55 protein-coding genes and 2 tRNA genes (2 of these 57 only partly in view) are annotated in these 55345 nt (G+C 64.6%); 25 read left to right on the top strand and 32 right to left on the bottom strand.

What is annotated here, in order from left to right; translation table 11 throughout:
• Together K2O50_RS01590 and K2O50_RS01585 are read right to left on the bottom strand one after the other, a co-directional pair.
• Nucleotides 1-578 carry the 5' portion of a GlxA family transcriptional regulator gene (locus K2O50_RS01590; protein ID WP_050703415.1) on the bottom strand. It extends 529 nt beyond the left edge of the window, so only the first 578 of its 1107 coding nucleotides appear in the window; the start codon lies at nucleotides 576-578; its stop codon lies off the left edge, out of view.
• A 389-nt stretch (nucleotides 579-967) separates the two neighbouring features.
• Nucleotides 968-2344, bottom strand: a complete 1377-nt coding sequence (locus tag K2O50_RS01585) for an L-serine ammonia-lyase (RefSeq protein WP_050703414.1) — start codon at nucleotides 2342-2344, stop codon at nucleotides 968-970.
• A 444-nt stretch (nucleotides 2345-2788) separates the two neighbouring features.
• Between K2O50_RS01585 and K2O50_RS01580 the strand changes: the two genes are divergently transcribed.
• From K2O50_RS01580 to K2O50_RS01565, 4 genes are all read left to right on the top strand, one after another.
• Complete coding sequence (locus tag K2O50_RS01580; protein ID WP_220689963.1) at nucleotides 2789-3736, top strand: choline ABC transporter substrate-binding protein; 948 nt, start codon at nucleotides 2789-2791, stop codon at nucleotides 3734-3736.
• A gap of 81 nt (nucleotides 3737-3817) precedes the next feature.
• Nucleotides 3818-4666 carry a choline ABC transporter permease subunit gene (gene choW, locus K2O50_RS01575; RefSeq protein ID WP_177330813.1) on the top strand — a complete coding sequence of 283 codons (849 nt, stop codon included), beginning with the start codon at nucleotides 3818-3820 and terminating at the stop codon, nucleotides 4664-4666.
• Nucleotides 4663-5841, top strand: coding sequence for a choline ABC transporter ATP-binding protein (gene choV / locus K2O50_RS01570; RefSeq protein ID WP_050703411.1), 1179 nt, complete (start codon nucleotides 4663-4665; stop codon nucleotides 5839-5841). Before choW ends, choV begins: the two co-directional genes overlap by 4 nt.
• A gap of 219 nt (nucleotides 5842-6060) precedes the next feature.
• Nucleotides 6061-7668, top strand: a complete 1608-nt coding sequence (locus K2O50_RS01565; RefSeq protein WP_082337603.1) for a M12 family metallo-peptidase — start codon at nucleotides 6061-6063, stop codon at nucleotides 7666-7668.
• Nucleotides 7669-7718: 50 nt separating this feature from the next.
• On the opposite strand, the gene hisF is transcribed toward K2O50_RS01565, so the two are convergent.
• The 6 genes from hisF to K2O50_RS01535 form a co-directional block, all read right to left on the bottom strand.
• On the bottom strand, nucleotides 7719-8489 hold the full coding sequence (hisF, locus tag K2O50_RS01560) for an imidazole glycerol phosphate synthase subunit HisF (protein ID WP_050703410.1): 771 nt from the start codon (nucleotides 8487-8489) through the stop codon (nucleotides 7719-7721).
• Nucleotides 8490-8498: 9 nt separating this feature from the next.
• Nucleotides 8499-9236 (bottom strand): 1-(5-phosphoribosyl)-5-[(5-phosphoribosylamino)methylideneamino]imidazole-4-carboxamide isomerase, encoded by a 738-nt coding sequence (hisA, locus tag K2O50_RS01555; protein ID WP_023382794.1) that lies wholly within the window; start codon nucleotides 9234-9236, stop codon nucleotides 8499-8501.
• Between the two features lie 27 nt (nucleotides 9237-9263).
• Entirely contained in the window at nucleotides 9264-9524 is a 261-nt protein-coding gene (locus K2O50_RS01550; protein ID WP_050703409.1) for a DUF2164 domain-containing protein, read from the bottom strand.
• Complete coding sequence (hisH, locus tag K2O50_RS01545; protein ID WP_050703408.1) at nucleotides 9525-10163, bottom strand: imidazole glycerol phosphate synthase subunit HisH; 639 nt, start codon at nucleotides 10161-10163, stop codon at nucleotides 9525-9527.
• Nucleotides 10164-10757, bottom strand: coding sequence for an imidazoleglycerol-phosphate dehydratase HisB (hisB, locus tag K2O50_RS01540; protein ID WP_028688464.1), 594 nt, complete (start codon nucleotides 10755-10757; stop codon nucleotides 10164-10166).
• 262 nt (nucleotides 10758-11019) lie between these two features.
• The gene (locus tag K2O50_RS01535; protein ID WP_050703407.1) at nucleotides 11020-12678 is read right to left on the bottom strand and encodes an OFA family MFS transporter; all 1659 of its coding nucleotides are present in this window, start codon (nucleotides 12676-12678) and stop codon (nucleotides 11020-11022) included.
• A 416-nt stretch (nucleotides 12679-13094) separates the two neighbouring features.
• Here K2O50_RS01535 and K2O50_RS01530 point away from each other — a divergent pair, with 416 nt between their 5' ends.
• The 4 genes from K2O50_RS01530 (at nucleotide 13095) to K2O50_RS01515 (ending at nucleotide 16843) form a co-directional block, all read left to right on the top strand.
• Nucleotides 13095-15344: an AsmA family protein gene (locus K2O50_RS01530; RefSeq protein ID WP_050703406.1), complete on the top strand. Its 2250-nt coding sequence runs from the start codon at nucleotides 13095-13097 to the stop codon at nucleotides 15342-15344.
• Complete coding sequence (mutY, locus tag K2O50_RS01525) at nucleotides 15341-16408, top strand: A/G-specific adenine glycosylase (protein ID WP_050703405.1); 1068 nt, start codon at nucleotides 15341-15343, stop codon at nucleotides 16406-16408. The genes K2O50_RS01530 and mutY overlap by 4 nt, the downstream gene beginning before the upstream one ends.
• On the top strand, nucleotides 16405-16677 hold the full coding sequence (locus K2O50_RS01520) for an oxidative damage protection protein (RefSeq protein ID WP_011536185.1): 273 nt from the start codon (nucleotides 16405-16407) through the stop codon (nucleotides 16675-16677). Before mutY ends, K2O50_RS01520 begins: the two co-directional genes overlap by 4 nt.
• A gap of 90 nt (nucleotides 16678-16767) precedes the next feature.
• A tRNA-Phe gene (locus tag K2O50_RS01515) sits at nucleotides 16768-16843 on the top strand.
• A 105-nt stretch (nucleotides 16844-16948) separates the two neighbouring features.
• Here K2O50_RS01515 and K2O50_RS01510 read toward each other — a convergent pair.
• Nucleotides 16949-17254 carry an addiction module antidote protein gene (locus tag K2O50_RS01510; protein WP_050703404.1) on the bottom strand — a complete coding sequence of 102 codons (306 nt, stop codon included), beginning with the start codon at nucleotides 17252-17254 and terminating at the stop codon, nucleotides 16949-16951.
• 9 nt (nucleotides 17255-17263) lie between these two features.
• Entirely contained in the window at nucleotides 17264-17554 is a 291-nt protein-coding gene (locus K2O50_RS01505) for a type II toxin-antitoxin system RelE/ParE family toxin (RefSeq protein ID WP_050703403.1), read from the bottom strand.
• Nucleotides 17555-17717: 163 nt separating this feature from the next.
• Between K2O50_RS01505 and ppk2 the strand changes: the two genes are divergently transcribed.
• Both ppk2 and K2O50_RS01495 read left to right on the top strand, forming a co-directional pair.
• Nucleotides 17718-18728 carry a polyphosphate kinase 2 gene (gene ppk2 / locus K2O50_RS01500; RefSeq protein WP_050703402.1) on the top strand — a complete coding sequence of 337 codons (1011 nt, stop codon included), beginning with the start codon at nucleotides 17718-17720 and terminating at the stop codon, nucleotides 18726-18728.
• 192 nt (nucleotides 18729-18920) lie between these two features.
• Nucleotides 18921-19364 (top strand): hypothetical protein, encoded by a 444-nt coding sequence (locus K2O50_RS01495; RefSeq protein WP_050703401.1) that lies wholly within the window; start codon nucleotides 18921-18923, stop codon nucleotides 19362-19364.
• A gap of 74 nt (nucleotides 19365-19438) precedes the next feature.
• Here K2O50_RS01495 and gabP read toward each other — a convergent pair whose 3' ends face one another.
• On the bottom strand, nucleotides 19439-20824 hold the full coding sequence (gene gabP, locus K2O50_RS01490; RefSeq protein ID WP_050703400.1) for a GABA permease: 1386 nt from the start codon (nucleotides 20822-20824) through the stop codon (nucleotides 19439-19441).
• A gap of 606 nt (nucleotides 20825-21430) precedes the next feature.
• On the opposite strand from gabP, the gene K2O50_RS01485 reads away from it, so the two are divergent.
• From K2O50_RS01485 to K2O50_RS01465, 5 genes are all read left to right on the top strand, one after another.
• On the top strand, nucleotides 21431-22204 hold the full coding sequence (locus K2O50_RS01485) for an ABC transporter ATP-binding protein (protein ID WP_050703399.1): 774 nt from the start codon (nucleotides 21431-21433) through the stop codon (nucleotides 22202-22204).
• Nucleotides 22205-22215: 11 nt separating this feature from the next.
• Nucleotides 22216-22977: an ABC transporter substrate-binding protein gene (locus K2O50_RS01480; RefSeq protein WP_028688472.1), complete on the top strand. Its 762-nt coding sequence runs from the start codon at nucleotides 22216-22218 to the stop codon at nucleotides 22975-22977.
• Between the two features lie 57 nt (nucleotides 22978-23034).
• Entirely contained in the window at nucleotides 23035-23727 is a 693-nt protein-coding gene (locus K2O50_RS01475) for an ABC transporter permease (protein WP_050703398.1), read from the top strand.
• Nucleotides 23728-24417, top strand: a complete 690-nt coding sequence (locus K2O50_RS01470) for an ABC transporter permease (RefSeq protein WP_028688474.1) — start codon at nucleotides 23728-23730, stop codon at nucleotides 24415-24417.
• 104 nt (nucleotides 24418-24521) lie between these two features.
• Entirely contained in the window at nucleotides 24522-25748 is a 1227-nt protein-coding gene (locus tag K2O50_RS01465) for a methyltransferase (protein ID WP_050703397.1), read from the top strand.
• Nucleotides 25749-25973: 225 nt separating this feature from the next.
• On the opposite strand, the gene mdtI is transcribed toward K2O50_RS01465, so the two are convergent.
• On the bottom strand, nucleotides 25974-26291 hold the full coding sequence (gene mdtI, locus K2O50_RS01460; protein ID WP_050703396.1) for a multidrug/spermidine efflux SMR transporter subunit MdtI: 318 nt from the start codon (nucleotides 26289-26291) through the stop codon (nucleotides 25974-25976).
• The gene (locus K2O50_RS01455) at nucleotides 26285-26644 is read right to left on the bottom strand and encodes a multidrug/spermidine efflux SMR transporter subunit MdtJ (protein ID WP_050703395.1); all 360 of its coding nucleotides are present in this window, start codon (nucleotides 26642-26644) and stop codon (nucleotides 26285-26287) included. Before K2O50_RS01455 ends, mdtI begins: the two co-directional genes overlap by 7 nt.
• 527 nt (nucleotides 26645-27171) lie before the next feature.
• On the opposite strand from K2O50_RS01455, the gene K2O50_RS01450 reads away from it, so the two are divergent.
• The 7 genes from K2O50_RS01450 (at nucleotide 27172) to K2O50_RS01420 (ending at nucleotide 30407) form a co-directional block, all read left to right on the top strand.
• On the top strand, nucleotides 27172-27750 hold the full coding sequence (locus tag K2O50_RS01450; protein WP_050703394.1) for a hypothetical protein: 579 nt from the start codon (nucleotides 27172-27174) through the stop codon (nucleotides 27748-27750).
• Between the two features lie 9 nt (nucleotides 27751-27759).
• Nucleotides 27760-27966, top strand: coding sequence for a helix-turn-helix transcriptional regulator (locus tag K2O50_RS01445; protein ID WP_023629980.1), 207 nt, complete (start codon nucleotides 27760-27762; stop codon nucleotides 27964-27966).
• A gap of 18 nt (nucleotides 27967-27984) precedes the next feature.
• Complete coding sequence (locus K2O50_RS01440) at nucleotides 27985-28371, top strand: hypothetical protein (protein ID WP_050703393.1); 387 nt, start codon at nucleotides 27985-27987, stop codon at nucleotides 28369-28371.
• Between the two features lie 22 nt (nucleotides 28372-28393).
• Nucleotides 28394-28645, top strand: coding sequence for a hypothetical protein (locus tag K2O50_RS01435; protein ID WP_052896382.1), 252 nt, complete (start codon nucleotides 28394-28396; stop codon nucleotides 28643-28645).
• Between the two features lie 98 nt (nucleotides 28646-28743).
• Nucleotides 28744-28819, top strand: a tRNA-Thr gene (locus K2O50_RS01430).
• A gap of 155 nt (nucleotides 28820-28974) precedes the next feature.
• Complete coding sequence (nirK, locus tag K2O50_RS01425; protein WP_050703392.1) at nucleotides 28975-30120, top strand: copper-containing nitrite reductase; 1146 nt, start codon at nucleotides 28975-28977, stop codon at nucleotides 30118-30120.
• 77 nt (nucleotides 30121-30197) lie between these two features.
• Complete coding sequence (locus K2O50_RS01420; protein WP_050703391.1) at nucleotides 30198-30407, top strand: DUF3079 domain-containing protein; 210 nt, start codon at nucleotides 30198-30200, stop codon at nucleotides 30405-30407.
• Here K2O50_RS01420 and K2O50_RS01415 read toward each other — a convergent pair.
• The 6 genes from K2O50_RS01415 to K2O50_RS01390 all read right to left on the bottom strand — a co-directional run bounded on the left by K2O50_RS01415 (nucleotide 30388) and on the right by K2O50_RS01390 (nucleotide 34415).
• Nucleotides 30388-31581, bottom strand: a complete 1194-nt coding sequence (locus K2O50_RS01415) for a type II toxin-antitoxin system HipA family toxin (RefSeq protein ID WP_371263116.1) — start codon at nucleotides 31579-31581, stop codon at nucleotides 30388-30390. The two genes, K2O50_RS01420 and K2O50_RS01415, sit on opposite strands and share 20 nt — an antisense overlap.
• Complete coding sequence (locus K2O50_RS01410) at nucleotides 31578-31829, bottom strand: helix-turn-helix transcriptional regulator (protein ID WP_050703390.1); 252 nt, start codon at nucleotides 31827-31829, stop codon at nucleotides 31578-31580. Before K2O50_RS01410 ends, K2O50_RS01415 begins: the two co-directional genes overlap by 4 nt.
• Nucleotides 31830-31941: 112 nt before the next feature.
• On the bottom strand, nucleotides 31942-32355 hold the full coding sequence (locus K2O50_RS01405; RefSeq protein ID WP_050703389.1) for a type II toxin-antitoxin system HicB family antitoxin: 414 nt from the start codon (nucleotides 32353-32355) through the stop codon (nucleotides 31942-31944).
• A gap of 17 nt (nucleotides 32356-32372) precedes the next feature.
• Nucleotides 32373-32564, bottom strand: coding sequence for a type II toxin-antitoxin system HicA family toxin (locus K2O50_RS01400; RefSeq protein WP_050703388.1), 192 nt, complete (start codon nucleotides 32562-32564; stop codon nucleotides 32373-32375).
• 176 nt (nucleotides 32565-32740) lie between these two features.
• On the bottom strand, nucleotides 32741-33286 hold the full coding sequence (locus tag K2O50_RS01395) for a phosphonate degradation HD-domain oxygenase (protein ID WP_050703387.1): 546 nt from the start codon (nucleotides 33284-33286) through the stop codon (nucleotides 32741-32743).
• Nucleotides 33287-33359: 73 nt separating this feature from the next.
• Nucleotides 33360-34415: a haloacid dehalogenase-like hydrolase gene (locus K2O50_RS01390; protein ID WP_198742370.1), complete on the bottom strand. Its 1056-nt coding sequence runs from the start codon at nucleotides 34413-34415 to the stop codon at nucleotides 33360-33362.
• Between the two features lie 247 nt (nucleotides 34416-34662).
• Here K2O50_RS01390 and K2O50_RS01385 point away from each other — a divergent pair, with 247 nt between their 5' ends.
• Complete coding sequence (locus tag K2O50_RS01385) at nucleotides 34663-36054, top strand: L-cystine transporter (protein WP_050703385.1); 1392 nt, start codon at nucleotides 34663-34665, stop codon at nucleotides 36052-36054.
• Between the two features lie 137 nt (nucleotides 36055-36191).
• On the opposite strand, the gene K2O50_RS01380 is transcribed toward K2O50_RS01385, so the two are convergent.
• The gene (locus K2O50_RS01380) at nucleotides 36192-36710 is read right to left on the bottom strand and encodes a dihydrofolate reductase (protein ID WP_050703384.1); all 519 of its coding nucleotides are present in this window, start codon (nucleotides 36708-36710) and stop codon (nucleotides 36192-36194) included.
• Nucleotides 36711-36764: 54 nt separating this feature from the next.
• On the opposite strand from K2O50_RS01380, the gene K2O50_RS01375 reads away from it, so the two are divergent.
• Nucleotides 36765-38156 (top strand): DUF2868 domain-containing protein, encoded by a 1392-nt coding sequence (locus tag K2O50_RS01375; RefSeq protein WP_050703383.1) that lies wholly within the window; start codon nucleotides 36765-36767, stop codon nucleotides 38154-38156.
• Nucleotides 38149-39513, top strand: coding sequence for a GTPase/DUF3482 domain-containing protein (locus K2O50_RS01370; protein WP_050703382.1), 1365 nt, complete (start codon nucleotides 38149-38151; stop codon nucleotides 39511-39513). Before K2O50_RS01375 ends, K2O50_RS01370 begins: the two co-directional genes overlap by 8 nt.
• 144 nt (nucleotides 39514-39657) lie before the next feature.
• Here the strand turns inward: K2O50_RS01370 and K2O50_RS01365 are convergent, their stop codons facing one another.
• From K2O50_RS01365 to tssK, 12 genes are all read right to left on the bottom strand, one after another.
• Nucleotides 39658-40071: a hypothetical protein gene (locus tag K2O50_RS01365; protein ID WP_050703381.1), complete on the bottom strand. Its 414-nt coding sequence runs from the start codon at nucleotides 40069-40071 to the stop codon at nucleotides 39658-39660.
• A 2-nt stretch (nucleotides 40072-40073) separates the two neighbouring features.
• A complete protein-coding gene (locus K2O50_RS01360; protein ID WP_050703380.1) occupies nucleotides 40074-40976 on the bottom strand; it encodes an NAD synthetase in 903 nt (300 codons plus the stop codon).
• 118 nt (nucleotides 40977-41094) lie between these two features.
• Nucleotides 41095-42024, bottom strand: a complete 930-nt coding sequence (gene tagQ / locus K2O50_RS01355) for a type VI secretion system-associated lipoprotein TagQ (protein WP_050703379.1) — start codon at nucleotides 42022-42024, stop codon at nucleotides 41095-41097.
• 78 nt (nucleotides 42025-42102) lie between these two features.
• A complete protein-coding gene (locus tag K2O50_RS01350; RefSeq protein ID WP_052896378.1) occupies nucleotides 42103-43869 on the bottom strand; it encodes an SUMF1/EgtB/PvdO family nonheme iron enzyme in 1767 nt (588 codons plus the stop codon).
• Complete coding sequence (locus tag K2O50_RS01345; RefSeq protein WP_050703378.1) at nucleotides 43862-45064, bottom strand: FtsX-like permease family protein; 1203 nt, start codon at nucleotides 45062-45064, stop codon at nucleotides 43862-43864. The genes K2O50_RS01350 and K2O50_RS01345 overlap by 8 nt, the downstream gene beginning before the upstream one ends.
• On the bottom strand, nucleotides 45064-45768 hold the full coding sequence (locus K2O50_RS01340; protein WP_050703377.1) for an ABC transporter ATP-binding protein: 705 nt from the start codon (nucleotides 45766-45768) through the stop codon (nucleotides 45064-45066). The genes K2O50_RS01345 and K2O50_RS01340 overlap by 1 nt, the downstream gene beginning before the upstream one ends.
• Complete coding sequence (locus tag K2O50_RS01335; RefSeq protein WP_050703376.1) at nucleotides 45768-48770, bottom strand: serine/threonine-protein kinase; 3003 nt, start codon at nucleotides 48768-48770, stop codon at nucleotides 45768-45770. Before K2O50_RS01335 ends, K2O50_RS01340 begins: the two co-directional genes overlap by 1 nt.
• Nucleotides 48771-48777: 7 nt before the next feature.
• Complete coding sequence (locus K2O50_RS01330; protein WP_050703375.1) at nucleotides 48778-49497, bottom strand: PP2C family serine/threonine-protein phosphatase; 720 nt, start codon at nucleotides 49495-49497, stop codon at nucleotides 48778-48780.
• Nucleotides 49494-50150, bottom strand: a complete 657-nt coding sequence (gene tagF, locus K2O50_RS01325; RefSeq protein WP_050703374.1) for a type VI secretion system-associated protein TagF — start codon at nucleotides 50148-50150, stop codon at nucleotides 49494-49496. Before tagF ends, K2O50_RS01330 begins: the two co-directional genes overlap by 4 nt.
• Nucleotides 50147-53653, bottom strand: coding sequence for a type VI secretion system membrane subunit TssM (gene tssM / locus K2O50_RS01320; protein ID WP_050703373.1), 3507 nt, complete (start codon nucleotides 53651-53653; stop codon nucleotides 50147-50149). The genes tagF and tssM overlap by 4 nt, the downstream gene beginning before the upstream one ends.
• A complete protein-coding gene (locus K2O50_RS01315) occupies nucleotides 53650-54966 on the bottom strand; it encodes a DotU family type VI secretion system protein (protein ID WP_050703372.1) in 1317 nt (438 codons plus the stop codon). The genes tssM and K2O50_RS01315 overlap by 4 nt, the downstream gene beginning before the upstream one ends.
• Before the next feature lie 157 nt (nucleotides 54967-55123).
• Nucleotides 55124-55345, bottom strand: partial view of a type VI secretion system baseplate subunit TssK gene (gene tssK, locus K2O50_RS01310; RefSeq protein WP_050703371.1) — the 3' portion only. Its footprint extends 1113 nt past the window's final position; the window shows 222 of its 1335 coding nt (coding positions 1114-1335); its start codon lies off the right edge, out of view — the gene reads right to left on this strand; its stop codon occupies nucleotides 55124-55126.

Below are 55345 nucleotides of genomic sequence, written 5' to 3'. Positions count from 1 at the left end.
GACAGCTCGCGGCCATGATCGCGGCTGATCAGGTGCAGCATCATGTCCAGCGGCGCGGTGCCGCCGGAGCTGGTGAAGCGGTTGCGGTCGAGGGTGAACAGGCGGGTGCTCATGTTGACCCGCGGGTAGGCTTCCTGCATCGCCGCCAGGCATTCCCAGTGCACGCTGCAGTCGAAACCGTCGAGCAGCCCAGCGCAGGCCAGCGCCCAGCTGCCGGTGCACACCGCGCCCAGGCGACGCGACTGGCGGGCCTGGGCCTGCAGCCAGGTGACGTGCTCGCGGGTGACGGTGCGCTGGATGCCCACGCCGCCGCAGACGATCACCGTGTCCATGGGCGGTGCGTTGTGCATCGCCGCGTCCGGGGTGATCTGCAGGCCATCACTGGCCCATACCTGGCCACCGTCGACGGTCAGCGTGTGCCAGCGGTACAGCTCGCGGCCGGACAGCTGGTTGGCCATGCGCAGGGGTTCGACGGCCGAGGCCAGCGAGATGAGGGTGAAGTTGTCCAGCAGGAGAAAGCCGATGGACTGGGGTGCTGTGCGGTTCTGGGTTGGGTTCCCGGAGGTGTACGACGTCATCGCGATTTCTCCTCACACAATGCAGGGTGTGCCTCAGGCGAGCACTGTTCTTGTAATGGCCCCGTTTCGTATGCAGGGGCTTTGCCAATCTCAACGCAAATGGCATGCCTGAAATTGAACGCTCATCCAATAAAACCCAAAAACGACGTCGGCATGCGCCTTCCAGCGGGCCGGGTGATGAGCGTCAGGTCAAACGCAAACGGGCGCGCCAGCGCCCCTGCGCGTCACCGCTGAGCAATTCGGTAGCACTTGTGGGAAGGTTGCCCAGATGCGACAGACTTGAGTGTCACCGACAACGACCCTGCTGGTAACGACAGGCGACGGCCGGTAGATGACAACCGATGCGCCAGAATGTGGCGCATCGGTCAGGCGTGGGCCAGAACGGCGCATCAGCACTCGATGACGCTGACCGCAAGACCCCCGCGCGAGGTTTCCTTGTACTTGTCGTGCATGTCGGCGCCGGTGTCGCGCATGGTGCGGATCACCTGGTCCAGAGAGATGAAGTGCTCGCCGTCGCCGCGCAGGGCCATCTGCACGGCGTTGATCGCCTTCACCGCGGCGATGGCGTTGCGCTCGATGCACGGTACCTGGACCAGGCCGCCGACCGGATCGCAGGTGAGCCCGAGGTTGTGCTCAAGGGCGATCTCGGCGGCGTTCTCCAGCTGCGCGGGCGTCGCGCCCAGCACTTCGGCCAGACCCGCCGCAGCCATGGCGCAGGCCGAACCGACCTCGCCCTGGCAACCGACCTCGGCGCCGGAGATCGAGGCGTTCTTCTTGCACAGGATGCCCACCGCGGCCGCGCCGAGGAAGAAATCCACCACGTTGGATTCGTCCACCACATCGGAGAAACGCATGTAGTAGTGCAGCACCGCCGGAATGATCCCGGCCGCGCCGTTGGTGGGCGCGGTGACCATGCGCCCGCCGGCGGCATTTTCCTCGTTGACCGCCAGGGCGTAGAGGTTGACCCACTCCATGGCGCTCATGGTCGAGCCGATCACATTGGGCTTGCCCAGCTCCTGCAGGCTGCGGTGCAGCTTGGCGGCGCGGCGGCGCACATTGAGCCCGCCGGGCAGAATCCCTTCGTGCTTGAGGCCGTTGTCCACGCACTCCTGCATGGCCTGCCAGAGCTTGAGCAGGCCGGCACGAATCTCTTCTTCATTGCGCCAGACCTTCTCGTTGGCCAGCATCAATTGCGACACGCTCAGGTCGTTTTGCCTGCATAGCTGCAGCAGCTCGGCGGCGCTGTTGAAGTCGTAGGGCAGCACGGTCTGGTCGGCGTCCAGCACGCCACTGGCGGCCTGGGCGGCATCGACCACGAAGCCGCCGCCCACCGAGTAGTACGTGTCGCGATGCAGCTCGCCACCCTCGCCTTCGGCGATCAGGGTCATGGCGTTGGGGTGATACGGCAGGTTCTCGTCCAGCAGCAGCATGTCGCGGGCCCAGACGAATTCGATGGGCAAGCGGTTGTCGAGTTTGAGCACGTTGGTTTCACGCAGGTCGGCGATGCGCGGGGTGATCTGGCTGGGGTCGATGGCGTCGGGCCATTCGCCCATCAGGCCCATGATCGTGGCGTTGTCAGTGCCGTGGCCGACACCGGTGGCCGACAGCGAGCCATACAGCCGTACCTCGATGCGCCGTACCCGCTCCAGCTCGCCGCGTTCGCGCAGCCCCTGGACGAACAGCGCGCCGGCGCGCATGGGGCCGACGGTGTGTGAGCTGGAAGGCCCGACACCGATCTTGAACAGGTCGAACACGCTGATGGCCATTGTCGCATCACCTCTTGATGGGCTTGTCTCGCAGCGCCGAACACCGCCTTGCGCAACTGCTAGGCTGAAAGCTCGAGCCGCCTCGGAATGCTCGCATCATCGGGCTTTTGCCCACCCCCTCGCCGTCTGCAACCGACGTACTTTTGTCCAGCAGCGCCGCCACTGCACCGGCCCTGCGTGCGCCGTTTTCCAGCGCCGGGACGCCGTAAAAACCGAGGCCGGGGGGTGGAAAAATCCAGTTGCGACATCGTCCGTACTGGATGCGACCCGTCCTGTACTGGATACGACGCCACCAGTAGGCGATTGCCGAACGCTGGAGGATTATCGAAAGCGACTCGTATTGCACGGCCTCGCATCCTGCCCTCTGCAGGCCTGGTCGACCGGAGCCCTGAGAACGCCCGGCGACCCACGCGAACCCGAAGATAAAATCACAGGAGTCCATCCATGAAAGGTTCACCCAAGCTGTTGCTGGTCGCGTTGCTGTCCGCTCCGCTGCTGGCCCAGGCCGCCGAACCCGAGCAGTGTAAGACGGTGCGTTTCTCGGATGTCGGCTGGACCGACATCACGGTCACCACCGCGACCACCAGCGTCGTGCTCGAAGCCCTGGGCTACAAGACCCACACCACCATGATCTCGGTACCGGTGACCTACAAGTCGCTGGCCACCGGCAAGGACCTGGACGTGTTTCTCGGCAACTGGATGCCGACCATGGAGAACGACATCAAGCAGTACCGCGACGCCGGCACCGTCGAGACCGTGCGCGCCAACCTGGAGAACGCCAAGTACACCCTGGCCGTGCCCCAGGCACTGTATGACAAGGGCCTGAAGGATTTCGCCGACCTGCCCAAGTTCAAGCAGGAGCTCAAGGGCAAGATCTACGGCATCGAACCCGGCAACGACGGCAACCGCACCATCCAGAAGATGATCGACGACAACGCCTTCGGCCTGAAGGACGCCGGCTTCCAGATCGTGCAGTCCAGCGAGGCCGGCATGCTCGCCCAGGTCGACCGGGCGCAGAAGCGCGACGAGGCGATCGTGTTCCTCGGTTGGGAACCACACCCGATGAACACCCGCTTCAAGATGCAGTACCTGACCGGCGGGGACGCCTATTTCGGTCCCGACTTCGGCAAGGCCACCGTGCTCACCAACACCCGCAAGGGCTATGCGCAGGAATGCGCCAACGTCGGCCAGCTGCTGAAGAACCTGTCGTTCGAGCTCAAGGATGAAAGCACCATGATGGGCTATGTCCTGGACGACAAGATGAAACCCGAGGCTGCGGCCAAGAAGTGGCTCAAGGACAACCCCGGCAAGCTGGATGCCTGGCTCGCCGGCGTGACCACCGTGGACGGCAAGCCCGGCCTCGAGGCGGCCAAGGCCAAACTGACGCAATAACGCAAGACGCAATGGCAACACCTCGGGGCGGGACCGTGCCCGCCCCGGACTGATTTCAATCTTTGCAGGTGGAAGCTCGCTATCATGCTTATCGATCAGAAAATACCCCTGGGGCAGTACATCGCCTCATTCGTCGAATGGTTGACCCAGAACGGCGCCAGCTACTTCGACGCCATCGCCGCAGGCCTGGAATTCATGATCCATGGGGTCACCAGTGCCCTGACCTGGTTCAACCCGTTCGTGCTCATCGCCCTGTTCGCCGCCCTCGCGCACCTGATCCAGCGCAAGTGGGCCCTTACCGTCTTCGTCGCCCTGTCGTTCCTGTTGATTTTCAACCTGGGCTACTGGCAGGAAACCATGGAAACCCTGGCGCAGGTCACCTTCGCCACGGTGGTCTGCGTGGTCATCGGCGTGCCGCTGGGCATTGCCGCCGCGCACAAACCGATGTTCTATACCGCCATGCGCCCGGTGCTGGACCTGATGCAGACCGTGCCCACCTTCGTCTACCTGATCCCGACCCTGACCCTGTTCGGCCTGGGCGTGGTACCGGGGCTGATCTCCACCGTGGTGTTCGCCATCGCCGCGCCCATCCGCCTCACTTATCTGGGCATCTGCGACGTGCCGCAGGAACTGATGGACGCCGGCAAGGCCTTCGGTTGCTCGCGCCGCCAGCTGCTGACCCGTATCGAACTGCCGCACGCCATGCCGAGCATCGCCGCCGGCGTGACCCAGTGCATCATGCTGTCGCTGTCGATGGTGGTGATCGCCGCCCTGGTGGGCGCCGACGGCCTGGGCAAACCCGTGGTCAACGCACTGAACACCGCCGATATCTCCCTGGGCTTCGAAGCGGGCCTGGCGATCGTGCTGCTGGCAATCATGCTCGACCGTATCTGCAAGCAACCGGAGCTGCCGGTAAGGGGTGAGGCATGAGCATCATTCGATTCGAAGACGTCGACGTCATCTTCTCCAACAAGCCGCGCGAGGCGCTTTCCCTGCTCGACCAGGGCAAGACCCGCGAGCAGATTCTCAAGCAGACGGGCCTGGTGGTCGGCGTCGAGAAGGCCAACCTGGACATCAACAAGGGCGAGATCTGCGTGCTGATGGGCCTGTCCGGCTCGGGCAAATCCAGCCTGCTGCGCTGCATCAACGGCCTCAACACCGTGAGCCGTGGCAAGCTGTTCGTCGAGCACGAAGGCAAGCACATCGACATCGCCCACTGCACCCCGGCGGAGCTTAAGATGATGCGCACCAAGCGCATCGCCATGGTGTTCCAGAAGTTCGCCCTGATGCCCTGGCTGACGGTGCGCGAGAACATCAGTTTCGGCCTGGAAATGCAGGGCCGCCCCGAGAAGGAACGGCGCAAGCTGGTCGACGAGAAGCTCGAGCTGGTGGGCCTGACCCAGTGGCGCAACAAGAAGCCGGACGAACTCTCCGGCGGCATGCAGCAGCGCGTGGGCCTGGCCCGGGCGCTGGCGATGGACGCCGACATCCTGTTGATGGACGAGCCGTTCTCGGCCCTCGACCCGCTGATCCGCCAAGGCCTGCAGGACGAACTGCTGGCCCTGCAGAGCAAGCTGAGCAAGACCATCGTGTTCGTCAGCCACGACCTCGACGAGGCCCTGAAGCTGGGTAGCCGCATCGCGATCATGAAGGACGGGCGGATCATTCAGTACAGCAAGCCGGAAGACATCGTGCTCAACCCGGCCGACGAGTATGTGCGCACCTTCGTCGCCCACACCAACCCGCTCAACGTGCTGTGCGGCCGCAGCCTGATGCGCAGCCTGGACCAGTGCAAGCGGGTCAACGGCTCGGTGTGCCTGGACCCGGGAATCGACTCATGGCTGGACCTCGGCGAAGGGGGCTCGCTCAAGCGCGCGCGCCAGGGCCAGAACGGGCTGGACATGCAGAACTGGGCACCGGGGCAGGATGTGGAGCTGCTGGAGCGCAGGCCGACCGTGGTGCACGCCGATATCGGCATGCGCGAGGCGCTGCGGATTCGTTACCAGACCGGCAACAAGCTGGTGTTGCAGGATAACGACAAGGTGGTGGGGATTCTTGGGGATACCGAGCTGTATCACGCGTTGCTCGGCAAGAATCACGGGTAATGCAATGGGGGCCGCTTTGCGGCCCATCGCAACACAAGGCCGCTCCTACAGGGATATGCGTTTGCCGGATGGATACGCGTTCCCCTGTAGGAGCGGCCTTGTGTCGCGAAAGGGGGGCATACTAACACCAACCGTTAAGTCTTTACCTATAATTTTTGCCAGTTGTGGCCATTCTCTCAATGCGTTTCATTATGAGCTCACCTCTACGGGAACGAGCTCATGGAATATTCCGACTGGAAGAAACTGTTTTTTATTGCTGGCATCACACTTATTTCAGCCTGCAATTCGACGACACCAAGCCAAACAACCAGCCATTCCACTGAGCGTTCTGCCGCGCTGTTCCAACTGCAACCCAAACTGGACAAACCAGCACTGCAGACGTTGCAGGCGCATCAGGGCGTTCACCCCTATCTGACAACCCTGTTCAACGACCCTGCAACCCTCGAGCTGCATCCGGTTAGCGTGAACCCCGACCTAATCAGCCGTAATACTGATACATTCTCTGTTCCACTGCCTGATGGAAAAACAATAAAATTTCGGAGAAAAGGAGCAGACACGGTGCCAGATGGCATGATCAGCTGGTACGGTGATATCTCATCAGACGCCAAACAGCACAAGTCTTCAGCCGCTGAAGTCGATCTCGATCCTTTTAATTGGATTTCCATAGTACGTCATGACAAACAGTTGATTGGCAGCATCCATGTCAACGGAAACCATTATCGTCTCGAGAGTATTGGCGGAGACCAGCATGTTCTGGTCAAACTTGATAAGACCAAGCTCCCGCCAAAGTCAAAACCAAGATTAACCCCACGAAACAACAAGCCCGCTGCGAATATAAACACATCGCCAAGCTCCGAAAAAAGCCTTATCAGACTGCTCATCGTCACCACCGAACAATCAAGAGCCAAGTACCCGAACGTTCGGCAAACACTACAACAAATACTGACGGAGACCAATATTTATTACAACCAAAGTGACACCAATCTGACGCTTGAGCTGTCCGAGATCTTAGATGCCCCCTATAGCGAATCGGGAAAAACGTATGATGACCAACTTGATGATCTTACCTTTGAGGAAAGAGCCCTTTGGAAATACGTAAACCCCAAACGAGATAGAACTAAATCTAGCTTAGTTACTTTATTTTCGACCTCCATGGAATACTGCGGCCTAGGATGGCTCGAGGCTGACAAACCGTTCGCTTACTCTGTGTTCAGCTGTACTGACTCTACGCTGGCGCATGAGATTGGCCATAATCTCGGAGCTGACCACGAGTTTCCAGACAGCGAGGGGGTGATTCCACGATATGCATACGGTTACGAAAGTAGTATACCCAGCTTCCGTACACTGATGACTACGTCCCATGACGTCATACCTTACTTCTCAAATCCGCGCCTACGGTATCAAGGCGCTTCACTCGGCACCGAAAAATACAATGACGCTGCCCGCCGGTTCGATGAGCGCCGGGAGATTGTTGAAAATTTTTACCCTAGCCCCGTCTATCCTAATATAGTACTTACTTTGAGTGACGACTCTAATTATTGTTTAGTTGTCGCCAGACGAAGCGAAGACTGGGCCATGGTAAACTGGACCCCTGAGTGCAAAGAAGAGGCAATCCAGCCCAAAAGCGCATCAATCTCCAAGTGGTCAGGCAATGGAACCTTATGCTTCAGCAATCTGCTCATGAGCACAAAATTTTGCTACTCAGGAACTTACAACGGCGACTTCAAAATCAGTAATATTTTCACAGGTGAAGGAATACCTTCAGGAATAACATTCAAAAAAACTGGTTCAGGGACTCCTGCTCTTATTCGATACATGTATAAATAGCTAACGCGGCGTACTACATGCTTTTGGGGCCGCAACGCGGCCCCAAACCGTTATCTGATCACGATCCCACGCGAAGCCATGTAGGCCTTCGCCTCCGGCACCGTGTACTCGCCAAAGTGGAAGATGCTTGCCGCCAGCACCGCGCTGGCATGCCCTTCCAGAATCCCGTCGGCCAGGTGCTGCAGGTTGCCCACGCCACCCGAGGCAATCACCGGAATCCCCAGCGCATCGCTGATCGCCCGGGTAACCCCCAGGTCGAAGCCGTTCTTCATGCCATCCTGGTCCATGCTGGTCAGCAGGATCTCGCCGGCCCCCAGGCCTTCCATCTTCTTCGCCCACTCGACGGCATCCAGCCCGGTCGGCTTGCGACCACCGTGGGTGAAGATCTCCCAACGCGGCGTTTCGCCCGGGCCGGAGACTTTCTTGGCGTCGATGGCGACGACGATGCACTGCGAACCGAAACGGTCCGCAGCCTCACCCACGAACTCCGGGTTGAACACCGCGGCGGTGTTGATCGACACCTTGTCGGCACCGGCATTGAGCAGGTTGCGGATGTCCTGCACGGTGCGCACGCCGCCGCCCACGGTCAGCGGGATGAACACCTGGCTGGCCATGCGCTCGACGGTATGCAGGGTGGTGTCACGGCCATCGACGCTGGCGGTGATGTCGAGGAAGGTGATCTCGTCGGCGCCCTGCTCATCGTAGCGCCGGGCGATTTCCACCGGGTCGCCGGCATCGCGGATATTCTCGAACTTGACGCCCTTGACCACCCGGCCGTTGTCCACGTCCAGGCAAGGGATGATGCGCTTGGCCAGTGCCATGGTCGCTCCTCAGCCTTGGTAGTTGTCGCAGAAGGCCTGGGCCTCGGCGACGTCGAGGGTGCCTTCGTAGATGGCACGGCCAGTGATGGCGCCAATGATGCCGGGGGCCTTGGCGTCCAGCAGGGCCTTGATGTCGCCCAGGTTGTGGATGCCGCCCGAGGCGATCACCGGAATCGAGGTGGCTTCGGCCAGGGCCTTGGTGAACGGCACGTTGCAGCCCTGCATCATGCCGTCCTTGGCGATGTCGGTGTAGACGATCGCCGAGACGCCGTCAGCCTCGAAACGCTTGGCCAGGTCGATGACCTGCACGCTGCTCACTTCGGCCCAGCCGTCAGTGGCGACGAAGCCGTCTTTCGCATCCAGGCCGACAATGACCTTGCCGGGGAAGGCCTTGCACGCTTCGGCGACGAACTCAGGCTGCTTGACCGCCTTGGTGCCGATGATCACGTAGCTGACGCCGGCCTTGACGTAGTGTTCGATGGTTTCCAGCGAGCGGATGCCGCCGCCGATCTGGATCGGCAGGTTCGGGTAGCGCTTGGCGATGGCAGTGACCACTTCACCGTTGACCGGCTGGCCTTCAAAGGCGCCGTTCAGGTCGACCAGGTGCAGGCGGCGGCAGCCACCCTCGACCCATTTGGCGGCCATGCTCACCGGGTCGTCGGAGAATACGGTGGAGTCTTCCATGCGGCCTTGGCGCAGGCGTACGCAGGCACCGTCCTTGAGATCGATAGCGGGGATAATCAGCATCTTGGCAACCTGTCTTGTTCGTTGGGTTCAGGGCTTCTCTAGCGCCCACAGGTCGCTTTCGATGCTCTCGAACCGCTCCTTGAGGTGCAGCTGAACATCGGCAATCGCCCTGTTGTAGTAGTGGGGTGCAATTTCCTTGCTGAACAGCTCGAGGACCTCGGCCACCTCGAACGACCCCAGCTCCAGCTCGAAGCGGTCTTCGAGGAAGCGCTTGAGCGTGTCAAGCGCGTCGCGCTCCTGCTCCGGGGCCAGGGTGATGACGGGAGCCTTGGTCTTCGATCGGCTCATTTACCAGCGCCCGTCCCAGGCGATGAAGTTCTGCAGCAGTTGCAGGCCATGGGTATGGCTCTTCTCCGGGTGGAACTGCACGGCAAAGCGCGAGCCATCGGCCAGCGCGGCGGCGAAGTCGACGCCATAGTGGCCGCGACCGACCACCTGGCCCGGCTTGCCGGCGTTGATGTAATAGCTGTGCACGAAGTAGAAGCGCGCCCGGTCAGGGATGTCGTGCCACAGCGGGTGGTCGATGGTCTGGCTCACTTCGTTCCAGCCCATGTGCGGCACCTTCAGGTGCTCACCGTCTTCCTTCAGGTCTTTACCGAAGAAGCGCACCTGGCCGGGGAACAGGCCGATGCAGTCGACACCGTCGTTTTCCTCACTGTGGTCGAGCAATGCCTGCATGCCCACGCAGATACCGAGGAACGGGCGATCCTGGCTGACTTCGCGCACCAGGCTGTCGAAGCCCAGGCGGCGGATCTCGGCCATGCAGTCGCGGATCGCGCCGACGCCGGGGAACACCACGCGATCAGCCTCACGAATCACCGCGGCGTCACTGGTCACCAACACCTTGCCGGCGCCCACGTGCTCGAGGGCCTTGGCCACCGAGTGCAGGTTGCCCATGCCATAGTCGATTACGGCTACCGTCTGCATTTACAGGCACCCTTTGGTGGACGGCATCTGCCCGGCCATGCGCTCGTCGAGGGTAACGGCCATGCGCAGGGCGCGGCCGAAGGCCTTGAACACGGTCTCGATCTGATGGTGGGTGTTGTGGCCACGCAGGTTGTCGATGTGCAGGGTCACCAGGGCGTGGTTGACGAAGCCCTGGAAGAACTCCTGGAACAGGTCGACATCGAAGCCGCCGACGGTGGCGCGGGTGTAGGGCACATGCATCTGCAGGCCTGGGCGCCCCGAGAAATCGATGACCACGCGCGACAACGCTTCGTCCAGCGGCACATAGGCATGGCCGTAGCGGAAGATGCCTTTCTTGTCGCCGATGGCCTGGGCGAACGCCATGCCGAGGGTGATGCCGACGTCCTCGACGGTATGGTGATCGTCGATATGCAGGTCGCCCTTGCACTCGATATCCAGGTCGATCAGCCCATGTCGGGCGATCTGGTCGAGCATGTGTTCAAGGAAAGGCACGCCGATTTCAAATCGGGCCTTGCCGCTGCCATCGAGGTTGATCGAGCACTTGACCTGGGTTTCCAGGGTATTGCGCTCGACGGAAGCCTTACGTTCGACCATCACCAGCTCCGCAAAATCATTGGGCGAAAAGGGCTCCATTATAGGCCCAGAACGCGCCGGCTTGAAACGCGGATGACATATGGCAGAGCTAGTAATTACGGGGTGGAATGGGCCTACAGGTCTATACAAGCAGATTTTTCTGTTGAACCCATCGCGGGGCCAGCCCGCTCCCACGATCTGGCGTGGGAGCGGCGGTGCGCCGATGCGACTTGCCCCGCGATGGGGCCCTTGAAACCAGCCAATCAACCGGCCGGATCATCCATCAATGAAACAGCACCGCCGTCTTCTGCAAGGTGATCCACACCCCCCAGGCCAGCGGAATCACCACCACCGCCCAGGCCAGCAACACCAACGGCAGGCTGCCCGGCGCCGCATGCCACTCCAGCGAGCGTGCCGAATCGACACCCTTGTCATGGCTCAGCGCCCGCTCGGCAGCCAGTTCGGCATCGGTCATGAAGTACTTGTCCGCCACCGGCCGCACCAGCATGTTGCAGATGAAGCCCAGCACCAGCAGGCCGGCGAGGATGTACAGGGTCATGTCGTAGGCCGCGGCCCGCTCCACCCCTGCCGCCAGCTGCGCCTCGCGCAGGTAGGTGATCAGCACCGGGCCGAGCACGCCGGCCGCCGCCCAGGCAGTCAGCAGGCGACCATGGATGGCGCCGACCATCTGCGTGCCGAACAGGTCGGCCAGGTACGCCGGCACGGTGGCGAAGCCGCCGCCGTACATCGACAGGATGATGCAGAACGCCGCCACGAACAGCGCCACGTTGCCAATGTGGCCCATGTTCGGCACCAGGCTGTAGAGGCCCACGCCCAGGGCGAAGAAGGCGAAGTAGGTGTTCTTGCGACCGATGTAGTCGGAGAACGACGCCCAGAAGAAGCGTCCGCCGATGTTGAACAGGCTCAGCAGGCCAGTGAAACCAGCGGCGATGGCGGCAATCTGCGCCAGCTGCGCGGCATTCAGCTCACTGAACGTCAGCTCGTTGCCCAGCAGCTTGCCGGCGAACACTTCCTGCAGCAGCGGCGAGGCCATCCCGAGGATGCCGATGCCGGCCGACACGTTCAGGCACAGCACCAGCCACACCAGGGCGAACTGTGGGGTCTTCCAGGCCACGCTGACGTGCACGTGACGGTCGGTGACCATGGCGTTGGCCTTCTTCGCCGGCGGCGTCCAGCCTTCAGGTTTCCAGCCGGTCGGTGGCACACGGTAGGCCAGGGCACCGGCGGTCATGAACACGAAGTAGATCGCGGCCATGGCGACGAAGCTCTGCCATACGCCCACTTCGGTCGGGCTGGAGAAATGGCTCATCAGCGCGGTGGCCAGCGGCGCGCCCACCATGGCACCCCCGCCAAAGCCCATGATCGCCATGCCGGTGGCCATGCCGCGCTTGTCCGGGAACCACTTGATCAGCGTCGACACCGGCGAGATGTAGCCCAGACCCAGGCCGATCCCGCCGATCACCCCCGAGCCCAGCCACATCAGCCACAGCTGGTGGGTCTTCACGCCGATCGCCGAGATCAGCAGGCCACCGCACCAGCACAGCGCCGATACCAGGCCGGCCTTGCGCGGGCCGGCGTGCTCCAGCCAGCCGCCGAGCACCGCGGCCGAGCAGCCGAGGAACACGAAGAACAGGGTGTAGATCCAGCTGAGCATGGAGATCGGCCAGTCGCACTCGGCGCTGAACAGGCGGGCGACGAAGCCCATGTCGGCGGCGCAGGCCACCGGCGCGCTGACGCCCAGGGCCTGGGACAGCGGCAACCAGAACACCGAGAAGCCATAGGCCATGCCGATGCACAGGTGAATCGCCAGGGCCGCCGGCGGCACCAGCCAACGGTTGAAGCCCGGGCGGGCGATGATGCGCTCCTTCGACAGGAAGCCCGGCGCGCTCGCCACCGCCCCCGCCGTGATACTGCTGTTCATGGATTGTTCCTTTTGTAGGTGGGCTGTGCGCGTGGACGGCTCTGCTTTGGCTGCACGCAAGGCAGCCCGGCCGCTTGGGCTGGCACCCCGCGACAATGGGTCGCGGGGGCTCCACGGGCGGGCGCAAGATTACCAGCAGGGGGTGACATGAAAGCAATCTGATATCGTGTTTTTTTCGTCAGCTGAATCGGTATTTCGCGTATTCAGGTGAGGGTGTGTCGCCTGTTCGGGCCTCATCGCGGGGCTAGCCCGCTCCCACGCAGGTACCACGCTGGTCTCGGCCCTGCGATTAGGTCCAAGCAGGTGATAAATGAACTGTCATCATTCCCACTGTCGAAATGTCGGATACGCAGAGCCAAGTGCCACGGCGCTATACTCGCCGCTGAATTTCTAAATCGGACTACAAGGACTCGCCCATGAAAGCGTTCGGCAAAATCCTGGGGCTGGGGCTTCTCGGGTTGTTGCTGATCATCGTGGCGCTGGGCTTCGCCCTGACCCACCTCTTCGATCCCAACGACTACAAAGACGAAATCCGCAAGCTGGCCCGCGACAAGGCCCATGTGGAACTGACCCTCAACGGCGACATCGGCTGGAGCCTGTTCCCCTGGCTGGGCCTGGAGCTGCACGAGGCGAGCATCGCCACGCTGAACAACCCCAAGGTGCCGTTCGCCGACCTGCAGATGCTCGGCCTGTCGGTGCGCGTGCTGCCGCTGCTGCGCCGCGAGGTGCAGATGAGCGATGTGCGGGTCGAGGGCCTCAACCTGACCCTGACCCGCGACGCCAATGGCCACGGCAACTGGGAAGACATCGGCAAGCCACTGCCGCAGCCGACCGTCGCCGGCGCGCCGGCCAGCACGCCGGCTGAAGCGCCAGCCGCCGCGCCAGCCAACGCTGAAGCCAGCGAACGCTCGGTCAAGCTCGACATCGACAGCCTGACCGTCAATAACGCCCGCGTGCTCTACACCGACGAGAAAGCCGGACAGACCTACGGCGCCGAAAGCATCCAGCTGAGCACCGGCCCCGTGCACGAAGGCGCGAACATCGCGCTCAAGGCCAGTGCCTTCCTCAGCGCCAGCCAGCCGAACATCAAGGCGCGCACCGAGCTGACCGGCGAGCTGCGCTTCGACCGCAAGCTCAAGCGCTACAACCTCGAGGACATGCGCCTGTCAGGCGAGACCTCGGGCGAGCCGCTGGCCGGCAAGACCCTGACCTTCGTTGCCCAAGGGCAGGTGCTGGTCGACCTGGCGGCCAATGTCGCGTCCTGGAGCGGCCTGAAGGTCTCGGCCAACCAGCTGCGCGCCCTGGGCGAACTGAACGTGCGTGATCTGGACAAGGCCCCGCAGGTCAGCGGCGGCCTGTCCATCGCCCAGTTCGACCTGCGCACCTTCCTCGACGGCATCGGCCACCCGCTGCCGGCCACCGCCGACCCGGGGGCGTTCAAGAAGCTGGAGCTGGTCACCCGCCTGCAGAGCACGCAGAACAGCCTGGCCCTGGAAGACCTGGCGGTGAAGCTGGACGACAGCACCTTCACCGGCCGTGTCGCCGTGGACGATTTCGCCAAGCAAGCATTGCGCGTACGCCTCAAAGCCGACACGTTCGACGCCGATCGCTACCTGCCGGCCAAAAGCGAAGAGGCCAAGGGCGCCAGCGCCGCGCGCCAGGCCGAGGTCAAGCAGCAGGAAGCCACCGCCGTCGCCGGCGCGGGCACCACACCACTGCCCGACGCACCGACCCAGGTGGCCTGGAGCAACGACAAGCTGTTGCCGGTCGACCGCCTGCGCGCCCTGGACCTGCAGGCCGACCTGTCGTTCGGCGCGCTGACCCTGGACAAGCTGCCGATCAGCGACGCACAGCTGACCGCCAGCGGCCAGGCCGGCCTGGTCACCCTGCAGACCCTGCGCGGCGGCCTGTACAACGGCACCTTCGAGGCCAAGGGCACTGTCGACGTACGCCCCGCCGTGCCGCAGATCGGCGTGAACACCAAGATCAATCGCGTGCCGGTGGAGCACTTCATCAAGCGCGAAAGCCCGGACCAGACGCCGCCAGTGAAGGGCCTGCTGACCCTGAACAGCGACCTGACCGCCACCGGCAACAGCCAGAAAGCCCTGGTCGATACCCTCAACGGCAACGCCAGCTTCACCATCAACGACGGTGTGCTGGTCAACGCCAACCTGGAACAGCAGCTGTGCCAGGCCATCGCCACCCTCAACCGCAAGCAGCTCAGCGGCGAACAGCGGGGCAAGGACACGCCGTTCCAGGAACTGCGCGGCAGCCTGGTGGTACGTAACGGCGTGGCCAGCAACCCGGACCTCAAGGCACGCATCCCGGGCCTGACCGTCAACGGCCATGGCGACCTCGACCTGCGCGTGCTGGGCATGGACTACAACGTCGGCGTGATCGTCGAGGGCGACCAGCGCGCCATGCCCGACCCGGCCTGCCAGGTCAACGAGCGCTTTGCCGGCGTCGAAGTGCCGCTGCGCTGCCGCGGCCCGCTGGAGCTGGGCGCCAAGGCCTGCCGCCTGGATCAGGACGGCCTGGGCAAGGTCGCCGCGAAGCTGGCCGGCAACCGCCTGAAGGACAAGATCGATGAAAAACTCGAAGAGAAACTCGGAGACAAGGTGAGCCCGGAACTCAAAGATGCGCTCAAGGGGCTGTTCAAACGATGAGCCCCCAGCAGTTCTCCAGCGCCGTGCTGGACTGGTACGACCAGCACGGCCGCCACGACCTGCCCTGGCAACAGGGCATCAACCCGTATCGGGTGTGGGTCTCCGAAATCATGCTGCAGCAGACGCAAGTCAGCACCGTGCTCAACTACTTCGACCGCTTCATGCAGGCCCTGCCGACCGTGCAGGCCCTGGCCGAGGCGCCGGAGGACGAGGTGCTGCACCTGTGGACGGGCCTTGGCTACTACACCCGCGCCCGTAACTTGCAAAAGGCCGCGAAGATCGTTGTCGAGCAGCATGGCGGCGAGTTCCCGCGCAGCGTCGAGCAACTCACCGAATTGCCCGGCATCGGGCGCTCCACGGCGGGCGCCATCGCCAGCATCAGCATGGGCATCCGCGCGCCGATCCTCGACGGTAACGTAAAGCGCGTGCTGGCCCGTTTCACCGCACAGGCCGGCTACCCCGGCGAACCCAAAGTGGCCAACCAGCTCTGGGCCACCGCCGAGCGCTTCACGCCGATGACCCGGGTCAACCACTTCACCCAGGCGATGATGGACATGGGCGCCACGCTGTGCACCCGCAGCAAGCCCAGTTGCCTGATCTGCCCGCTGCAAAGGGGTTGTGAGGCGCACCTGCATGGCGAGGAGACCCGCTACCCCGAGCCCAAGCCGCGCAAGGCCCTGCCCCAGCGCAAGACCCTGATGCCGCTGCTGACCAACCACGAAGGCGCGATCCTGCTCTATCGCCGGCCTTCCACCGGCCTGTGGGGCGGACTGTGGAGCCTGCCGGAGCTGGACAGCCTGGAACAGCTCGACGACCTCGCCTACCAGCACGGCCTGCGCCTGAACGGCAGCCAGGCCCTGGACGGCCTGACCCACACCTTCAGCCATTTCCAGCTGGCCATCGAGCCCTGGCTGGTGCGTGTCGAGCCCGTCGGCTCGCACGTGGCCGAGCCCGACTGGCTCTGGTATAACCTCGCCACCCCGCCGCGCCTGGGCCTCGCCGCCCCGGTCAAGAAGCTGCTGCAACGCGCGGCCGACGAACTGATTGCAGGAGACAAGCCATGACCCGCACCGTGAAGTGCCGCAAGTACAACGAAGAACTCCCCGGCCTGGACCGCCCGCCCTACCCAGGCGCCAAGGGCCAGGACATCTTCGAGCACATCTCGCAGAAAGCCTGGAAGGAGTGGCAGGACCACCAGACCATGCTGATCAACGAGAAGCGCTTGAACATGATGAATGCCGAGGACCGCAAATTCATCCAGGCCGAGATGGACAAGTTCTTCGCCGGTGAGGATTACGCCCAGGCCGAAGGCTACGTGCCACCCTCGAATTGACCCCGAAAACCGTAAGCGACGGAATTAATTTAAATTTTTTCAAAAAAATCGTTGACGGTCGATTCGGAAATCTATTTAATGCACCTCGTCGCCCAGATAGCTCAGTCGGTAGAGCAGAGGATTGAAAATCCTCGTGTCGGCGGTTCGACTCCGTCTCTGGGCACCACCTTCAGCTTCTGGTGGTTGCAAAGTTACCCGAAGCGACACAAGAAACCCGCCTAGTGCGGGTTTTTTGTTGTCTGCGATTTGGTCGGCGCCGTGTTATCAAGACCTACCCCGCCGCCCGCGGAGTTACGATCTCTGCGTGCAGCCGGACCCCGAGCGCCGCCATGACTTTCATGATGGTTGCCAGGCTGGGGTTTCCATCCGCAGACAGCGCCTTGTACAGACCCTCCCGGGTCAAGCCGGTATCACGAGCCAACTGGGCCATGCCGCGGGCACGGGCGATATCCCCCAACGCGGCGGCAAGCAGCGTCGGATCGTTCTCCTCCAGGCACGCCTCAAGATAGAGGACGATATCTTCCTCGGTCTGCAAATGGTCCGCAGCGTCCCACTTGGTCAGCTTGAGATCTGTCATGGTGGTCTCCTAAAGATTGCGCGCCAGCCTGAGTGCAGATTTGATGTCCCTGGCCTGGGTGGCTTTGTCTCCTCCTGCCAGGAGGATGATCACTTCGTAACCCCGCCGAGCCAGATAGACCCGATAGCCCGGACCGTAGTCGATCCTCAACTCGAAGACACCCTCACCCACCGGCTTACAATCACCCAGCACTCCAAGCTCGACCCGCCGCAGCCGCACGTTGATGCGAGCTTGCGCACGCGCATCCCGCAAGGCGGCAAACCACTTCCTGTACATGTCGGTCTGTATGAGCGTGTGCATGAGAAAAATGTAAACCGCAGTTCACACTACATCAAACGGCAACTGTTTCAAACCATTCAACAGACCTGCGGCCCCCTTCCCGATTGATCGATATCAAAAAGCCACCCTCCACAGACCAATAGGATGGAAGGTGGACATTCGACCGACCCCCGCAAGGACCTCCATGAGCGAAGAATCCGCCACCCTCCTCCTGCCAGCGCCCGCCGAGGCCGACAGCAGCCCCAAGCCAGCCCCTCGTCCCCGTCGCCCACGCCAGCGCAAACCGGCCACCAGCACCGCCACGCAAGAGACCATCACCCAGGTCAGCCAGCAGCCCGCCGCCCTGGAAGTGGCCAACGCCCGCAAAGGTAGCAACGAAGACAGCACTTCGGCGCGCCTGCCGGCCAACTACCCCTACCGCACGCGCATGCGCCGCCAGGACTATGAGAAGGCCAAGCATGACCTGCAGATCGAACTGCTGAAGGTGCAGAACTGGGTGAAGGAAACCGGCCAGCGCATCGTCGTGCTGTTCGAGGGCCGCGACGCCGCCGGCAAGGGCGGCACCATCAAGCGCTTCATGGAGCACCTGAACCCGCGCGGCGCGCGCATCGTCGCGCTGGAGAAGCCCTCCGAGCAGGAGAAGGGCCAGTGGTACTTCCAGCGCTATGTCCAGCACCTGCCCACAGCCGGCGAAATGGTGTTCTTCGACCGCTCCTGGTACAACCGCGCCGGGGTCGAGAAGGTCATGGACTTCTGCTCGCCCCTGCAATACCTGGAGTTCATGCGCCAGGCGCCGGAGCTGGAGCGCATGCTGTGCAACAGCGGCATCCTGCTGTTCAAGTTCTGGTTTTCGGTAAACCGCGAGGAGCAGTTGCGCCGCTTCATCTCTCGCCGTGACGATCCACTCAAGCACTGGAAGCTGTCGCCCATCGACATCAAGTCGCTGGACAAGTGGGAGGACTACACCGCGGCCAAGGAAGCGATGTTCTTCCATACCGACACCGCCGATGCGCCATGGACGGTAATCAAGTCGGACGACAAGAAGCGGGCACGGATCAACTGCATTCGCCACTTCCTGCATTCGCTGGATTATCCGGGCAAGGACCACAGCGTGGCGCATGCGCCGGATCCGTTGCTGGTCGGCCGGGCTTCGCGGGGGTTCGAGGAGGATGAGCCGGCGGTGCTGGCCGGCTGAATCGCTGGGGCTGCCGCGCAGCCCTTTCGCGGCGCAAGGCCGCTCCTACAGAGGTTACGCGATCGCCTGTAGGAGCGGCCTTGTGTCGCGAAAGGGGCGCAAAGCGCCCCCGACAATCTCGAATACCTACTTGGGTTTCCCGGGCAACTAAGCTTCAATACGCGCCTTTACCCGCTACCCCAAGGATCCTCCATGGCCACCAACACCAAACAACAGAAACGCGCCAAACGCGCCGCCACCAAGGCCAAGCAGAACCGCATGGTGCGCAGCGGCCAGGCGGTCAAGGCCAGCGCCGGTGACAGCGCCAGCGTCGAGCAGGTGTTCAACAAGGCCATGGAGTCGGGCAGCTACAACAGCCTGTTCGAAAAGATGAAGGAGGCCCAGGAAAACGGCCTGGTGCCGATGATCTCGGTATTCCTGGTCGACCCGCTGCTGGCACTGGTGCTCAAGGGCCACAAGGAAGAACACGCCACCGACTACATCGTCCTGGTGTTCACCGCCTACCGCAAATGGCTCGACGGCGCCGACGAAGACGCAACCATGGCCTGGCTGGAGAGCGACGAGTTCCAGGATGCCTATGTCACTGCCTCGGAAGTCGTGGCCAGGCAGCAGCAACAGCAGAAACAGTTCGGCTGAGTCGCTCCCGCCACCCGCACAAACAAAAAGGCCGCGCCCCTCACAGGACGCGGCCTTTTCGTTTCACATGCGGATCAGCTATCCAGCGCCACTCGCGCAGCAGCGCCACGCTTGCGATGCACCAGCAGGCCAGCCGCCACCACGCCAATGCTCAGGATGGCCGTGGCGATGATCTCGGCTCGGTGGTCTTCACGCAGGCCCATCACTACCAGAATGGCGATGATGAAAGCGATGGTCGCCCAGGTCAGGCCCGGGAACATCCACATCTTGAACGAGATCTTCTCGCCCTTGGCTTCACGCTGGGCACGCATGCGCAGTTGCGACACGGCGATCACCAGGTACACCAGCAGGGCGATGGCGCCGGAGCTGGCCAGCAGAAACTCGAACACCGCGGCCGGGGCCAGGAAGTTGGCGAACACGCACAGGAAAGCGGCGGCAGTGGAGAGCAGCACGGCCCAGTGCGGGGTGCCCGCCTTGGTGGTGCGCTGGGCGATGGCCGGGGCGTCGCCACGCTTGCTCAGGGAGAACAGCATGCGCGAGGAGGTGTACAGCGCCGAGTTCAGGCAGCTGGTCACGGCGATCAGCACGACGATATCGACGATCAGCTTGGCATTCGGCACGCCGATCAGGCTGAGGACGGTCTGGTAGGAACCTTTCTCGGCCAGGGCCGGATCGTTCCACGGCACCATGGCCACGACCAGGAAAATCGACACCAGGTAGAACAGGCAGATACGCCAGATCACCGAGTTGGTGGCCTTGCTGATCTGACGGCCCGGGTCTTTCGATTCGGCAGCGGCGATGGTGACGATCTCGGTACCCATGAACGAGAACATGGTGGTCAGCATGGCGGCCAGCACCGCACCCAGACCGTTGGGCATGAAGCCCTGGGTATCGAACAGGTGGCTGATACCGCTCACCTGGCTGCTAGGCACCATGCCGAACATGGCCGCGCAACCGACGACGATGAAGCCGATGATCGCCAGCACCTTGAGCAGGGCGAACCAGAACTCGAACTCGCCGTAGTTCTTCACGCTGAACAGGTTGGTGACGGTCAGCGCCAGGGTGATGATCAGGGAGAACGCCCACAGGTCCACCGACGGGAACCAGGCATGCAGGATGGCGGCGGCGGCGTTGGCCTCCAGCGGGATCACCAGGACCCAGAACCACCAGTACAGCCAACCGATGGTGAAACCGGCCCAGCGCCCGATGGCGCGGTCGGCGTAGGTGGAGAAGGAACCGGTGTCAGGCGAGGCGACCGCCATTTCGCCGAGCATGCGCATCACCAGCACCACCAGGGTACCGGCAGCGGCGTAGGCCAGCAGCACGGCAGGGCCGGCGGCAGCGATGGCATGGCCGGAGCCGACGAACAGGCCGGCGCCGATCACGCCGGCAATCGACAGCATGGTCACATGCCGTTGCTTGAGCCCCTGAGCGAGGTCATTGGAATTGTTACCGCTCATAAAACTACCTTTGTAAGGAGGTGGACTACACGAATGACTGGCCAGCGCGCCGGGGTGTGAGTGGACGACGCTGCATTCAGTGGTTTCGAGATGGCAATAAGCGGGCCAGCTGAGAATGGCTTTCGTCTGAAATGTTTCTGTAACCAATAACGACGCGGCTTGCAGGGCATTGCGCCAAGCTTTGACCGAAAGGTCGTCAAATCCCCATGCCAAGTTTGGATTACTGAAATACCCACTTACAAACGCACCAAAGGTGCCCCTCGGTAACACCTGGGCACAAATTCAGGGCAAGGCAAAGCGCAACCCCAAGGCGCAACCACGCACTCGTGTAACCCACGACACAGTGCCACCCGGCCAAAAACGGCTTCCCAGACCGGAACAAAGCTGGCACCATCGCGCCTTTTTTCATCAAAGCTCCGGTGCTGGGCAAAACGCCATTGCGGATATCCTGGCGACAGTCCACTGCAGCGATGCGACAAACTGTCCCACCAGCGACCCGAGCTCCCCGCGACCCGGTTGGCCGCCGTTGCGCCGCTATGCTAGCGTGGCGCACGCCAGGAAGGCCGCCAACAGCTGGGAACGCACCCGAACACATGAGGACCGCACATGGCCCAGGCCACGCCCGCGCTGGAAATCCGCAACCTGCACAAACGCTATGGCGAGCAGGAAATTCTCAAGGGCATTTCGCTGACCGCGCGCGACGGTGACGTGATCTCCATCCTCGGCTCGTCCGGCTCTGGCAAGTCCACCCTGCTGCGCTGCATCAACCTGCTGGAGAACCCGCACCAGGGCGAAATCATCGTCGCCGGCGAGACCCTCAAGCTCAAGGCACAGAAAAACGGCGACCTGATCGCCGCCGACAACCGCCAGATCAACCGCCTGCGCAGCGAAATCGGCTTCGTCTTCCAGAATTTCAACCTGTGGCCGCACATGTCGATCCTCGACAACATCATCGAGGCGCCGCGCCGCGTGCTCGGCCAGAGCAAGGCCGAGGCCACCGAGCACGCCGAGGCGCTGCTGAACAAGGTCGGCATCTTCGACAAACGCCACAGCTACCCCGCCCAGCTTTCCGGTGGCCAGCAACAGCGTGCCGCCATCGCCCGTACCCTGGCCATGAAGCCCAAGGTCATCCTGTTCGACGAGCCGACCTCGGCGCTCGATCCGGAAATGGTCCAGGAAGTGCTTAACGTCATCCGCGCATTGGCCGAAGAAGGCCGTACCATGCTGCTGGTGACGCACGAGATGAACTTTGCCCGCCAGGTGTCCAGTGAAGTGGTCTTCCTGCACCAGGGCCTGGTCGAAGAGCAAGGATCGCCGCAGCAGGTCTTCGAGAACCCGACCTCGGCGCGTTGCAAGCAATTCATGTCCAGCCACCGCTAACGGAGCACTACATGCAGACCTACAAGAAGTTCCTCCTGGCAGCTGCTGCCACGCTGGTGATGTCGGCCAACGCCATGGCCGCCGAGAAACTGCGCATGGGTATCGAAGCCGCCTACCCACCGTTCAACAACAAGGATGCCAGCGGCCAGGTCGTCGGCTTCGACAAGGACATCGGCGACGCCCTGTGCGCCAAGATGAAGGTCGAGTGCGAAGTGGTCACTTCCGACTGGGACGGCATCATCCCGGCGTTGAACGCCAAGAAGTTCGACTTCATCGTCTCGTCGTTGTCGATCACCGATGAGCGCAAGCAAGCCGTCGACTTCACCGATCCCTACTACTCGAACAAGCAGCAGTTCATCGCGCCGAAGAACGTCGACTTCAAGACCGACCGCGCCTCGCTCAAGGGCAAGACCATCGGTACCCAGCGCGCCACACAGGCGGCAACCTGGCTGGATGACAACGGCGGCATGGACGGCGAGTTCAAGGTCAACCTCTACGACGGCCAGGAAAACGCCTACCTGGACCTGACCTCCGGCCGTGTCGACGCCATCCTCGCCGACAAGTACGCCAACTACGACTGGCTGAAATCCGATGCCGGCAAGAACTACGAGTTCAAGGGCGATCCGGTCAACGAAAGCGACAAGGTCGGCATCGCCGTACGCAAGGGCGACAACGAACTGCGTAACAAGCTCAATGCCGCGCTGAAGGAAATCGTCGCCGACGGCACCTACAAGAAGATCAACGACAAGTACTTCCCGTTCAGCATCTATTGATTCGCCCCGACAGGCATCGCCGCCATGGCGGTGCCTGTCCCTTGAACAAACTTACCCATGACTATCGACCTGCACGGATTCGGCCCGGCCATGATGGCCGGTACCCTGATGACCGTAAAACTGGCGCTCTGCGCCTTGCTGCTGGGGCTGGCCCTGGGCCTGCTCGGCGCCTTGGCCAAGACTTCGTCGGTCAAGCCGCTGCAATGGCTTGGCGGCACCTATTCCACGTTGGTGCGCGGCGTACCTGAATTGCTTTGGGTGCTGCTCATCTACTTCGGCACCGTCGGGCTGATGAACAGCCTTGGCGCCGCCCTGAACATACCGGGCCTGGAGCTCAGCGCCTTCGCGGCTGGCGTCATCGCCCTCGGCCTATGCTTCGGCGCCTACGCCACGGAAGTGTTCCGCGGCGCGATCCTGGCCATTCCCAAGGGGCACCGTGAAGCGGGCCTCGCGCTGGGCCTGTCCAAGGGGCGCATCCTCTCGCGGATCATCCTCCCGCAGATGTGGCGCATCGCCCTGCCGGGCCTGGGCAACCTGTTCATGATCCTGATGAAGGACACCGCGCTGGTGTCGGTGATCGGCCTTGAAGAAATCATGCGCCACGCGCAGATCGGCGTGACCGTGACCAAGGAGCCGTTCACCTTCTACGCGGTTGCCGCCTGCATCTACCTGGGCCTGACCATCATCGCGATGATCGGCATGCACTTCCTGGAAAAGCGCGCCGCTCGCGGCTTCATGAGGGCCGAGTAAATGAACTGGGAAGTCATCATCAAGTGGCTGCCACGCCTGGCCCAGGGCGCGACCCTGACCCTGGAGCTGGTGGCCATCGCCGTCATCGCCGGCCTGATCCTGGCCATTCCGCTGGGGGTGGCGCGCTCCTCGCGGCACTGGTACGTGCGCGCCCTGCCCTACGGCTACATCTTCTTCTTCCGCGGCACGCCGCTGCTGGTGCAGCTGTTCCTGGTCTACTACGGCCTGGCCCAGTTCGAAGTGGTGCGCAACAGCTCGCTGTGGCCGTACCTGCGCGATCCGTTCTGGTGCACGGTGCTGACCATGACCCTGCACACCGCCGCCTACATCGCCGAGATCCTGCGCGGCGCCCTGCAGGCGATCCCCAAGGGCGAGATCGAGGCGGCCCGGGCACTGGGCATGTCGCGGGGCAAGACGCTGTTCTACATCATGCTGCCGCGCGCCACGCGCATCGGCCTGCCGGCCTACAGCAACGAAGTGATCCTGATGCTCAAGGCCAGCGCCCTGGCCAGCACCGTGACGCTGCTGGAGCTGACCGGCATGGCGCGGACCATCATTGCCCGGACCTACCTGCCGGTGGAGATCTTCTTTGCCGCCGGGGTGTTCTACCTGGTGATCTCGTTCGTGCTGGTGCAGGGCTTCAAGGTACTGGAGCGCTGGCTGCGCGTGGATGCCTGCCAGGGGCGTTGACCCCATGAAGACAGCGGGGCCGCACGCGGCCCCTCTCTGTAGGAGCGGCCTTGTGCCGCGATGGGCTGCACAGCAGCCCCTCTCGCTAGCGCCCCGGTGCTCGAATGACCACACCCCCCATCCTGCAAACCGACCAGCTCCTCGAGCGCTTCCACGCCCTCGACCGCTTCCTCGCACAGCACCAGTTCCTGTGGCACCCACGCCCGTTCACCCACCTGCGCCTGGCGTGGGAAGACCAGCACCCGGCACTGTCCCATTGGCTGCGCCAGCGCACGCTCGAGCAAGCCGAATCCCCCGACGACACACCTGAGGCCCCGGCCCCCTTCCCACAACTGGCCGCCGAAGCCGAGCAGCTGTCCGCCGTCGGCGAACTGCCCGATGCCGGCCTGCATCCCGCCGGCCACCGCCTTGATGTCGGTGTCGCCGGCCGCAAGTGGCAGCAGATCGAGGCCTTCAGCCGTCGCCTGACGTTCAGTCAACCCGCCCGACACTGGCTCGACTGGTGTTCCGGCAAAGGCCATCTGGGTCGTCGCCTGTTGCAGCCCGGCCAGCAACTGACCTGCCTGGAGTACGACGCCGAACTGGTCAGCGCCGGCAAGGCCCTGAGCGAGCACCATCACCTGCCCGCCACCCACGTGCACCAGGACGTCATGGCCGCCGACAGCGCCCGCCACCTGGACGGCGACAAGAGCGCGGTCGCCCTGCACGCCTGCGGCGACCTGCATGTTCGGCTCATGCAGCTGGCGAGCCAGCAGGGTTGCCGGCAGATCGCCGTTGCGCCCTGCTGCTACAACCGCATCCAGGGCAAGGCCTATCAGCCGCTTTCCAGCGCCGCCCGGGCCTCGGCGCTGGCGTTGACCCAGGAAGACCTGGGCCTGCCGCTGAGCGAGGCGGTCACCTCCAGCCTGCGTACCCGGCGCCAGCGCGACACCTCAATGGCCCGTCGCCTGGGTTTCGACATGCTGCAACGCCAGCAACGCGGCATCGACGACTACCTGCCCACGCCATCGCTGCCGGTCAGCTGGCTGGCAAAGCCTTTCGAGCAGTACTGCCGCGACTTGGCCGAACTCAAGCAGGTCACGATCAACGACAACCCCGACTGGGCCGCCCTGGAAGCCGCCGGCCAGCGACGCCTGGCCGAGGTGCGCAACCTCGAGCTAGTTCGCAATCTCTTCCGTCGCCCCCTGGAAATGTGGCTGGTGCTCGACCGCGCTCTGTTCCTTCAGGAACAAGGCTATGCGGTTCGGCTCGGAGTGTTCTGCGATTACCCGCTGACCCCCCGCAACCTGCTACTGCTGGGCGAGCGCGACACAGCGCCGCAGCGCGGTTGACAGCCTGTGGATAACTCTGTGAACAAGCTTGTGATGAAAATCACCAAATCTTGGATCCAGAGGCTATTTGCGCTGCTTTGCTTATTCCATGGCGAGCGTCAAAGCCAGTAAATACAAGCCTTTGCGCAAAGACCGATGGTAGCGCCGGCCGGCATGCCTTTCGCGCAAGCGATCAATGCCCATTGTGCATAAACCATTCGGCCAAGCGCTTTGGCAGGGGTGTTGTCAAGCCAGTTTGAGCAAGCTCATGCCTACCAGCAGCAGCACCAGGCCGAGCCAGCCGCGCCCGGCCAGGCGCTGGCCGAACAGGGCCCAGCCCATGGCCACGGTGGCGAGAATGCCGAAGCCACCCCAGATCGCGTAGGCCAGCGACAGGTCGATGTCCTTGACCGCCTGGGCCAGCGCGGTGAACGCCGCCAGCACGCAGAGGATCGAGGCCACGCCCAGGCCCTTGCGACGGAAACCGTCGGAATACTTGAGCAGCAGGTTGGCCAGGACTTCCAGCACGATGGCCAGGCCCAGCCAGGCAAATGGCATCAGCATGGCACCGCCTCCCCTTCACGCTCGGCGGCCTTGGCCCGGGTACCGGCCTTGACCAGCAGGATGCCGGCGATCATCACCGCCAGGCCCAGGGCCTTGGTCCAGCCCAGGCTTTCGCCGAGCCAGAGCACGCTGATCAAAGTAATCAGCACGATACCGAACCCTTCCCACAGCGCGTAGGCGACACCCACCGGCACACGCTTGACCGCCAGGGCCAGGAAGAAATACGACAGACAGATCATGACGTACATGACGGCATGCCCCAGTACGGGGAAATGGGTGGCGGCGAGTTTCATCGACGCCGTGCCGATCACCTCGAAGGTGATGGCGACGATCAGGTAGATCCAGGAACGCATGATGCCCTCCCATGGGCGACAGCAGCCGAGCGCACAGGCTTCGGCGCCAGACAGAGACGTTTACGGCTGTAGAGGGAGGGTGGCGCTAGAGGTCGCCGGTCCAGTGACGTTCACGGGAAACCAAGCGGGAGGAAGAGAGGAGCTTGAAAGCTTTACTGTTCAACATAATGAACACAAGATTAACTGAGGTGATCGATTAAGTCAAAACGATAGGCTGAGACTAAATATTTCTCGCGAAAAATTGCGCGCCTCCAGATTTATCCCCTTAAAGCCTGCTGAAAGCTTCGTAAATTATATTCCCCACACTCGTTCCTATGGAGATGACCCTACGACTGCCCTAAAGCGTAGGCAGGTATCTTCAACGTGGGAGCGGGCTGGCCCCGCGATCACCAGCAAGGCCGGTGCCATTCCTACTCCATCCTCCTGCGACAAAGCGTCGCCACCGTCCAAAACACAAAATTAATTATTGTTTTACGATAATTATTCAAGAATAATCCGCCCCGTTCATCACTGTACGGAGGCACCCCATGAACAGTAGATCCGTGGCCTATGCGCGTTCGCGCCTACGCACCATCGGCACATTTGCCGCCTACCTGGCCTGGACGACCGCGATCGTCGAGTTGGCGGCCATCCCGTTGCTCTGCATCTTCGACTTCCCTGAAATGCTCAACGGCTACCTGCAGGCCTATGGCGACCAGATGCCCCTGCTGCTGGAACCCGGCTACATGCCATCTCCCCTGGCCATCGCCCTGGTACTGGCCGTGGACATGATCCCGACGATGATTTCCGTCATCGCCCTCTGCCTGACCGGCCTGTTCTTCCATCGGCTGTCCCGTGGCCAGACCTGGACCTCGGACAACATCAAGCTGCTGTGGTGGGTCGGCCTGCTGTGCATCTTCACCCCGTTGCTATGGCCGGTGACCTACACCTTGCAGGGCCTGGCCCTGGCCATCGACCTGCCGGCCGGCGAAAGAAGCTTCAGCTTCTCGATCGGTGTATCATCGCAGGCTGTCTACGAGATCATGAAAGGCATCCTGCTGTGTGCCTTCTCGCTGCTCATGCGTGACGCCAAGACCATCAGCGATGAACACAACTGTTATGTCTGACTGCTTCCTATGCCGATAATCATCCGCCTCGACGTCGTCATGGCCCGGAACAAGATGCGTTCCAAGGACCTGGCGGAAATCATCGGTATCACGGAAGCGAACCTGTCGCTGCTGAAGAACGGCAAGATCAAGGGTTTCAAGATCGAGACCCTGGAGAAGCTGTGTCGCGCCCTGAACTGCCAGCCCGGCGATCTGCTGGAGTTCAGCGACGAATGATCAAGGACTGCAACACCCATGGCACTTTTCCACAACAGTTTGGCCGCCCTCGTGCTGGCCTGCCTGGCCTTGGCCCTGGCCGGCTGCGGCCCGAGCTACACCTATAGATACTCGCCACCGCCCAGTGCGCATGGCATGAATTGCATCAACAGTTGTTCGACGCAGCGCAACCACTGCCAGCAGATGGCGCGCCTGCAGGAGAACAGCGAACGTGCGCTGCACCAGGCCGAAATGAGGGCCTACCAGTACTGTCAGAACGGCAAGAGCAAGAAGGAAGCGCGTCACAGTTGCTACTACCCGAGCTACCCCTCCTACACGGGGAGCAGCTACAGTTGCGGCAATGACTACGACTCCTGCTACATGGCCTGCGGCGGCACCATCCAGCGCATCCTGAACAAAGACTGATCCCGGAACGGACTCGAACATCGTGAAACACACCAAGCCTTTCGCCCTGCTGACCCTCGCCCTGGCCATGACCGGCTGCGCCAGCAGCATGCCCTCGAGCAAGCCCGCCCCGCTGAACTGGAACATGCCCGGCATGCAACTGGGCGGCGACCGCGGCCTGCCCCTGCACAACGCCGACGGCACCTGCCGCAAGCGCGGCTGCGACAACGGCAAGCTGTTCTTCAACCCAGGCCAGCCCGAGCCGAGCGTCAACTCGATCCACCGCGGCTGGTAGGAAATTTCTCCTTTGTGCGCGGTGACTTAGGGGAATGTGCGATGGATGCAACGAAGTGGTTTACAGCGGCAAATCCATCGCTATAATGACGCCCCTGTGCCGGTATAGCTCAGATGGTAGAGCAACTGACTTGTAATCAGTAGGTCCCGGGTTCGATTCCTGGTGCCGGCACCATCCTCAAAAGCCTCGACGAATGTCGGGGCTTTTTCGTTTCAGCCCCTGCGACACATTGCCCACCCTCTCCACTTCTTGTTCTCCCTCAATAAACCCTACATTCAAAGCGGCTATTCCTGTGCCCGACGGCTTTCGTCGACTTAAGGAGAAGTCCCATGAATGAGCAAGAAGGCGTGTCCCTGACCCGGCGTGGCATGCTGGCCGGTACCGTGATGCTGGGCGTCGGCGCCTCGGCGCTGGGCAGTGGCCTGGCAAAGGCCACGACCGCCGTGCCGGGCCAGGACCCGGCGGTTGACCTGGCAAAACTGCAGCGCGTCAGTGTCGAGCTGGTGGCGCCGCCGCATGTACACGCTCACACCCAGCGCGTCGAGGGCAAGCCGCGGATCGTCGAGTTCCGCATGGTCATCGAAGAGAAAGAACTGGCCATCGACACCGCCGGCGCCTACATCCACGCCATGACCTTCAACGGCTCGGTTCCCGGCCCGCTGATGGTGGTGCACGAGGGTGATTACGTGGAACTCACGCTGGTCAACCCGGCCAGCAACAGCATGATGCACAACATCGATTTCCATGCCTCCACCGGCGCCCTCGGCGGCGGCGAGCTGACCCACGTGAAGCCCGGCGAGCAGGTGAAGCTGCGCTTCAAGGCCGACCGGGCCGGGGTGTTCGTGTATCACTGCGCACCGGGTGGGGCAATGATTCCCTGGCATGTGGTGTGCGGCATGAACGGCGCGATCATGGTCCTGCCCCGCGATGGCCTGAAGGACCCCGAGGGCCGGCCGTTACGCTACGACAAGGTCTGGTACATCGGCGAGCAGGACTACTACATCCCCCGTGACAAGGACGGCAAGTACAAGCGCTACGCCAACCCCATGGCCAGCTTCGGCGACATGAGCCAACTGATGAAAGGGCTGGTACCCAGCCACGTGGTGTTCAACGGCAGCGTCGGCGCCCTGACCGGCAAGCAGGCACTCACCGCCAAGGTCGGCGAGACCGTGCTGATCGTTCACTCCCAGGCCAACCGCGACACTCGCCCGCACCTGATCGGCGGCCACGGCGACTATGTCTGGGCCTCGGGCAAGTTCGCCAACCCGCCGCAACGCAACCTGGAAACCTGGTTCATCCCCGGCGGCGCGGCGGGCGCGGCGCTGTACACCTTCCGCCAGCCCGGGCTGTACACCTACCTCAACCACAACCTGATCGAAGCGGTGATGCTCGGCGCCGCCGCGCATGTACAGGTCGAGGGCCGCTGGAACGACGACCTGATGAAACAGGTGCAGGCGCCCGGGCCGATCAGCTAGCGGCATTGACCCCGATCAAGCCCCTTGGCCATGCGCGGCATAGCCTGAGCGCAGGCATTCACTTCATGGAGGGAGACATGGCCAAGCGATTTCCCAGCAACCCCAGCCATCCCGAGCGGATCTGCTGGGGCTGCGACCTGTACTGCCCGGCCAAGGCACTGGCATGCGGCAACGGCGCGGACCGGACCATGCATCCGGTGGAGTTGTTCGGGGAGGATTGGCAGCGCTTCGACAATTTCCTGGAGACGCCCGCAGCCAAAGACCAGGTCAACCGAACGTCTGAATGAAGGGAGCCGCACTCGCCTTGATGGCGGCAACTACCTGAGGCGCCTGTTCGCACAACGCAGACTCTCGGGCCAGCGTCTTTTCCAGGGCCTCGAGCTGGTTACGAATGACCTCGGCAGGGTTGTTCACTTCGCACAGCGGAGCGAAATCCAGCAATCCTTGCCGTGACGCGAACAAGGATTTGTTGCCGCACAGCGATAGCGCCAGCACGTCCTCGGGTATGTATGCCGTGGTGTTGACGATATCGTAAGCCGGGGCCAGGCGCGCATCACGTCGAAGCGGCTCGGAGTAGAGCAGGCCGAAATTCTTCAGATGGGCATCCCCGTTGCCGACGATACAACTGAGCGCGACCATCTCGAACAGCTGTCGAAGCGACTGACGCAGATGCTCGGGGGCACAAAACAAGCGAATGGCCTTGGCAATGGCCGCGTAGCTCTTGCTGTACTTCTGGTCGGCCGCAAGCCCCATCAAGGCAGCCATGTCTTCGAAGCCGATGGCCTTGTTCTGTTCGTCACGGTCAAAACGCCGCATGACGAACAATTTGCCGTTATCGGACAAGAAGAACTGTGGCACCGCCAGACCTGCAGCCTGCGCGACCGACATGCACAGGTATTCGTTGATCGCCAGGCCCGGGTACTCGTCACGCCCACTCTTGATGATCAGTTCGGAGGTTTTCGAGGTGAAGCGCTGGGACAGAGGGTCGAACTGCTCCGGGACCAGTACCTTGGGCTGCACGCCGGATATGCCGGCACGCAGAATGTAGCGATCAACCAGATCGGCAAAGATGTCCTGCGACCCGTCCCATGAAAGGATGTCCGCCAATCGCTCGCCCGGGAACTTCTGCCGCAGCAACAGCGCATCCACAGCAGGCGAACTGACATGCACACGACCAATGGGCGAGCTGCTACCGGACAACGCCAGCAAAAGCATGGGATCCACCTGAACGACCTTCGCCAGGCGGTTGCGCAGTTGCTCCAGGACATAGCCTTCGGGCAGGTTCATCTGGAACACTGGATGCAGGTCCCGATGCCTGTACTCCTCGACGCGTACCGGCATCAACAGGCTGATCGCCGTACGTGGGTCGGCGTGTGGGGCATAGCGGAACAGGTAGTCGCCTGCATTGCTCAGTATTGTTCCACTGTCACCCTCAGGGGTCATGACGCTCAACGGCATCATTCGAACATTCCCTCGATCTCGTCCAGCGTCGGCATCACCGCCGGGACGACCTGCAATTCGCAATCGACCGCAGCCAATGCCCTTGCATAGGCGCCAATGGCCACTGACAGGCTTCCCTTTTCCATGGCAATGACCTTCTGCCTGGTCAGTCCAGACAGGGTTGCAAGCGCCTGCTGGGTCAATCCACGATTGAGCCTTCGCGTGCGGATCTGCTCACCTAGACGCTCGATAATTAATGAAGGAGTCATGTTCCGTATACGAGACAATTCATATTATTTGTAACGTATACGGGACATGATCAAAAATCAAACAAGTCTCCACGGATTCCTCTCCCACAGCACGCTGGACACGATTGCCTGGTCACTTGCAATCACCCTGCAGGATCCTGAGCGCCGCCTCGGCCAGGAAACCCGAGCGACTCTTGTGCTCCGGGTGGTTCTGCACGTACGAGTCGATGCGGGTGAGCAGGTACGCCGGCAGTGTGATGTTGAGCTTCTCGGCCTTGCCCAGGTAACGGGTGATGTCGATATCGATCAGCGCCCAGGTACAACCGGCATAAGATGGATTGGCCGCGTGCACGCTGACCAGGCTGGCCTTGGGAATCTCCTGCTGGTCCTGGGCCAGCAGTTCGAGGTGGCCTTCGATGGCTTCGCGGGCCATGGCGATGGCGTTGTCGAGGTCTTCGCCGGCCGAGAAACAGCCCGGGATGTCAGGGACTTCCACACCCCAGGCGTGTTGATCGTCACCGGGGAGAATCGCAATGGGGAACAACATGGTGATGGGTCTCCTCGTCAGCTGGCATAGCCGATCCGCGCCTGGCGCAGGATGCTGGCCGCAGTGGCCGGCAGCAGGTCTTTCTTCGGGTGCGGGATGGTGACCAGGCCTGGCTTTTCGGGATGCTTGAAGTGATGGTGGCTGCCTTTCGAACGCACCAGGTACCAACCATCCGCTTCGATCACTGAAATCATTTCACGGCTGTTCATGAACCCATTCCTTGGGCCGGCCGCTTGGTGGTTAGTATAACCACCAAGCGGCATTTATCAACACCATACCCACTATTGCGACGAGTGGGCTGCCAGGAAGGGAAGTATGGTAAGAGGCACAGCATGAGTACTTGGAGAAGTGATGCGGGATCTTGCGATGAGGGATAATGAATCGATCAAAGTACCGCCAGCGCCTTTTTCTTCAGTACCTCCAGGTCCATCACCGGCACCCCGGTCAGCTTCGCCATCTCGTCCCATTCCCGCAGGCGCAGACTCACCCGGAATAGAGGATCGGCCTCGAACGCATCGGCTTCGCTGTCGCTCATCACCCCGCCCTGGTACGCCAGCGTGCGCCGGCTGGCCTCGCTCAGGCGATCGTAGTAACCGGGCTGGCGCAAGGTCAGGTAGCGCTTGGCCTCGACGTGATACTGCACCAGCCGCGCCAGGCGCTCGCTGAAGCCGCAGCGGCGCAGGTACTCGGCACCGATACGTTCATGGCTGACGATGCCATAGCCGCCCATGTCCTCGCCCTCGCACAGGTGGCCGATGTCGTGGAAGAAGGCGGCGAGGATCACTTCATCGTCGTAGCCCTCCTCCATCGCCAACTGGGCGGCCTGGGACATGTGCTCGATCTGGGTGATGGCTTCGCCGATGTAGTCGGCACTACCATGGCGCTCGTAGAGGGCGAAGGTGTCGCTGATGATCTGGGTGGGCGTGGGCATTGTGCCTAATCCTGACTGACCTGGTCTGTCGCTATCGCGGGGCAAGACCCCGCGACAGGGCCATGACGACGTGTTACTGAATCTGCTCCGGGGTCACGATCACCCAGTTCTTGTCTGCGGTAACCGGCAACCCTTCCCTGGCCTGGGCCGCCGCGTTCTTCGCGATCATGCCGTTGAGCTGGTCCATGTACTTGGCCTTGCGGTTGATCCACAGGTGGATGCCGCCCTTGCCCACATCCACGCCATGGAACTGCATGTAGCCATCGCTGGTCGGGGTATCGCCGCCCACCAGCACCGGTTTCTTCCACTCATCGATGTAAGTGAGGATGGCCGCCTGCTTGCCAGCCATCCAGGTGGCCGGGGTCCACAGGTACGGGGTCAGTTCCAGGCCTTCATTGGCCTTGGGATCGTACTGCCCGGCAGTGATCTGCTTGCGCGCCGTGGTCAGCTGGCCACTCGCGCGGTCCTTGAGCAGCAGGCTCACGCCGATCACGTTCTGCGGTTTGACGTTGTAGCCGTACTTGGGGTCGGAGGCGACCATGCGCACCAGCTCTTCGGAGGCCGCGGAAATCACGTAGACCTCGATGCCGTTCTCCATCAGCTTGTTGTACAGCTCGGCCTGGCCGGTGAACACTTTCGGCGGTTGCACCTCGATGGTCTTGACCTGATCCCCCTCGAAATAGGTACTGGGGATCGGCTTGCCCGAGGCCATCAGCTCGTCGACCTGCTGCTTCAGTTCCTTGAGGGTGAAGCCCGAGAACACCTGGGCTACCCAGGGGTAGCAGACCATGTCGTCGAGTTCGCACAGACGGTAGTAGTAGCTGAACAGGCTCTCCTTGTGCTCGGCGGTGTCCTTGAACGGGATCAGCTTGAGCGAGGGGTCGAGCTTGTCGCGGCTCAGCAGGCCCTTGTTCTCCATGAACGGCAGCAGCGCTTCCTCGAGATCGAAGCGGTAGCTGGTGTTGTCCATGTCGAATACCGCGTAGTTACCCTTGTTGGCATTGGCGGCAATCATCGCGTCGAGCTTCTGCGCGGCCTCGGCCGGCCAATGCTTGAGCTCGGTGGCCGCCCAGCTGCTGGCGCTCAGCAACAGGGCCAGGCCGCCGGCAAGGATTCTCGGAGCAGACATCATGTGCGGTTCTCCAAAAGACGTGGCCGCTCAACCCTAGACCTGAATTGTGACAAACAGGCATGCGTGAGCGACCCCGAGACAACCGCAAACGCCATGTTCATTGCCAAAAACGACCAGGCGTTATTCCATAAACGACTATGCAAATTACTTTTAGGTATAAATTCGTTTGTTTTCAGGCTGTTAGCATTTCCGTTCGTAATCGCTCACAGAGGCGATGCCTCTTCCGCCTTTTTCTGGAGCTTCAATGAACCTGCCGCTGTCACTCAACCTGCTGGCGTTCCTGGCCCTGCTGCTGGGCCTGGCGCAAACCCGCCGCACCGACTGGAGCCTGGCCAAGAAAGTGCTGCTGGGCCTGGTGCTGGGCGTGGTGTTCGGCCTGGTCCTGCACACGATCTATGGCGCCGGCCACCCGGTGCTCAAGGCCACCCTCGGCTGGCTCGACCTGGTCGGCAACGGCTATGTCGGCCTGCTGCAGATGATCGTCATGCCGCTGATCTTCGCCTCGATCCTCAGCGCCGTGGCGCGCCTGCACAACGCCTCGAGCCTGGGCCGGATCAGTGTGCTGAGCATCGGCACCCTGCTGCTGACCACCGCCATCGCCGCGCTGATCGGCATTGTCCTGACCAACCTGTTCGACCTCAACGCCGAGGGGCTGGTGGCCGGTGCCCAGGAAAACGCCCGCCTGCAGGCGATCCACAACGACTACGCGGGCAAGGTCGCCGACCTCAACATCCCGCAGCTGCTGTTGTCGTTCATCCCGACCAACCCGGTGGGCGACCTGGCCCGGGCCAAGCCGACCTCGATCATCAGCGTGGTGATCTTCGCCGTGTTCCTGGGCCTGGCCGCGCTGCAGCTGATCAAGGACGACAAGGAAAAGGGCGAGCGCGCCCTGTCGGCCATCGACGTGCTGCAGGCCTGGGTGATGCGCCTGGTGCGCCTGGTGATGAAACTCACCCCTTATGGCGTGCTGGCCTTGATGACCAAGGTGGTGGCCAGCTCCAACCTCGAGGATATCCTCAAGCTGGGCAGCTTCGTGGTGGTGTCGTACATCGGCCTGGGCCTGATGTTCGTGGTCCACGGGGTGATCCTGGCGCTGACCGGCGTCAGCCCGCTGCGCTTCCTGCGCAAGGTGTGGCCGGTGCTGACCTTCGCCTTCACCAGCCGCTCCAGCGCCGCCAGCATTCCGCTGAACATCGAGGCGCAGACGCAACGCCTGGGCGTGCCGCAGTCGATCGCCAGCTTCAGCGCCTCGTTCGGCGCGACCATCGGCCAGAACGGCTGCGCCGGGCTGTACCCGGCGATGCTTGCGGTGATGGTCGCCCCGGCCGTGGGCATCAATACCTTCGACCCGCTGTGGATCGCCACCCTGGTGGCCATCGTCACCCTGAGCTCGGCCGGTGTGGCCGGCGTGGGTGGCGGCGCGACCTTCGCCGCGCTGATCGTGCTGCCGGCCATGGGCCTGCCAGTGGAGCTGGTGGCCTTGCTGATCTCGGTGGAGCCGCTGATCGACATGGGCCGTACGGCGCTGAACGTGAATGGTTCGATGATGGCGGGGGTGGTTACCAGCCAGTTGCTCAAGCAGACTGATCAGCAGGTGCTGAGCGGGGATGAGCATGCTGAGTTGAGTCATTCCTGATAGATCGCTGGGGGTGCTTTGCGCCCCTTTCGCGACACAAGGCCGCTCTCATGGAACAAACCGTAACTTATTAATTTATCTAGGCCCTGTGGGAGCGGCCTTGTACCGCGAAAGGGCTGCGTAGCAGCCCCAGGTTCTCAGACCTTGTCCCAGACTTCGAAGTGAAAAACCGGCCCGTGTCCTTCGGCAGGTTGCGGCTCACTCGCGCTCAGTTGCCACTGTCCGCGATCGAACTCTGGGAACCAGGCATCACCCTCGGGCGACAGCTCCACTCGGGTCAGGTACATCCGGCTCACCAGCCCTTTGTCCAGCGCCTGCCCATACAGCTGCGCGCCACCGATCAGCATCAGCTCGCCGACACCCTGCTCCCGCGCCCACTGCTCGGCGCGCACCAGTGCCTCTTCCAGCGAAGCGAACACCTCGGCCCCGGCCAGTTGCAGGCCCGGCTGACGGCTGACGACGATATTCAACCGCCCCGGCAGCGGTCGGCCCAGCGAATCCCAGGTCTTGCGGCCCATGATGATCGGCTTGCCCAAGGTGGTGGCCTTGAAGTACTTGAAATCCCCCGGCAGGTGCCAGGGCATGGAGTTGTCGATGCCGATCACACGGTTCTCGGCGAGCGCCGCGATCAGGCTGAGGGGGAGTGATGTGTTCATGCCGGCGAGGATAGCATCGGGCACGTGGGTTATGCTTGCGCCCTGACCTGTGCAATGGAAGAGCTTGTGACGGCACCGACTCCACTCGACAAGCGCTGGCTAACCGAAGCGGTACGCCTGCGCGAGGAACACGCCGGGCCCCTTGAGGACCAGGAAGCCAACCGTCGCGCCCGCCAGCAAGGTGGCGACCTGGCCACGCGCATCGAGGCCCGCGCCCTGTGGCTGGCCGAACGCGACGGCATGGACACGGCACTGCGCCACTGGAAGCAGGGCGCGCGCCTGGCATTGCTGGCGCTGATGCTCCTGGCCGTGCTCAGCGGCGCCGGCCTGGGCCTGGCTGCCCTGGGCGACGGGCAGCGCCCGGTGAACGTATTCTGGGCCCTGGGCAGCTTGCTTGGGCTTAACCTCATACTGCTCTTCGGCTGGGCAGTGGGCTTCTTCTTCGCCGGTGAGCAAGGCGCGACGCTGGGCCGCCTGTGGCTGTGGCTGAGCGAGCGCCTGGCCCGCGACGCCAAGGCCGCGCAACTGGCCCCGGCGCTGCTGGTGCTGCTGCAGCGCCAGCGCCTGAATCGCTGGTTGCTCGGCCTGCTGGTGCATGGCCTGTGGCTGCTGGCGATGCTCGCCGCCTTGGCGATGCTTCTGGCCCTGCTGGCGACCCGGCGCTACGGGTTCGTCTGGGAAACCACGCTGCTCGCCGCCGAACCCTTCATCACCCTGACCCAGGCCCTTGGCGCCCTGCCCTCGCTGCTCGGTTTCGCCGTGCCGGACGAGGCGATGATCCGCGCCAGCGGCGACACCCTGCCGGCACTCGACCTGGCCCGCCAGGCCTGGGCCAGCTGGCTGCTCGGGGTGGTGCTGGTCTACGGCCTGCTGCCGCGCCTGACGCTGGCCGCGCTGTGCCTGTGGCGCTGGCGCCAGGGCCGCGAGCGGCTGGCGCTGGACCTCGACCTGCCCGGCTACACCCAACTGCGCGACGCGCTGATGCCGCGCAGCGAACGCATCGGCGTGCAGGATCCAGCCCCCGACACCCTGCCGCGCTTCGAAGCCGGCCAGCTGGAGAGCGGCAGTAGCGGCGCCTTGCTGGTTGGCCTGGAGCTGGACGACCAGCGCCCATGGCCACCCGCCCTGCCCCGGTCGGTCACCCACGCCGGCGTGCTCGACAGCCGCGAATCGCGCAACAAGCTGCTCGAGCAACTGAGCCGCTTCCCCCCGGCGCGCCTGGCCATCGCCTGCGACCCACGCCGCTCGCCCGACCGCGGCAGCCTGGCGTTGCTCGCCGAGCTGGCGCGCAATGCCGGCGCCACCCGGATCTGGCTGCTGCAGGCGCAACCGGGCCAGGCCCTGGACGCGGCACGCCTGGGCGACTGGCACGAAGCCCTCGACCGCCTGGGCCTGGCCCACGCCGACACTTCGCCCGTGACCTGGCTGGAGCATGGCCATGACTGAGCCGCTGAAACTGGCCGTGGTCGGCCACACCAACGTCGGCAAGACCTCGCTGCTGCGCACCCTGACCCGCGACGTCGGCTTCGGCGAGGTCTCGCATCGCCCCAGCACCACCCGCCATGTGGAAGGCGCACGCCTGTCGGTGGACGGCGACCCGCTGCTGGAGCTGTACGACACCCCTGGCCTGGAAGACGCCATCGCCCTGCTCGACTACCTGGAGCGCCTCGAACGCCCGGGCGAGCGCCTGGACGGCCCCGCCCGCCTTGAGCGTTTCCTCCAGGGCAGCGAGGCGCGCCAGCGTTTCGAACAGGAAGCCAAAGTGCTGCGCCAGCTGCTGGCGAGCAACGCCGGCCTGTACGTGATCGACGCCCGCGAACCGGTGCTGGCCAAGTACCGCGACGAACTGGAGGTATTGGCCGGTTGCGGCAAGCCACTGCTACCGGTGCTCAACTTCGTCGCCAGCAGCCAGCACCGCGAACCGGAATGGCGCGAGGCCCTGGCGCGCCTGGGCCTGCATGCGCTGGTACGTTTCGACAGCGTGGCCCCACCCGAAGACGGCGAGCGCCGCCTCTACGAAAGCCTGGCGCTGCTGCTGGAAGATGCCCGCCCGGCGCTGCAACGGCTGATCGACGACCAGCAGGCCCAGCGCCTGACCCGCCGCCACAGCGCCAAGCGCCTGGTCGCCGAGCTGCTGCTCGATTGCGCCGCCTGCCGACGCAGCGTCGAGGCGGAGCCTGCCGCCGAGGCGCGGGCCATCGAAGCCCTGCGCCAGGATGTGCGCCAGCGCGAACAGCGCTGTGTCGAGGCGCTGCTCAAGCTGTATGCGTTCCGCCGCGAGGACGCCAATGCCGGTGACCTGCCGCTGCTCGACGGCCGCTGGGGCGACGACCTGTTCAACCCGGAGACCCTGAAGCTGCTCGGTGTGCGCCTGGGCAGCGGCGTGGCGGCCGGTGCCGCAGCGGGCGCGGGCGTGGACCTGCTGGTGGGCGGCCTGACCCTGGGCGCCGCCGCGCTCGCCGGCGCCATCGCCGGCGGCGCCTTGCAGACCGCGCGCAACTACGGTTCGCGCCTGATAGGCAAGCTCAAGGGCCAGCGCGAATTGACGGTGGATGACGCCGTGCTGCGCCTGCTGGCACTGCGTCAGCAGCAGTTGATCACAGCCCTGGAAGGACGAGGACACGCGGCGCAGGACAGCATTCGCCTGACGCCCGCGGACGACAAGGGCTGGCGCGAGGGCAAGCTGCCCGAGGCACTGCGCAGGGCACGGGCGCATCCGCAGTGGTCCACGCTGAATGCCGGGGCGCGGGTCAGCCAAGCCGAGCGACAGGAGCAACTGGAAGCCCTGGTGGCGGACTTGTAATCCGATCACAGGGCCAGCCCGCTCCCACCAGATCAGTACAGGACCGTCCTTGTAGGAGATTAACCAGCCCTTCAAGCTGCGCTGTCGCGCAGGGAACAACGTTATAAGCATCACCCGCGTGGGAGCGGGCTTGCCCCGCGATAGCTAGCGCCGCGCCATGCGCAACGCCACCAGTTGCCGCCGCATCTCCCGATGCCGCTGGCTGTTGAACACCAGCAGCGCGAGTAATGGCAGCGCCAGCAGGATTGCCAGCAAGACAGCATTCACACCACTACCGAGCAAGCTCAACGCCATCAGCAAAGCCACAGTCGGTACAGGGAGCACCACCCATACGGCCCAAGTGAAGCCCCGGACCATCGCGAAATGCCCGGCGCACAGCAGCAAGATCAGCACTGCACTGGATATCATGGTGAACGACGGATTGTCCGGATGATTGCGCCAGTGACTGTCAATCCACAGGGTCGCTGACAACGCCGCCGACATGAGGCAAATGAAAAAGCCCAGCAAGAACGTCGGAAAGTAACGTCGCATGAAGGTCTGGAACGCTGCAGGCTTCATCGTTACTCGATCTCCTCGTAAAGCCCCACGGCGATGCTCTGTACCGTGGCACTACCAGCCAGGCCGAAGGTAGCGCCGAGCGAGTCACGCATCAGGGTCTTCGTGGCGTGGCTGATCTCGGTCGGGGTGTAGCGCTTGGTCATGGTCCCTGCCGCCTGCCGCAACTTGATCTGCTTGGCCGTCAGGCTCGGATGCCTGATAGACAGCAGCTCGTCGGTCAGCGCCTTGCGCTGCTGACGGCTGAGACTTCTGGACAACTCCAGCCAGCTACGCCCGGTCGCTGCCTTGTGCACCTGCAGATACTTCAACGTGCTCAGGCCCGACGCGCCGACACCCAGCAGCGAGACGCCATCCAGCACCTTCGAGGCGGCCTGGTACCACTCGTTCTCATCGAGGGCATCGTTGGCCGCCGGATTGGTCACTTCGCGTACCGTGCGCATCACACCGATACCGCACTGAATGCTGCTGGCGGTGGCTGCGGCGCCACCGATGTAGGTCAGCACCAGGCTGGTGCCGCCGGAAAAGGGCGCGGCAATGGTGCCACTGAACACCACGAACCAGCCAATCACCGCGCCAGCACAAGAGAGCGTCGTGTTGACCGCCTCCTTGACCACCCGCGACTCGCGCGGATTGTGCTGCAATTGCTGGGTGTACTGGTCAGGGGTCTGGTATTTCTTGATCTCGCGCAGGATCACGCGCTTGGGACGGATGCTGCAGATTGGTTGGAACTCACGCAGGGTGACGACATTGTAGTCGGCGTCGATGTACACCACGCCGGCACCAACGATACGCGGATCAGCGTCGATGGCCGCGAACATCTGCGGCAGGTTGATCCGCCCCTGGATTCGCTGGCGTGCGAGGAACTGAGAGTTGTTGGCCAGGGAGTTGACCAGAAGATCTGTCACGGGGTGGTTTCCTTACACAAATAGCGGCACACCTGTGGGAGCGGGTTCACCCGCGAATACGATGGCGCATGCACCAAAGGATTCGCGGGTGAACCCGCTCCCACAAACGCTTAAAGCATCACACGTTCGGGCACGGCACCGGCGCCCAGTCACCCATGTCCGGGTTGCGGCACATGGCGTTGACCTGGTCGGTACCGGCCTTGGCCACTTGCTGGGCCTCGGCTTTCTTGCCGTTGGCATTCTGCAGGGTCTTCTCGGTGGCCACGGCTTCCGGCGGCACGTCCTTGGTCACCTTCTTGGCCGGCTGGACCTTCTTCACATCTTTCTTCTTGCCGGTGGTCGCCACTTTCGGCGGCTCGGCCACGGCGACCACGTCGGTGCGCGCGACGCCGACCTGCTTGAGGTCCTGCTCGTAGGCCTGGGTGTAGTTGTTCAGGTTTTCACCCAGACGCCCGTTCACAGTGGTCAGCAGGTTGTTCGACTCCTGCAGGCCGGCGACGATCTCGGCCAGGCGCTTGCGCCCCTCGGTGTCGTTGATGCGGCCAGACTTGCGGTTCTGGATCAGGCTGGCGAACTCGCGCTGGTAGCAGGACTGCGACGACTTGGCGTAGGCCGTGGTGCGGTCCAGGTCGGCGGCGCTCTTGTCGATGTCAGTGGCGTACGAGGCGATGCGCTGCTTGTCATCGCTGATCTGCTTCTGGCGCTCGGTGTAGTAACCGGCCGCGCCACCGACCAGGGCGCCACCGGCGGCGCCGATGGCGGCATTGCGGCCGCGGTTTTCCTTGTCGACCAGGGCGCCGGTCAGGGCACCGCCGACCGCGCCGAGCAGCGCACCGGTGGCGACCGAGCGGGTCATGTCACCGTCGGTGGAACGCAGGTGCTGCACCGGCTCGTAGCAGTTGGGGTAGTACTCGACCTTGGTCGTGGCGCCGACCTTGGACACGGGCGAGCTGGCGCAACCGCTCAACAGCACGGTGCTGAAACCGGCTGCCAGCAGCAGCGCGGTACGGGCCTGGGATGCAGTGATCAGGGGTTTGCGGGTGAACATGGTCTGGTTTCTCTTCTTGGGTTTCTCGGTATCCGGGGGCTTCGTGCCACCCGGGAGTCCTTTCTGTCGAAGCTGTCCTTAGGGTCGCGGGGCGGCCGATGCCAGCAGCTCCTTGAGGATCGTCGCCGGATCGGCCCGCCGGTTCTGGCGGTACTCCCCGACGTGGCGGACGAACAGGGTGGCGCGGGTCACCAGGCTGTTGCCCAGGACCGGCTTGCGATTGAGTTCTTCCTTGACCCGCTGGAACTGCGCCTGGATCACCGCGTCGGTGTAGCGCGTGCCGCTGGACAGGTTGTCGATGTAGATCGCCACGGCGCCATCGAGGGCGGCGCGGCCATTGGCGATGGCGGCGCCGTACATGCGCGCGCTGGTCTGGTCGCCCGAAGCCTCGGCCTTGGCCTGGGTGTTCTGCAGGTTGGTCAGGCGGATGTTGTAGTTGTTGACCGTCTCGGCCACCAGGGCGGCGGACTGGATCAGGTTGCCGGCGGCCTCTTCACGCTGACGGGCGATCAGCGAGACGTTGCGCTTGAGCTCTTCGTTGACCAGGCCGAGCTCGGCCTGCTGGCGCGGGTCGGTGGCGGCGGCGATGATGCTGTCCAGGCGCTTGGTCGGGTCCTGGGCGGCGTCGATGTCGTCGGTCAGGCCGGCCAGACGGCCTTCCTTCTGCCACTGCTCGAACAGTTCCTGGTAGCGCGAACGCGGGGCCGACAGGGCGCCGATGGCTACGCGAAAGCCAGTGGTCTCGTTGCGCTGCTCGGTGCCGTCGGCGCCGAACAGCGGGTACTCGCGGCGCATGCCGGTGAACAGGGTGCCCTCGCCCTCGAGGTAGTTGCCGCCCTTGACCACGAAGCCACCGTAGGCGCCCTGCAGGCGCCCGGCGTTGACCAGCTGGAACGACTCCTGGACCATCTCGGCGGCGTTGCCGATCACGTCGAACAGGCCCAGCGGGTTGGGCTGCCTGGTGCCGATCGGCATCAGCCGCGCCGCCTGCCCGGTGCCGCCGGCGACCTGGTTGAACACCGCGAAGTCGGCCAGCGGCCCTTCACTGTCGGCGCCTTCGACCTTGCGCGGGAACAGTCGCCCTTCCAGTTCCTGGCGGCTGACTGCCGAACCGCCACGGGCGGCGAATTCCCACTCGACTTCGGTGGGCAGGCGCACGAAACCGGTGCCACCGTCCTCGGCCTTGCTGCCACGGCCACTGACCGGCAGCAGGTCGCGATGGTGCTTCATCAGCCAGGCGCTGTAGACGGCGGCGAAACGTTCGGCCTCGAAGCGCGACAGCTTGACCTTGGGCAGGCGGCCCGCCGCGTCGTTGCTCGCCTCGCAGGCCGGCGCCGCGTCGCCGCCGGCCAGCGACGGCGCCTGGGCCATCACCTGGGCGTACTGGCGGGCGGTCACTTCGTACTTGCCGATGAAGTACATCATCGGCGTGAGCGGGCTGCCTTTCTCGACCTTCGGCAGGCTAGGGCCGACGGCCTTCTGCCACTGCGGCGCCAGGTCCTGCAGGCTGAACTGGCCGTTGATGAAGTCGCGTCGGTAGCCGGAGATGAACGACTGCTTGTAGCCGGCCTCGCCTTCGCTGAACGGGTAGCCGAGGTTGACCTCACGGTCGTCGAGGCTGCCCTGGGCCAATACGTAGACGCTGCGCAGCACCAGCTCGCCACCACAGGGCAGCGGCAGGCTGACATCGCCTGGCAACGGCTTGGGGTTGTCGAACTTGCTGTCGGCCCCGGCCTGGGACTGCACGGCCGGCTTGGCCTTGTCGTCGCCATCGGCCGGGGAACAGGCCACCAGGCTCAGCGCGGTGAGGATCAGGGCGGCAGCCCCGAGACGGCGATCAGACATCACGTATTCCTTGGCAGGCCTCGATGCGCGCCACCCGCCAGCCGCCCAGGGCGGCGGCGGCGGTGCTGGCCAGCAGCACGGCACACAACGCAACGAGGTAGTGCATGGGCAGCAGGTGGCTGGCGAACTCGCCGGGCACCTGCATGAAAAGTCGGTTCAGGCCGTGCTCGGCCAGCAGGTACAACAACCCCGCCACAACGGCGGCCAAAATTCCGCTGTAGAGCGCCTGGAGCACCACGAACAACAGCAGCGCAGCGGTGCCGAAGCCCAGCAAACGCAGCACCGCCAGCTCGCGCTGCTTGCGCTCCACCGCCGCCACCGCGCCCGCGGCGATGGCCGCCACGGCGCCGGCCACGGCCAGGCTGGCGATGATCCAGAACACCAGGTCGAGGTTGCGGCTGAGCGATTGCACCTGGGCGATCTGTGCGGCCTGGGTCGAGACCAGCAGCTTGCGCTCGGCGAAGAACTGGCGCAGCGGCTCGACATCGGTCAGTTCGCGGGCATACAGGCGAAATGCCGGGTACACCCGCTGCTGTGCACTTCCCTGCTCCTCGCCCTGCCAACCCAGTGTCGGCACCGCGCGGCCATCGCGGTAATCCTCGACGGCTTCGAGCAACTGCAACGACGCGAACAGGCCATCGCGCTCGAACGCCGCCAGGGGCAACACGCTGATGACCTGCAGGCGCGTCTGCCGCCATTGCATCTGCCCGGCCTGTCGGCGGCTGAAGCTGGCCTGCAGCTCGTCTCCGGCCCTGGCGCCGAGCTTTTCCGCAGCGGTAAAGCTCAGCACCACCTGCTGCAGCCCCGTCGGGGGAACGACTTGCGCCAGCAAGGGATCACCCTTGGCGGTCGGCAGCATTTCAACCGTCAGGCCACGCCCGTGGGCGGGCAACAGCAGTTCGGCGGTGGCGGCGATCTGCCGGGTCCGGGGGATGGCGAAGGCCACCCCCGGGCGTTGCCCCAGTTCCTCGATGAACTCGGCGCGAAAGCGTCCACCGCCCAGGGGAATGATCTCGCGCACCCCCGGGTCACGCTGCAGGCGCTCGGTCAGGCTGCCGACCAGGCCGAACTTCAGGCCGAACAGCACCAGCAGTGGCGCGATCACCGCCACCAGCGCCAGCACGCCGCACGCCGACAGCCGCGCATCGTTGCGGTAGTCCTGCCAGGCCAACCCGGCGATCAGCAGCGGGCGCATCAGGCGGCCCGCTCCAGCGTTGCCGTGACGCCGCCGTCGGCCTCACGCCGACAGGCCATGCGCAGCACCGTCAGCCCGGCCTGGCGGGCCAAGGCTTCGTCGTGGGTGGCGACCACGCAAGTCACCTGGCGCGCCTCGGCCTCGCGCAGCAACAGCTGCATCACCCGCTCGGCGTTGACCGGATCCAGCGCGGCGGTCGGCTCGTCGGCCAGCAGCAGCGTCGGGGCATGGGCCAGGGCACGGGCGCAGCTGACCCGCTGGCGCTGGCCGAGGGACAAGGCGGCGGGTTTCTTGCCCAGCTGGTCGTGCACATCCAGCGCTTCGGCCAGGCGTTCGACGCTGCCATCATCGCCGAGCCCCAGCAGCTGGCGCGGCAGACGGATGTTGCCGCGCACATCGAGAAAACCCAGCAACCCACCCGCCTGCAGCACGTAACCAAGGTGGCGGCTGCGCCAGCTGGCCAGGCGATCAAGCTGCCGGCCGTGCCACAGCCCGGCGACATCCTCGCCGCCGAGGACGAAGCCCTCTGCCGCATCCGGCGCCAGCACCAGCGCCAGCAGGTCGAGCAAGGTGCTCTTGCCGCAGCCGCTGGGGCCGACCAGCGCCACCCGCTCGCCCACGGCCAGGTGCAGCCGGTCGACCTGCAGGCTGTAGCGCTGGGCACCCTGCCCGCGCGTCTTGCGCACCCCGTCCAGGCGAATCATCACGGCAGCGTCGACAGCGGGACACGGTACAGGGCGTCACCCGGCTCGGCGTTGCCGAAGCGCACCCAGTTGGCCATGTCGTTGTGGAAGGTCTCGTACAGGCGGATCTTCGAGTCCAGCTCGTCGATGAAGTCCTCCTGCTCGGCCACCGACAGCGACAGCCACAGGTCCTGGGTCATGCTCAGGGACTTGCTGCGGTACGGCAGGCCATCGAGGTACTCGCCGAGCACCCCGCCCTGGGCCAGGTTGGCGCCCTTGCGCAGGGCGCCGGGGTCGCGGCTCATGTAGGCGCTGGCGCTGGCAATCTCGTTGAAGAAGTCGCCCGGCGAGCTGCGGGTCTTGCGCGCGGCATCGACGATCAGCTTGAGCGACTGCTGCAGGTCGTTGAGCTGCAGCTTGGTGAGCATCACGCACACCTGCAGGGTGGGCAGCGTCGGGTTGGTCAGGTCGCGGTCGGCGGTCCAGGCGCTGACCAGCTGCGGCGCCTGGCTGGCGCCATGGCGGCCGAGGAAGTCCATGTGCATGGCATAGCCGATGGCCTGGGACTTGGCCGCCAGCCCCGAGGCCGAGGTCAGCAGCGGCACCGGCTGTGGTTGCTGGTTGCGCACCTGGTGCACCAGCTCGGCGAAGGTCGAGCCGATCTCGCGAACGCGCTCGCCGAACGCGCCGACCTCGCCCCCCGGCACGCCGACGTAGAGGTCACCGATCTGCGGGTTGCTGTCGGCGGTGAGCACGCGATACTGGCTCTCGGCCGCACCGTGGTTCTTCACCCCGGCCGGGGTGCGCAGGTGCAGGGCGTAGATCTTGATCTGTTTGCTCAGCGCCGCCTGGCGCACTTCGGCCTCGTTCATCTGGGTGCTGCTGAATGGGTCATTCTTGCGCAGTGCGCCGGCATCGCTGACCAGCAAGATGAGGCGTCCACCATAGCCGGACCAGTCCATGCCCTCGACCGCCTGCATCACCCCGGCGAAGGCATCCTCGTTGAACGAATGGCTGGAAACGCTGGTGGCCCTGACCTGCGAGGCGGCCTTGAGGAAGCGCGCAGGATCCCGGCCCTCCTCCAGGCTGACCAGGGTCTTGCTCAAGTACTCGAGGCCCGGGGTGCGCTTGACGTTGTTGCGGAAACCCACCAGCCCGAAGCTGACGCTGTCCAGCTCGCCCCGGGCCGCCAGTTGCTGCTGAAGCTCGCTGACCACCTGGCGTACACGGTCGATATACGGCTGCATGGACACCGAGGTGTCCACCACCAGGACGATGCCGGTGCGGAAGCTGTTGTCGCCGACCGCCGTCACGCCGGCTGCCTTGGGCGCGCTGTCGCGGGCACTGGCGCCGGGGTCGATGGAGGCGATGTTGAGCAGTTGCACCGGCTGGCCGCCGGCGTCGAAGCTTTCGCGGTAGTCGAAGATCGGCATCAGGTAGAACTGGTTCTGCGGCACGGCGCTGGCCGCCGGCTCCAGGGCCATCACCTGCGGTACCTGGTCGGGGTGGTTCTGTGCCTTGAGCAGGCTGTCGCGGGCCTGGGCGGTGTCGTCGAGCAAGTGCTGCACATCGTCCACCTGACGCATGAACATCACCGGCGAGCGGCCCGAGCGCTCGGTGAACTTGAGCACCAGGCTCTGTTTCCAGTCACTGGTCTGCGCGGCCGGCAGCCAGCCATCGCGCTGGCCGTCGCTGGCTGCGCCGACCTGGACCCAGGCCTGGCCGCCGACGTCCTTGCGCTGGTAGACGTAGAGCACGGAGAAGGCCGGCAGTTTCTCGCCCGAGGCATCGCCGGGCTGGGCCACCAGCTGGGCGTCGGGCTTGGTCAGCACACGCTGGAACAGGGTCTTCTTGCCGGGCATCAGCAGTGGGCGGCCATCGTCCGAGGCGGCAACGGGTGTGATCTTGGGTTCGGCGGGGGCCACGCTGTCGGCGGGCGTCTGCGCCACCGGTGTTTCTGGCGCGGGCGCGTCACTGCCGCCGAGCAGCCAGAAGAACGCGCCACCCAATCCCAGCGCCGCCGCGATCGCCACCGCCAGCACGGCCTTGGCCGGTTTGTTCGATCCGGACTTCACGGCGGGAGCGGGCTTGGGTTCGGGCCGCCGGGCGGGCTCGCTCACGGGAGCGGCAACGGCCTGCGGAATGTCGATGGACACCGGTTGCGGGGTGGTCGGCGGCGGGATCGGCAGCGGACGCACCAATGTGCTGTCGTTGTCCTCGACCGGCGCCTGGACCGTCAGGCGGTCCAGCGCGGCCAGCAACGCCACCGCGTCGGCGAAGCGCTCGTTGGGATCCTTGGCCAGCAGGCCACGCAGGATGTCCTGGTAGCGGCCGTGCTCGATGGGCAGTTCCGGCAGCGGCTCGGTCAGGTGCGCCAGCGCCGTGGACAGCGCATCGGTGCCGCTGTACGGCAGCTTGCCGACCAGGATCTCGTAGAGCACCACGCCCAGCGCATACAGGTCGGCGCGGCCGTCGATCTCCATGCCCCGCGCTTGTTCCGGGCTCATGTAGCTCGGCGTGCCGACGGCGAAGCCGGCCTGGGTGAACTGGGTGCGGTCATCCAGCGACTTGGCGATGCCGAAGTCCGACAGCACTGCAGTGCCGTCGGCACGGAACAGGATGTTGGCCGGCTTGACGTCGCGGTGCACCAGGCCCTGGGCATGGGCATAACCCAGCGCCTGGGCGATCTGGCGCACGTAGGCGAGGCCCTGCTCGGGCGTCAGCCCATCGGCGATGCGCTCCTTGAGGGTGCCGCTGGGCAGGTACTCCATGGCCATGTAGTACAGCTCGCCGACATTGCCGATGTCGTGGATGGTGGCGATGTTCGGGTGCGCCAGCCGCGCCAGGGTGCGCCCTTCGCGCAGGAAGCGCTCGCAGAAGGTCGGGTCGGCGGCCAGGCTCGCCGCCATGATTTTCAGCGCCACCTTGCGTTCCAGGGAACGCTGGGTGGCGAGGTACACGCTGGCCATGGCGCCTTGGCCAAGCTCGCGATCGATATCGAATCCGGGGATCTGCATGTCCATGATGTCTTCAGTTCACCTTGACGACCACTGCGGTGATGTTGTCCGGCGCGCCACGGGTCAGCCCCAGGTGCACCAGGCTGCGGACCACCTCGTAGGGGTCGGCGTGGCCGAGCACTTCGGCGATCTCGTGGTCCTCGGCGGTCTTGTTAAGGCCATCGCTGCACAGCAGGTAGGTGTCGCCGGGCCGCACCTGCAGGGCCACGGCCTGCAGGTCGAGGTCATCCTCGACGCCGATGGCGCGGGTGACGATGTTGCCGCGCGGATGCACCCGCGCCTCGGCCTCGTTGAGCAGGCCGCTGTCCTGCAGCTCCTGGACGTAGCTGTGGTCGTGGCTGAGGCGCTCGATGCGACCATCGCGCAGGCGGTACAGGCGACTATCGCCGGCCCACAGGCCGATGGCCTGGTCGCCACGCGCCGCCAGCACCACCACGGTGCTGCCCATCATCGCCACGCCACGGCGCACGGTTTCCTCGCGCACGATGCCGTTGACCCAGGCCAGGCCGTCGCGCACCTCGCCGCTGAAGTCGTCGAGCGAGTCGAGCATCGGCAGGCTGCGCAGGCTGTCCATGGCCAGGCTGCTGACATAGTCGCCCGCCGCATGCCCGCCCATGCCGTCGGCCACTGCCCACAGGCCTGCCCAGGTCAACTCCAGGCAGGCGTCCTCGTTGATCTTGCGCACCATGCCGACATGGCTGTAGCTGGCCGCTGTGTACTGCATGTCGGTCATTCGCTGCGCGCCTCGCTACCCAAAAGAAACCCGGCGAAATCCTCGCTGCGCGGCAGGCCCGCGCAGCGCATCAACCCCGGGGCGATACGTTCGGAACCCCTGCCCCACCACAGGCTCATGCCCTCACAGGCGCATTCGGCCAAGGCCAGTGCGCGCCCCTGCGGCGTGGTCGCATCCAACCGCTGCAACCCACCCACCGTCACACGCGGTCCCTGCAGGAGCAGCGTCGAGCCGCGAAAAGGCTGCAAAGCAGCCTCGAAATCCTCAAAGGCAGCACCCGGCTCAAGCGTCGCCAGCAATGCCTCCTCGACCGCCTCGAACCATTCCTCGGCCCCCGCCACCACAGGCGCCAACGGCTGCCCCGGCTCCAGCACCTGGGCCACGGTCAGCGGAAAATACCGCCCGACCCGGTCGATGCTCGGCATCAGCACGCCGATGACCGCCTCGGGCCCGCACAGCCCCGGCGCCAGGGCGAATCGCCACAAGGGGCTGACCAGGTAGGCCTCGAGCCAACGCTCGCCCAGCGCCTGCTGGCTGGCCTGCATCCCCGCCGCCAGCCACTGATCCCAGGGCTGGATGAAGCTGTTTGGAAGGCCGCGGCTGACGAAGTCGCCGCGGCTGGCCAGTTTTCCGTAGAAACCCACGTCGTTCACAGGTGCTCCGGCAGGCTGAAACCGCTGAGCACTCGGCTGCGGAACGGGTTGAAAGCGCTGCTGGCACGCAGCTCGTAGGACACGCTGGCGCCATCGACGCGCAGGCGCAGGTTGAAGCGTTCCGGCGAGCTGCCGGCCACCAGGTCGGACTGGTCGAGCAGGCGGAACCAGGCCCAGGGGCCTTCCACGGTCAGGCCGGAACGGCCGGTGGCCGAGGGCGGCGAGATCGACAGGCGCACCACGCCGATGCTGTTGGGGTTCGGCCACTGCAACGCCACCGGCCGGCTCGGACCGTGGTCGTAGCTGACCTGCTGGCCATCGAGGTCGAGCAGGAACTGGGTGATGGTCGCGTCCATCGCCACCGGCTTGAGTTCGAAGCGCACGCCCGGCTGCACGCCGTTGCTGTTGCGGAAGAACGCATCACGAATGCTCGCCGCGCGCTGGAAGGTGTACAGCACGTTGCTGTTGATCCCCAGCTTCTGCGCCGCGCCCGGCTGCCAGCTCCACGGCGTGCTCGAGGTATTGACGTAGGGTTGCAGGTACTTGCGGAAGTAGTTGTCCATCACCCCGCCGACGCCGAAGAACAGGCCGAAGTCCTCCAGGGTGGCGTCCCGCGAGCTGCCGGCCACCAGCGGGTAGCGGCCGCTGAGGGACTGGCGGTAGACATTCACCACCTCGCTGGTCCAGGCGGCGTTGAGCTGGTTGCGCACGCCGCCCATGACGATGTTGTGGGTCGAGCCGAGCACCGAACCCACCAGGTTCTGCACCACCTTGGGCTGGCGCGCGGCGCCCAGGGCGACACGCTGCGCGGCGGCCTGGGCCTGGTTCTTGGCCTCGCCCAGCAGCGCGTCGCCGCTGGCGCCGACCATGGCGCTGACCTGCACGTACAGGGCATTGAGGTCGGTGAGCAGGCCGTCGATGGCCGCAGGCTGTCCTTCGCCGGTTTCCACCAGCGCGGCCAGCTCGGCGAAGTGCGCGGTCACCGGGTCCACCTCACGAGCAGCCGGGTTGTCGCTCGGCAGCGGCGCATCGCCGAGCAGGCCGCCGAGGCGCTGGCGCAGCTGGTCGACACCGGCCTGTTCGGCCTTGGCCTGGACCTTGTCGAGGGTGGTCGGCTGCGCCAGGTTGGTCTCCTTGGCGGCCGCCTGCAGCAGTTTCTTCATCGGCGAGGTCGGCCCGGACAGCACCCGCAGCACATCGGCGGCCTGGCCGACGCTGGTGATCGGCACGAAGTCCAGGTCCGCCAGCAGCGCATCCCAATGGCGGATGTAGTCCTGGTAGTACAGCTGCAGCACATCGTCGGCCAGGCGCTTGGCATCGCCCGACTCGCTGGCCTCGCGGCCCAGCACCCAGCGCTCCTCGGCCAGGGTCTCGCTGTGGGCCAGGCTGGCGGCGAGGAACGCCTTGCGGTAGCCCTCGACGGTGAAGATGCCCGGCAGCGGCTCGCTCAGCGGCTTGCCGTTCTTGAAGCGGAACACCAGCGCAGCGTCGCGGCCGGCGGCGTCGCTGACCCGGAAGTCGCCGACCCCGGCCGGCAGTTTCTGGCGCTTGACCCGGTCGTAGACACGCTGGGCCACCGGCAGCTGTTGCAGTTGGCGGCGGGTGTCGTCGATCAGGCGCTGGTCGAGACGGGCATTGGGCGGGCGCTTGTCGAACAGCGCCGCCAGGTGCTGCTCCAGGGCCTGGCGCAGGTCCGGCGCCAGGTCGCGGGGCAGGCTGCGCTCCCAGTCGAGGGTGACCCAGGCCTTGATGAACTCGGCGTCGTAGTGTTCACCGTCGGCCAGCATCAGGTAGGCCTTGAGCCCCTCGTAGAGGTAGTCGGACGGGCCGCCGGCGTACAGCTGCTCTTCGATGCGGGTGACCAGGCGCGGGGCGAAGATGGCGATCAGCAACTTGCGGTAGACGCTGTCCGACTCACCTTCGAGCATGTCGCCCTGGTACAGCCCGAGGCCTTCGGCCCAGCCGGGCGGATCCTCGGCCAGGCGGCGCACGCCGTTGAGCAACGGCAGCACGTCGACCACGTTGCGCTGGGCCGGGCTCAGCTCCTGCACGCTCTTGCCCAGCGGCTTGAGGCGGCCGTCGACCTCGGCGATGTATTGCTGGTTGGCGCGGTAGCTCAAGGTCCACAAGGTGCCGACCACCAGCACCAGGGCCACGCTCAGCGCCAGGGCGCCGCGGGCGATCCACTTGCGCCGCTGCTCGACCTTGGGGTTGCTGCCGACCAGGCCGCGCTCGGCGAAGGCCACGGCGCTGAACAGCTTCTCGATGAAGTAGCTGCGCCCGGTGCCGTTCTGCCGCGCCAAATGGGCACGGTCCAGGCCCATGCTCTGGGCCATGCTGCCGATCAGGCGGTCGATGGGGCTGCCTTCCTGGGTGCCGCTGGTGAAGTACACGCCGCGCAGCAGGGCGCGCGCTTCGAAGGCGTTGGGCTTGAAGATGCCATCAAGGAAGGTCTTGAGGTTGCCGCGCAAGGCGGCGAACTGCTGGACGAAACCGTAGACCAGGTCGCGCCGCGCCGGGTCGCGTTCCTGCTGCAGGCGTTCGACCAGACGCTGGTTGAGGCGCTGCTCGAGCAAGGCGAACTCGCTGCCGAACTGGGCCAGCGGGCCATCGCCGTGCTGGCCGTCATCCAGGGGGAAGGTCATGCCCCACACCTGGGCCCGCTCTTCCTTGCTCAGGTTGTCGAAGAACTCCATGAAGCCCGGCACCAGGTCGAGCTTGGTCAGCATCAGGTAGATCGGGAAACGCACGCCCAGCTGGCTGTACAGCTCCTGGATGCGGGTGCGGATCGCCGCCGCGTGGGCGGCGCGCTCGGCGTCGCTGCCCAGCAGCAGGTCGGACAGGCTGATGGCGATGAAGGCGCCGTCGATGGGCCGGCGCGAACGCTGGGTCTTGAGCAGGTCGAGGAAGCCCAGCCAGGCCGCCTTGTCCACCTGGGCATGGCTGTCCTGGGTGGTGTAGCGGCCGGCGGTGTCCAGCAGCACGGCCTGGTCGGTGAACCACCAGTCGCAGTTGCGCGTGCCGCCCACGCCACGAATGGCGCCCTCGCCCAGCTGCGCCGCCAACGGGAAGTGCAGGCCGGAATTGACCAGCGCGGTGGTCTTGCCCGAACCGGGCGGGCCGATGATCACGTACCACGGCAGCTCGTACAGGTTGCGTCGCTCGTCACCGCCCAGGCGCGCCTTCTTCAGCAGCACCAGGGCCTCGTCCATGCGCTGGCGCAGGGTCGCCAGCTCTTCGGCGGTGGCAACGCCGGCAGGGTCCGGCGCGGTCTCGGCGGCCAGGCTTTGCATCACCTTGGCCGCCTGGCGCCGGGCCTGGACGATGCGCCATACGCGGTAGGCGATCCACACCGCGAACAGCAGGACGATCAGCACCAGACGTGGCGCGACCGGCACCAGCGCATCGAGCAGCGGACCGAGGAACCAGATGATCAGGCTGAGGGCGAGCAGGCCCAGCACCGGGACCACCCAGCGAATGACAAAACTGAAAAACGCCTTCACTCGACGCCCTCCGCCAGAACGGTGATTTCAACCCGGCGATTCTTCGCCCGGCCCTGCGCGCTGTCGTTCGACGCCAGCGGCTCGGTGTCGCTCAGGCCCTGGGCGCTGAAACGCCCGGGCTGGCCGGTGCGGGCGGCGAGCAGGTTCTTCACCTCCTCGGCACGGGCCTGGGACAACGCCCAGTTGGACGGGAAGCGCAGCGTGGCGATGCGCTGGTTGTCGCTGTGGCCGGTGACCTTCACGTTGCCCTTGACCTTGGCGACGGCTTCGGCAATGCGCAGCATCAGCGGCTCGAAGTCACCCTTGATGCTGGCGCTGGCCGAGGCGAACAGCTCGTCGCCGCGGATGGTCACCACCGAGCGGTCCACCGCGTCCTCCACCGCGACCCGGCCGGCCTTGATGTCTTCGGCCAGGAAACCGGCCAGGCGTGGACGTTCCACCGGCTTTGGCTGCACCACCGGGCGGTCCATGGCCTGCACCGGGATCTCGCCCAGGGCATGGATGCCACGGAACACCGGCTCGGCGTCGGCGGCCAGTTTCAGGCGCAGGCCGAACAGCACCAGCAACAGCAGCGCCAGGGCCAGGGCCAGGCCGACCCAGGGCGGCACGAACTGCGCCAGGCGGTCACGGGTCACGGTGACGCCGCGCCAGTGCGGCGACAGCTCGCGCTCGATATCGCCACGGGCGCTGCGGATGGTCGCGGCGGTGCGCTCGCGCAGGGCCTCGAGCTGGGCTCGGCCACCGTTCATCACCCGGTAGCGGCCTTCGAAACCGAGGCTGGTGCACAGGTACAACAGCTCCAGCAGGTGCAGGCGTTCACGCGGACTCTGCAGGCAGTGCTCCATCAGCTGGAACACCTTCTCGCCGCCCCAGGCCTCGTTGTGCACGGTGATCAGCAGGCTCTGCTTGCCCCAGTCGCTGGCGCTGCCCCACGGCGTGCTGAGCACGGCCTCGTCGAGCGCGGTGCACAGTGCGTAGCGCGCCAGCAGCACTTCGTTGCGCGCGACCCCGGCGGCCTCGGCGCGCTCCTCGAACTGGCGCAGGTAGGCCAGCAGTTGCGCTCGCAGGCTGGCCGGCGCCGGGTGGGCGATGGTGTTGCGCAGGCGGGTGAGCAACGCCAGCAGCGGGCCGGCCGCCTGCTCCAGCGGGTTCAAACCCGCCGCCTGGCCCGGCGCCAGCGGTTCGGCCGGCACGTTCAGTGGCGGTGGCGGCGCCGCCTGCGCAGGCCCCGGCGCGGCCGGCTGCGGGCCTCGGCCACCGGGGCGCGGCATGAACTGGGTGCGGTCATTGGCTAACGGATCGTCCGATTGCATCGCGGCTTAGTCTCCGGTCCTTGGATAGCGGGTAGGTTCAGCGTAAGAGCGAGCTTGCCTCGCGATCACCGGCGCAGCCGGTGCCAGGCAACGCGTCGCCTGCATCGCGGGGCAAGCCCGCTCCCACGAGGTTGCGACATGATCGACCGCCATCGCGTTATCCTCGGATGGCCCAGAAGGCCAGGTTCAGGCCGGGGAACTCGCCGGCGACGTAGAAGGCGAAACCACCGGAATGCTGCAGCTGCTTCCAGTGTTCGCTGCCCCGGTCGAGTTCGAAGTAGGTGGAGCCGGCATGGAACGGAATCTGCCGTGGCGCCACCGGCAGCGGCAGCAGGCCGATGCCCGGCAACTGCAGGTTGACCAGGTCGCGGATGTGCTC

The sequence above is a fragment of the Pseudomonas sp. 2hn genome (genome assembly GCF_019646095.1).
GTDB lineage: Bacteria > Pseudomonadota > Gammaproteobacteria > Pseudomonadales > Pseudomonadaceae > Aquipseudomonas > Aquipseudomonas peradeniyensis.
Note: the sequence above shows the minus strand (reverse complement) of the source record. Positions and strands in the feature narration are given on the sequence as shown.

What these genes read in the sequence shown, in the direction of transcription:
- K2O50_RS01585 (WP_050703414.1), bottom strand. Translation starts at nt 2,344, where the DNA reads ATGGCCATCAGCGTGTTCGACCTGTTCAAGATCGGTGTCGGGCCTTCC.
- K2O50_RS01330 (WP_050703375.1), bottom strand. Translation starts at nt 49,497, where the DNA reads ATGACCGACATGCAGTACACAGCGGCCAGCTACAGCCATGTCGGCATG.
- hisH (WP_050703408.1), bottom strand. Translation starts at nt 10,163, where the DNA reads ATGCAGACGGTAGCCGTAATCGACTATGGCATGGGCAACCTGCACTCG.
- K2O50_RS01465 (WP_050703397.1), top strand. Translation starts at nt 24,522, where the DNA reads ATGACCACACCCCCCATCCTGCAAACCGACCAGCTCCTCGAGCGCTTC.
- K2O50_RS01550 (WP_050703409.1), bottom strand. Translation starts at nt 9,524, where the DNA reads ATGAGCCGATCGAAGACCAAGGCTCCCGTCATCACCCTGGCCCCGGAG.
- K2O50_RS01410 (WP_050703390.1), bottom strand. Translation starts at nt 31,829, where the DNA reads ATGACTCCTTCATTAATTATCGAGCGTCTAGGTGAGCAGATCCGCACG.
- hisF (WP_050703410.1), bottom strand. Translation starts at nt 8,489, where the DNA reads ATGGCACTGGCCAAGCGCATCATCCCTTGCCTGGACGTGGACAACGGC.
- K2O50_RS01395 (WP_050703387.1), bottom strand. Translation starts at nt 33,286, where the DNA reads ATGCCCACGCCCACCCAGATCATCAGCGACACCTTCGCCCTCTACGAG.
- K2O50_RS01390 (WP_198742370.1), bottom strand. Translation starts at nt 34,415, where the DNA reads ATGTCTGCTCCGAGAATCCTTGCCGGCGGCCTGGCCCTGTTGCTGAGC.
- K2O50_RS01350 (WP_052896378.1), bottom strand. Translation starts at nt 43,869, where the DNA reads ATGTCTGATCGCCGTCTCGGGGCTGCCGCCCTGATCCTCACCGCGCTG.
- K2O50_RS01420 (WP_050703391.1), top strand. Translation starts at nt 30,198, where the DNA reads ATGGCCAAGCGATTTCCCAGCAACCCCAGCCATCCCGAGCGGATCTGC.
- K2O50_RS01375 (WP_050703383.1), top strand. Translation starts at nt 36,765, where the DNA reads ATGGAAGAGCTTGTGACGGCACCGACTCCACTCGACAAGCGCTGGCTA.
- nirK (WP_050703392.1), top strand. Translation starts at nt 28,975, where the DNA reads ATGAATGAGCAAGAAGGCGTGTCCCTGACCCGGCGTGGCATGCTGGCC.
- K2O50_RS01480 (WP_028688472.1), top strand. Translation starts at nt 22,216, where the DNA reads ATGCAGACCTACAAGAAGTTCCTCCTGGCAGCTGCTGCCACGCTGGTG.
- K2O50_RS01405 (WP_050703389.1), bottom strand. Translation starts at nt 32,355, where the DNA reads ATGTTGTTCCCCATTGCGATTCTCCCCGGTGACGATCAACACGCCTGG.
- K2O50_RS01485 (WP_050703399.1), top strand. Translation starts at nt 21,431, where the DNA reads ATGGCCCAGGCCACGCCCGCGCTGGAAATCCGCAACCTGCACAAACGC.
- hisA (WP_023382794.1), bottom strand. Translation starts at nt 9,236, where the DNA reads ATGCTGATTATCCCCGCTATCGATCTCAAGGACGGTGCCTGCGTACGC.
- tagQ (WP_050703379.1), bottom strand. Translation starts at nt 42,024, where the DNA reads ATGTTCACCCGCAAACCCCTGATCACTGCATCCCAGGCCCGTACCGCG.
- K2O50_RS01455 (WP_050703395.1), bottom strand. Translation starts at nt 26,644, where the DNA reads ATGCGTTCCTGGATCTACCTGATCGTCGCCATCACCTTCGAGGTGATC.
- K2O50_RS01365 (WP_050703381.1), bottom strand. Translation starts at nt 40,071, where the DNA reads ATGAAGCCTGCAGCGTTCCAGACCTTCATGCGACGTTACTTTCCGACG.
- K2O50_RS01510 (WP_050703404.1), bottom strand. Translation starts at nt 17,254, where the DNA reads ATGACAGATCTCAAGCTGACCAAGTGGGACGCTGCGGACCATTTGCAG.
- choV (WP_050703411.1), top strand. Translation starts at nt 4,663, where the DNA reads ATGAGCATCATTCGATTCGAAGACGTCGACGTCATCTTCTCCAACAAG.
- K2O50_RS01505 (WP_050703403.1), bottom strand. Translation starts at nt 17,554, where the DNA reads ATGCACACGCTCATACAGACCGACATGTACAGGAAGTGGTTTGCCGCC.
- K2O50_RS01565 (WP_082337603.1), top strand. Translation starts at nt 6,061, where the DNA reads ATGGAATATTCCGACTGGAAGAAACTGTTTTTTATTGCTGGCATCACA.
- K2O50_RS01385 (WP_050703385.1), top strand. Translation starts at nt 34,663, where the DNA reads ATGAACCTGCCGCTGTCACTCAACCTGCTGGCGTTCCTGGCCCTGCTG.
- ppk2 (WP_050703402.1), top strand. Translation starts at nt 17,718, where the DNA reads ATGAGCGAAGAATCCGCCACCCTCCTCCTGCCAGCGCCCGCCGAGGCC.
- K2O50_RS01380 (WP_050703384.1), bottom strand. Translation starts at nt 36,710, where the DNA reads ATGAACACATCACTCCCCCTCAGCCTGATCGCGGCGCTCGCCGAGAAC.
- gabP (WP_050703400.1), bottom strand. Translation starts at nt 20,824, where the DNA reads ATGAGCGGTAACAATTCCAATGACCTCGCTCAGGGGCTCAAGCAACGG.
- K2O50_RS01535 (WP_050703407.1), bottom strand. Translation starts at nt 12,678, where the DNA reads ATGAACAGCAGTATCACGGCGGGGGCGGTGGCGAGCGCGCCGGGCTTC.
- K2O50_RS01520 (WP_011536185.1), top strand. Translation starts at nt 16,405, where the DNA reads ATGACCCGCACCGTGAAGTGCCGCAAGTACAACGAAGAACTCCCCGGC.
- K2O50_RS01440 (WP_050703393.1), top strand. Translation starts at nt 27,985, where the DNA reads ATGGCACTTTTCCACAACAGTTTGGCCGCCCTCGTGCTGGCCTGCCTG.
- K2O50_RS01340 (WP_050703377.1), bottom strand. Translation starts at nt 45,768, where the DNA reads ATGATTCGCCTGGACGGGGTGCGCAAGACGCGCGGGCAGGGTGCCCAG.
- K2O50_RS01345 (WP_050703378.1), bottom strand. Translation starts at nt 45,064, where the DNA reads ATGCGCCCGCTGCTGATCGCCGGGTTGGCCTGGCAGGACTACCGCAAC.
- K2O50_RS01445 (WP_023629980.1), top strand. Translation starts at nt 27,760, where the DNA reads ATGCCGATAATCATCCGCCTCGACGTCGTCATGGCCCGGAACAAGATG.
- K2O50_RS01400 (WP_050703388.1), bottom strand. Translation starts at nt 32,564, where the DNA reads ATGAACAGCCGTGAAATGATTTCAGTGATCGAAGCGGATGGTTGGTAC.
- mutY (WP_050703405.1), top strand. Translation starts at nt 15,341, where the DNA reads ATGAGCCCCCAGCAGTTCTCCAGCGCCGTGCTGGACTGGTACGACCAG.
- K2O50_RS01415 (WP_371263116.1), bottom strand. Translation starts at nt 31,581, where the DNA reads ATGATGCCGTTGAGCGTCATGACCCCTGAGGGTGACAGTGGAACAATA.
- K2O50_RS01335 (WP_050703376.1), bottom strand. Translation starts at nt 48,770, where the DNA reads ATGGACATGCAGATCCCCGGATTCGATATCGATCGCGAGCTTGGCCAA.
- K2O50_RS01470 (WP_028688474.1), top strand. Translation starts at nt 23,728, where the DNA reads ATGAACTGGGAAGTCATCATCAAGTGGCTGCCACGCCTGGCCCAGGGC.
- hisB (WP_028688464.1), bottom strand. Translation starts at nt 10,757, where the DNA reads ATGGTCGAACGTAAGGCTTCCGTCGAGCGCAATACCCTGGAAACCCAG.
- K2O50_RS01475 (WP_050703398.1), top strand. Translation starts at nt 23,035, where the DNA reads ATGACTATCGACCTGCACGGATTCGGCCCGGCCATGATGGCCGGTACC.
- K2O50_RS01450 (WP_050703394.1), top strand. Translation starts at nt 27,172, where the DNA reads ATGAACAGTAGATCCGTGGCCTATGCGCGTTCGCGCCTACGCACCATC.
- K2O50_RS01370 (WP_050703382.1), top strand. Translation starts at nt 38,149, where the DNA reads ATGACTGAGCCGCTGAAACTGGCCGTGGTCGGCCACACCAACGTCGGC.
- K2O50_RS01495 (WP_050703401.1), top strand. Translation starts at nt 18,921, where the DNA reads ATGGCCACCAACACCAAACAACAGAAACGCGCCAAACGCGCCGCCACC.
- K2O50_RS01315 (WP_050703372.1), bottom strand. Translation starts at nt 54,966, where the DNA reads ATGCAATCGGACGATCCGTTAGCCAATGACCGCACCCAGTTCATGCCG.
- K2O50_RS01580 (WP_220689963.1), top strand. Translation starts at nt 2,789, where the DNA reads ATGAAAGGTTCACCCAAGCTGTTGCTGGTCGCGTTGCTGTCCGCTCCG.
- K2O50_RS01530 (WP_050703406.1), top strand. Translation starts at nt 13,095, where the DNA reads ATGAAAGCGTTCGGCAAAATCCTGGGGCTGGGGCTTCTCGGGTTGTTG.
- mdtI (WP_050703396.1), bottom strand. Translation starts at nt 26,291, where the DNA reads ATGCTGATGCCATTTGCCTGGCTGGGCCTGGCCATCGTGCTGGAAGTC.